62 protein-coding genes (2 of these 62 only partly in view) are annotated in these 56,952 nt (G+C 47.8%); 35 read left to right on the top strand and 27 right to left on the bottom strand.

Annotated features, from left to right (window positions below; genetic code table 11):
* A protein-coding gene (locus MHM93_RS08330; protein ID WP_022946791.1) for an HDOD domain-containing protein crosses the window boundary here: on the top strand, window positions 1-76 show its end. The gene continues 1,136 nt to the left of window position 1, outside the view; only the last 76 of its 1,212 coding nucleotides appear in the window; its start codon lies beyond the left edge, outside the window; its stop codon occupies window positions 74-76.
* A gap of 16 nt (window positions 77-92) precedes the next feature.
* Here the strand turns inward: MHM93_RS08330 and MHM93_RS08325 are convergent, their stop codons facing one another.
* Window positions 93-635, bottom strand: a complete 543-nt coding sequence (locus MHM93_RS08325; RefSeq protein WP_239448656.1) for a prepilin-type N-terminal cleavage/methylation domain-containing protein — start codon at window positions 633-635, stop codon at window positions 93-95.
* Between the two features lie 86 nt (window positions 636-721).
* Here MHM93_RS08325 and MHM93_RS19445 point away from each other — a divergent pair, with 86 nt between their 5' ends.
* The 5 genes from MHM93_RS19445 to MHM93_RS08300 all read left to right on the top strand — a co-directional run bounded on the left by MHM93_RS19445 (window position 722) and on the right by MHM93_RS08300 (window position 4,540).
* The gene (locus tag MHM93_RS19445) at window positions 722-1,885 is read left to right on the top strand and encodes a DUF418 domain-containing protein (protein WP_239448655.1); all 1,164 of its coding nucleotides are present in this window, start codon (window positions 722-724) and stop codon (window positions 1,883-1,885) included.
* 44 nt (window positions 1,886-1,929) lie between these two features.
* On the top strand, window positions 1,930-2,472 hold the full coding sequence (locus MHM93_RS08315; RefSeq protein WP_239448654.1) for a hypothetical protein: 543 nt from the start codon (window positions 1,930-1,932) through the stop codon (window positions 2,470-2,472).
* On the top strand, window positions 2,469-3,008 hold the full coding sequence (locus tag MHM93_RS08310) for a substrate-binding domain-containing protein (protein ID WP_239448653.1): 540 nt from the start codon (window positions 2,469-2,471) through the stop codon (window positions 3,006-3,008). Before MHM93_RS08315 ends, MHM93_RS08310 begins: the two co-directional genes overlap by 4 nt.
* Window positions 3,009-3,071: 63 nt before the next feature.
* Window positions 3,072-3,956: a 23S rRNA pseudouridine(2604) synthase RluF gene (gene rluF, locus MHM93_RS08305; protein WP_239448652.1), complete on the top strand. Its 885-nt coding sequence runs from the start codon at window positions 3,072-3,074 to the stop codon at window positions 3,954-3,956.
* A complete protein-coding gene (locus tag MHM93_RS08300; protein WP_239448651.1) occupies window positions 3,953-4,540 on the top strand; it encodes a GDSL-type esterase/lipase family protein in 588 nt (195 codons plus the stop codon). The genes rluF and MHM93_RS08300 overlap by 4 nt, the downstream gene beginning before the upstream one ends.
* Window positions 4,541-4,583: 43 nt before the next feature.
* Here the strand turns inward: MHM93_RS08300 and MHM93_RS08295 are convergent, their stop codons facing one another.
* Together MHM93_RS08295 and MHM93_RS08290 are read right to left on the bottom strand one after the other, a co-directional pair.
* A complete protein-coding gene (locus MHM93_RS08295; RefSeq protein WP_239448650.1) occupies window positions 4,584-7,655 on the bottom strand; it encodes an efflux RND transporter permease subunit in 3,072 nt (1,023 codons plus the stop codon).
* The gene (locus tag MHM93_RS08290; RefSeq protein WP_239448649.1) at window positions 7,656-8,735 is read right to left on the bottom strand and encodes an efflux RND transporter periplasmic adaptor subunit; all 1,080 of its coding nucleotides are present in this window, start codon (window positions 8,733-8,735) and stop codon (window positions 7,656-7,658) included.
* Window positions 8,736-8,859: 124 nt separating this feature from the next.
* Here MHM93_RS08290 and MHM93_RS08285 point away from each other — a divergent pair, with 124 nt between their 5' ends.
* A complete protein-coding gene (locus tag MHM93_RS08285) occupies window positions 8,860-9,744 on the top strand; it encodes a LysR family transcriptional regulator (RefSeq protein ID WP_239448648.1) in 885 nt (294 codons plus the stop codon).
* Entirely contained in the window at window positions 9,737-10,039 is a 303-nt protein-coding gene (locus MHM93_RS08280; protein WP_239448647.1) for an MGMT family protein, read from the top strand. Before MHM93_RS08285 ends, MHM93_RS08280 begins: the two co-directional genes overlap by 8 nt.
* A gap of 23 nt (window positions 10,040-10,062) precedes the next feature.
* On the opposite strand, the gene MHM93_RS08275 is transcribed toward MHM93_RS08280, so the two are convergent.
* Entirely contained in the window at window positions 10,063-10,689 is a 627-nt protein-coding gene (locus tag MHM93_RS08275) for a hemolysin III family protein (RefSeq protein WP_239448705.1), read from the bottom strand.
* Window positions 10,690-10,987: 298 nt separating this feature from the next.
* Here MHM93_RS08275 and MHM93_RS08270 point away from each other — a divergent pair, with 298 nt between their 5' ends.
* The 15 genes from MHM93_RS08270 (at window position 10,988) to MHM93_RS08200 (ending at window position 22,040) form a co-directional block, all read left to right on the top strand.
* A complete protein-coding gene (locus tag MHM93_RS08270) occupies window positions 10,988-11,239 on the top strand; it encodes a hypothetical protein (RefSeq protein WP_239448646.1) in 252 nt (83 codons plus the stop codon).
* 190 nt (window positions 11,240-11,429) lie between these two features.
* The gene (locus MHM93_RS08265) at window positions 11,430-11,993 is read left to right on the top strand and encodes an LON peptidase substrate-binding domain-containing protein (protein ID WP_239448645.1); all 564 of its coding nucleotides are present in this window, start codon (window positions 11,430-11,432) and stop codon (window positions 11,991-11,993) included.
* 150 nt (window positions 11,994-12,143) lie between these two features.
* On the top strand, window positions 12,144-12,707 hold the full coding sequence (locus MHM93_RS08260; protein ID WP_045980206.1) for a sigma-70 family RNA polymerase sigma factor: 564 nt from the start codon (window positions 12,144-12,146) through the stop codon (window positions 12,705-12,707).
* Complete coding sequence (locus tag MHM93_RS08255; RefSeq protein ID WP_239448644.1) at window positions 12,700-13,371, top strand: ChrR family anti-sigma-E factor; 672 nt, start codon at window positions 12,700-12,702, stop codon at window positions 13,369-13,371. Before MHM93_RS08260 ends, MHM93_RS08255 begins: the two co-directional genes overlap by 8 nt.
* Window positions 13,371-14,321, top strand: coding sequence for a DUF523 and DUF1722 domain-containing protein (locus MHM93_RS08250; RefSeq protein ID WP_239448643.1), 951 nt, complete (start codon window positions 13,371-13,373; stop codon window positions 14,319-14,321). Before MHM93_RS08255 ends, MHM93_RS08250 begins: the two co-directional genes overlap by 1 nt.
* The gene (phrB, locus tag MHM93_RS08245) at window positions 14,322-15,707 is read left to right on the top strand and encodes a deoxyribodipyrimidine photo-lyase (RefSeq protein ID WP_239448642.1); all 1,386 of its coding nucleotides are present in this window, start codon (window positions 14,322-14,324) and stop codon (window positions 15,705-15,707) included. It abuts the gene before it with no gap.
* Complete coding sequence (locus tag MHM93_RS08240) at window positions 15,700-16,125, top strand: nuclear transport factor 2 family protein (protein ID WP_239448641.1); 426 nt, start codon at window positions 15,700-15,702, stop codon at window positions 16,123-16,125. Before phrB ends, MHM93_RS08240 begins: the two co-directional genes overlap by 8 nt.
* A gap of 3 nt (window positions 16,126-16,128) precedes the next feature.
* The gene (locus MHM93_RS08235) at window positions 16,129-16,845 is read left to right on the top strand and encodes an SDR family NAD(P)-dependent oxidoreductase (RefSeq protein WP_053909394.1); all 717 of its coding nucleotides are present in this window, start codon (window positions 16,129-16,131) and stop codon (window positions 16,843-16,845) included.
* Window positions 16,842-18,098, top strand: a complete 1,257-nt coding sequence (locus MHM93_RS08230) for an FAD-dependent oxidoreductase (protein ID WP_239448640.1) — start codon at window positions 16,842-16,844, stop codon at window positions 18,096-18,098. The genes MHM93_RS08235 and MHM93_RS08230 overlap by 4 nt, the downstream gene beginning before the upstream one ends.
* 40 nt (window positions 18,099-18,138) lie before the next feature.
* Window positions 18,139-18,858, top strand: a complete 720-nt coding sequence (locus MHM93_RS08225; RefSeq protein ID WP_239448704.1) for a DUF1365 domain-containing protein — start codon at window positions 18,139-18,141, stop codon at window positions 18,856-18,858.
* Entirely contained in the window at window positions 18,851-20,113 is a 1,263-nt protein-coding gene (locus MHM93_RS08220) for a cyclopropane-fatty-acyl-phospholipid synthase family protein (protein WP_239448639.1), read from the top strand. Before MHM93_RS08225 ends, MHM93_RS08220 begins: the two co-directional genes overlap by 8 nt.
* Window positions 20,094-20,591: a DUF2878 domain-containing protein gene (locus MHM93_RS08215; RefSeq protein WP_239448638.1), complete on the top strand. Its 498-nt coding sequence runs from the start codon at window positions 20,094-20,096 to the stop codon at window positions 20,589-20,591. Before MHM93_RS08220 ends, MHM93_RS08215 begins: the two co-directional genes overlap by 20 nt.
* A 19-nt stretch (window positions 20,592-20,610) precedes the next feature.
* Window positions 20,611-21,111, top strand: coding sequence for a chalcone isomerase family protein (locus tag MHM93_RS08210; protein WP_239448637.1), 501 nt, complete (start codon window positions 20,611-20,613; stop codon window positions 21,109-21,111).
* Window positions 21,108-21,635 carry a DUF3833 domain-containing protein gene (locus tag MHM93_RS08205; protein ID WP_239448636.1) on the top strand — a complete coding sequence of 176 codons (528 nt, stop codon included), beginning with the start codon at window positions 21,108-21,110 and terminating at the stop codon, window positions 21,633-21,635. The genes MHM93_RS08210 and MHM93_RS08205 overlap by 4 nt, the downstream gene beginning before the upstream one ends.
* 129 nt (window positions 21,636-21,764) lie before the next feature.
* The gene (locus MHM93_RS08200; RefSeq protein ID WP_053909399.1) at window positions 21,765-22,040 is read left to right on the top strand and encodes an HU family DNA-binding protein; all 276 of its coding nucleotides are present in this window, start codon (window positions 21,765-21,767) and stop codon (window positions 22,038-22,040) included.
* A 102-nt stretch (window positions 22,041-22,142) separates the two neighbouring features.
* Here MHM93_RS08200 and ilvN read toward each other — a convergent pair whose 3' ends face one another.
* The 8 genes from ilvN to MHM93_RS19440 all read right to left on the bottom strand — a co-directional run bounded on the left by ilvN (window position 22,143) and on the right by MHM93_RS19440 (window position 31,864).
* Window positions 22,143-22,640 carry an acetolactate synthase small subunit gene (ilvN, locus tag MHM93_RS08195; protein ID WP_022946818.1) on the bottom strand — a complete coding sequence of 166 codons (498 nt, stop codon included), beginning with the start codon at window positions 22,638-22,640 and terminating at the stop codon, window positions 22,143-22,145.
* On the bottom strand, window positions 22,640-24,364 hold the full coding sequence (locus tag MHM93_RS08190; protein WP_239448635.1) for an acetolactate synthase 3 large subunit: 1,725 nt from the start codon (window positions 24,362-24,364) through the stop codon (window positions 22,640-22,642). Before MHM93_RS08190 ends, ilvN begins: the two co-directional genes overlap by 1 nt.
* A 369-nt stretch (window positions 24,365-24,733) precedes the next feature.
* Window positions 24,734-25,741 (bottom strand): isocitrate dehydrogenase, encoded by a 1,008-nt coding sequence (locus MHM93_RS08185; protein ID WP_239448634.1) that lies wholly within the window; start codon window positions 25,739-25,741, stop codon window positions 24,734-24,736.
* A gap of 200 nt (window positions 25,742-25,941) precedes the next feature.
* Window positions 25,942-27,636 (bottom strand): HDOD domain-containing protein, encoded by a 1,695-nt coding sequence (locus MHM93_RS08180; RefSeq protein WP_239448633.1) that lies wholly within the window; start codon window positions 27,634-27,636, stop codon window positions 25,942-25,944.
* Window positions 27,611-28,003: a DUF3192 domain-containing protein gene (locus MHM93_RS08175; protein ID WP_022946822.1), complete on the bottom strand. Its 393-nt coding sequence runs from the start codon at window positions 28,001-28,003 to the stop codon at window positions 27,611-27,613. The genes MHM93_RS08180 and MHM93_RS08175 overlap by 26 nt, the downstream gene beginning before the upstream one ends.
* Before the next feature lie 25 nt (window positions 28,004-28,028).
* Window positions 28,029-28,865, bottom strand: coding sequence for a flap endonuclease Xni (xni, locus tag MHM93_RS08170; RefSeq protein ID WP_239448632.1), 837 nt, complete (start codon window positions 28,863-28,865; stop codon window positions 28,029-28,031).
* Window positions 28,862-30,205: a nucleotide 5'-monophosphate nucleosidase PpnN gene (gene ppnN / locus MHM93_RS08165; protein ID WP_022946824.1), complete on the bottom strand. Its 1,344-nt coding sequence runs from the start codon at window positions 30,203-30,205 to the stop codon at window positions 28,862-28,864. Before ppnN ends, xni begins: the two co-directional genes overlap by 4 nt.
* Window positions 30,206-30,322: 117 nt before the next feature.
* On the bottom strand, window positions 30,323-31,864 hold the full coding sequence (locus MHM93_RS19440; RefSeq protein WP_239448631.1) for a GGDEF domain-containing protein: 1,542 nt from the start codon (window positions 31,862-31,864) through the stop codon (window positions 30,323-30,325).
* 174 nt (window positions 31,865-32,038) lie between these two features.
* On the opposite strand from MHM93_RS19440, the gene MHM93_RS08155 reads away from it, so the two are divergent.
* Complete coding sequence (locus MHM93_RS08155; protein WP_239448630.1) at window positions 32,039-33,808, top strand: PDZ domain-containing protein; 1,770 nt, start codon at window positions 32,039-32,041, stop codon at window positions 33,806-33,808.
* A 42-nt stretch (window positions 33,809-33,850) separates the two neighbouring features.
* Here MHM93_RS08155 and MHM93_RS08150 read toward each other — a convergent pair whose 3' ends face one another.
* From MHM93_RS08150 to hisG, 10 genes are all read right to left on the bottom strand, one after another.
* Window positions 33,851-34,627, bottom strand: coding sequence for a glycosyltransferase family 25 protein (locus tag MHM93_RS08150; protein WP_239448629.1), 777 nt, complete (start codon window positions 34,625-34,627; stop codon window positions 33,851-33,853).
* Window positions 34,628-34,762: 135 nt separating this feature from the next.
* A complete protein-coding gene (locus tag MHM93_RS08145) occupies window positions 34,763-35,269 on the bottom strand; it encodes a hypothetical protein (protein WP_022946828.1) in 507 nt (168 codons plus the stop codon).
* Window positions 35,270-35,352: 83 nt separating this feature from the next.
* Entirely contained in the window at window positions 35,353-35,961 is a 609-nt protein-coding gene (gene hisIE / locus MHM93_RS08140; protein WP_022946829.1) for a bifunctional phosphoribosyl-AMP cyclohydrolase/phosphoribosyl-ATP diphosphatase HisIE, read from the bottom strand.
* Window positions 35,952-36,731 (bottom strand): imidazole glycerol phosphate synthase subunit HisF, encoded by a 780-nt coding sequence (gene hisF, locus MHM93_RS08135; RefSeq protein ID WP_239448628.1) that lies wholly within the window; start codon window positions 36,729-36,731, stop codon window positions 35,952-35,954. Before hisF ends, hisIE begins: the two co-directional genes overlap by 10 nt.
* Complete coding sequence (locus MHM93_RS08130; protein ID WP_239448627.1) at window positions 36,713-37,447, bottom strand: 1-(5-phosphoribosyl)-5-[(5-phosphoribosylamino)methylideneamino] imidazole-4-carboxamide isomerase; 735 nt, start codon at window positions 37,445-37,447, stop codon at window positions 36,713-36,715. Before MHM93_RS08130 ends, hisF begins: the two co-directional genes overlap by 19 nt.
* A 9-nt stretch (window positions 37,448-37,456) precedes the next feature.
* A complete protein-coding gene (gene hisH / locus MHM93_RS08125; protein WP_239448626.1) occupies window positions 37,457-38,047 on the bottom strand; it encodes an imidazole glycerol phosphate synthase subunit HisH in 591 nt (196 codons plus the stop codon).
* Window positions 38,044-39,105 (bottom strand): bifunctional histidinol-phosphatase/imidazoleglycerol-phosphate dehydratase HisB, encoded by a 1,062-nt coding sequence (gene hisB / locus MHM93_RS08120; protein WP_239448625.1) that lies wholly within the window; start codon window positions 39,103-39,105, stop codon window positions 38,044-38,046. The genes hisH and hisB overlap by 4 nt, the downstream gene beginning before the upstream one ends.
* Window positions 39,102-40,181, bottom strand: coding sequence for a histidinol-phosphate transaminase (gene hisC, locus MHM93_RS08115; protein WP_239448624.1), 1,080 nt, complete (start codon window positions 40,179-40,181; stop codon window positions 39,102-39,104). The genes hisB and hisC overlap by 4 nt, the downstream gene beginning before the upstream one ends.
* A complete protein-coding gene (hisD, locus tag MHM93_RS08110) occupies window positions 40,178-41,473 on the bottom strand; it encodes a histidinol dehydrogenase (RefSeq protein WP_239448623.1) in 1,296 nt (431 codons plus the stop codon). Before hisD ends, hisC begins: the two co-directional genes overlap by 4 nt.
* Window positions 41,474-41,478: 5 nt before the next feature.
* Complete coding sequence (gene hisG / locus MHM93_RS08105; protein WP_045979979.1) at window positions 41,479-42,378, bottom strand: ATP phosphoribosyltransferase; 900 nt, start codon at window positions 42,376-42,378, stop codon at window positions 41,479-41,481.
* A gap of 348 nt (window positions 42,379-42,726) precedes the next feature.
* Between hisG and MHM93_RS08100 the strand changes: the two genes are divergently transcribed.
* Window positions 42,727-42,942 carry a hypothetical protein gene (locus tag MHM93_RS08100; protein ID WP_053909412.1) on the top strand — a complete coding sequence of 72 codons (216 nt, stop codon included), beginning with the start codon at window positions 42,727-42,729 and terminating at the stop codon, window positions 42,940-42,942.
* Between the two features lie 3 nt (window positions 42,943-42,945).
* Here the strand turns inward: MHM93_RS08100 and MHM93_RS08095 are convergent, their stop codons facing one another.
* The gene (locus MHM93_RS08095; protein ID WP_022946838.1) at window positions 42,946-43,347 is read right to left on the bottom strand and encodes a hypothetical protein; all 402 of its coding nucleotides are present in this window, start codon (window positions 43,345-43,347) and stop codon (window positions 42,946-42,948) included.
* 131 nt (window positions 43,348-43,478) lie between these two features.
* Between MHM93_RS08095 and MHM93_RS08090 the strand changes: the two genes are divergently transcribed.
* The 4 genes from MHM93_RS08090 (at window position 43,479) to MHM93_RS08075 (ending at window position 48,555) form a co-directional block, all read left to right on the top strand.
* Complete coding sequence (locus MHM93_RS08090; RefSeq protein ID WP_100229312.1) at window positions 43,479-45,395, top strand: ATP-dependent DNA helicase; 1,917 nt, start codon at window positions 43,479-43,481, stop codon at window positions 45,393-45,395.
* Window positions 45,396-45,397: 2 nt separating this feature from the next.
* Complete coding sequence (gene tsaB, locus MHM93_RS08085) at window positions 45,398-46,084, top strand: tRNA (adenosine(37)-N6)-threonylcarbamoyltransferase complex dimerization subunit type 1 TsaB (protein WP_053909414.1); 687 nt, start codon at window positions 45,398-45,400, stop codon at window positions 46,082-46,084.
* 65 nt (window positions 46,085-46,149) lie between these two features.
* The gene (locus MHM93_RS08080) at window positions 46,150-46,446 is read left to right on the top strand and encodes a hypothetical protein (RefSeq protein WP_130146413.1); all 297 of its coding nucleotides are present in this window, start codon (window positions 46,150-46,152) and stop codon (window positions 46,444-46,446) included.
* Window positions 46,447-46,536: 90 nt separating this feature from the next.
* Window positions 46,537-48,555, top strand: a complete 2,019-nt coding sequence (locus tag MHM93_RS08075) for an EAL domain-containing protein (protein WP_239448622.1) — start codon at window positions 46,537-46,539, stop codon at window positions 48,553-48,555.
* Between the two features lie 129 nt (window positions 48,556-48,684).
* Here MHM93_RS08075 and MHM93_RS08070 read toward each other — a convergent pair whose 3' ends face one another.
* The gene (locus MHM93_RS08070; protein WP_239448621.1) at window positions 48,685-49,977 is read right to left on the bottom strand and encodes an alkaline phosphatase; all 1,293 of its coding nucleotides are present in this window, start codon (window positions 49,975-49,977) and stop codon (window positions 48,685-48,687) included.
* Between the two features lie 81 nt (window positions 49,978-50,058).
* Between MHM93_RS08070 and MHM93_RS08065 the strand changes: the two genes are divergently transcribed.
* The 4 genes from MHM93_RS08065 (at window position 50,059) to MHM93_RS08050 (ending at window position 54,360) form a co-directional block, all read left to right on the top strand.
* A complete protein-coding gene (locus tag MHM93_RS08065) occupies window positions 50,059-50,922 on the top strand; it encodes an alpha/beta hydrolase (protein ID WP_239448620.1) in 864 nt (287 codons plus the stop codon).
* A gap of 248 nt (window positions 50,923-51,170) precedes the next feature.
* Window positions 51,171-52,829 (top strand): long-chain-fatty-acid--CoA ligase FadD, encoded by a 1,659-nt coding sequence (gene fadD, locus MHM93_RS08060; protein ID WP_022946845.1) that lies wholly within the window; start codon window positions 51,171-51,173, stop codon window positions 52,827-52,829.
* Window positions 52,830-52,879: 50 nt separating this feature from the next.
* On the top strand, window positions 52,880-54,022 hold the full coding sequence (rnd, locus tag MHM93_RS08055) for a ribonuclease D (protein ID WP_239448619.1): 1,143 nt from the start codon (window positions 52,880-52,882) through the stop codon (window positions 54,020-54,022).
* Between the two features lie 17 nt (window positions 54,023-54,039).
* Window positions 54,040-54,360: a hypothetical protein gene (locus MHM93_RS08050; RefSeq protein WP_239448618.1), complete on the top strand. Its 321-nt coding sequence runs from the start codon at window positions 54,040-54,042 to the stop codon at window positions 54,358-54,360.
* 33 nt (window positions 54,361-54,393) lie between these two features.
* On the opposite strand, the gene minE is transcribed toward MHM93_RS08050, so the two are convergent.
* Genes minE through minC form a run of 3 tightly spaced genes read right to left on the bottom strand, consistent with a single transcriptional unit; the run spans window position 54,394 to window position 56,172 of the window.
* A complete protein-coding gene (gene minE, locus MHM93_RS08045) occupies window positions 54,394-54,654 on the bottom strand; it encodes a cell division topological specificity factor MinE (protein ID WP_022946848.1) in 261 nt (86 codons plus the stop codon).
* Window position 54,655: 1 nt separating this feature from the next.
* Complete coding sequence (gene minD, locus MHM93_RS08040; protein WP_022946849.1) at window positions 54,656-55,465, bottom strand: septum site-determining protein MinD; 810 nt, start codon at window positions 55,463-55,465, stop codon at window positions 54,656-54,658.
* A gap of 5 nt (window positions 55,466-55,470) precedes the next feature.
* The gene (minC, locus tag MHM93_RS08035) at window positions 55,471-56,172 is read right to left on the bottom strand and encodes a septum site-determining protein MinC (protein ID WP_239448617.1); all 702 of its coding nucleotides are present in this window, start codon (window positions 56,170-56,172) and stop codon (window positions 55,471-55,473) included.
* A gap of 178 nt (window positions 56,173-56,350) precedes the next feature.
* On the opposite strand from minC, the gene MHM93_RS08030 reads away from it, so the two are divergent.
* Window positions 56,351-56,632, top strand: a complete 282-nt coding sequence (locus MHM93_RS08030) for a YcgL domain-containing protein (protein WP_022946851.1) — start codon at window positions 56,351-56,353, stop codon at window positions 56,630-56,632.
* A gap of 91 nt (window positions 56,633-56,723) precedes the next feature.
* Window positions 56,724-56,952, top strand: partial view of a lytic murein transglycosylase gene (locus tag MHM93_RS08025; RefSeq protein ID WP_239448703.1) — the start only. The gene runs 761 nt beyond the window's last position; 229 of the gene's 990 nt are visible here — the first part of the coding sequence; the start codon lies at window positions 56,724-56,726; its stop codon lies beyond the right edge, outside the window.

Raw genomic sequence — 56,952 nt, 5'->3', positions numbered from 1 at the left:
CAACATCAGTGATGAGGGGTTGCCCAATTTACACCAATCGGCCATTACCTGGTCGCAAATGTTCGATGATTTGTAAAACGCGTCGATAGCGCTTAGCACCCTGTTGTTTGGCGTGCATATGTAGGTGGCTGATCGGCAGATTGCGCTTGTGTGTAAAGCACATAGCACTGGTCATCTTGCACCGCGCCGTCGTCATCAAAGTCATAGCCAATATAGGTAAAATCGATGCCTTGTTCTTCAAATACTAAGGCTTGGCTAAATTCCACCCGCTTGACGACATCGGTATTGTCTAAGAAAAACCATTTCAACCTCACATCCGGGCTGTCGTCGCTGAGGTCAATGACACCGTCTCGGTTTAAGTCAACATCAATCAGGTCATTGCGCCCGGTCACCGCAGTGGCTCGGTAACTAGGCATCTGCGCCTTCATCTGCATCAGTGTATTCGCCTGCTCGATACTGGTTTGCGCATTGGTCAACACGGCTATGCGCGCATCATTTTGTAAATTCAAAAAACGCGGCAACACGGTGATACTCAACACCGCCAGAATAACTATCACGATGATGAGTTCAATCAAGGTAAAACCCTTTTGCAAGCGGTGCTTATTAGAGGGGGAACAACAGATTAAAGAATGCATGAAACTGATACCGCGTATAAATACAACCGTGCTATGGTAATGTTTTTTATCGACAATGTCAGCGCTATTTGTTTCGTGGAGGGGGAGTGTCTAAGGCCAGTTTGTTCGCCGAACAAGGGTATTATCGACAATTAATCACCGATGCGCGCCGCACTGAAATTGATGCGTTGCGTGGGCTTGCCATCCTTGGCTTGTTGTTCTTGAATGCCCCTTTTTTCATTTATTTCGATTATGGTTACATCGCACCGCCCGGTACCCATTTAGCCGACTCGCTGCTCTATGGCATACAGGTTCTGCTGCTTGATGGGCGCTTCCGGGGACTTTTTGTGGCGCTCTTTGTGGTGGGGTTAATTGTCCAGTGGCAGCGCCGTGCCACGGACTCGCGCGACGAACCTATGCACTATTTACGCGCCAGACTCTATTGCTTAGCGGTCATTGGTCTGGTGCATGGGATGCTCTTGTGGGCGGGGGATATCTTACTCGGGTATGCCCTTGCCGGGCTGTTGTTAGTGACGATGTTAGATTCACCCGCGAAACAGCAGCTGCGCCAAGGCATACTGTTTACTATTGTTGGAAGTGCAGTGCTATTGACCTTAAGTGGGTTGTATATTGAACCTGCACTCACCTATGGCGACGAGCAATACCAAGGGTATCTCATTCAAGATAACTTTCACTTTTTAGCTACGCGCTCAAGCAACGCTATCAATATGCTGCTGATGACCTTGGTATCCCTATTTTCTGTGCTGTGGCTGGAGTTAGGGGCGATGCTGTTGATTGCAGCGACATGGCGCAGTGGTTTTTTATCATCGCCTTGGTCACATCAGGTGAAGCTGTCTGTCGGAGCTGGATTGCTGCTTTGCTTACTGCTAAGCGGCATTCATCTTGGCTATGGTAATAGCTTTACGGCAACGCTAAGCCTTATTGCGAACTCCATTAGTGGCACAATCACGGCGTTGATTGCTTTGCATTGGCTCAGTCGTAGACGCTTACGCATTGGTGTAGGAGTTAGGCTGCTTGCGAATGTTGGGCGCTTATCGCTCAGCTGTTATCTGGCACAGAGCGCATTGATGCTGGTCATTACCCATTACTTTGGATTGTATATCGCACAAAACTTTGCGCTAGCGCATTACGCGCTATTGGCCTTTGCCATTATCATTGTGCAATTGCTCGGTGCGAACGTGTATCTGCGTATCTTTACTCAAGGCCCCGCAGAATGGGCTTGGCGCAAAGCGGTAGAGCGATGGCGCTAATACCATCAACATAAACTATACTAAGCGCTAGCCAAGGAGTTCCTTTGAAAAACCATGTTATCTTATTTGCCATCCTTTATGTGTCATCTTGCTTTAGCGCACAGGGCGCAATGCGGGTGCTGTTTGTTAACCCATCTACAGCGGGCGACCCTTTTTGGCATAAAGTAGAGACTTTTGCGGTGCAAGCTGCCGGGGACTTAGACATCAATTTAGACATTGTTTATGGCGACGGTCATCGAGAGTTTCAGCATCGAGCCATTGCTCGGTATTTAGCCACTCATCCTGCGCCGGATTATGCGGTGCTTATCAATTACCCCGGCGGCAGTGGTCAGTCTATGCAGTTATTGGAGCAGCATGAGGTTTATTTTGTCACGTTGGAAGAGACACTGTCCCAACAAGAGCGGGAGCTTGTGCAAAAGCCTGGTGAGCGCTTCCATTATTGGTTGGCGGAGCTGTCCCATGACAACCAGCACGCAGGGCAGCAACTCGCTTCTTTTTTGCACAATAAAGCTATTGAGCAAGGCATAGAGTCACCGCTGGTGGCGGCGATAGGGGGCACTACGGAGGAGAAACAAACCTGCGTGTGAATGGATTGCGCGACTTTTTAGCAGACCACCCAGGACAACTAGTGCAAGTCGTGCATGGTCGTTGGCAGCAAGAAATTGCCCGTCAACAAACAGCCAAACTATTACGGCGCTATCCTGAGTTAAGTATCATCTGGTGCGCCTCGGACGCCATGGCGCTGGCGGCTGCACAACAAGCCCAGCAACATGGCAAAGTAGTCAATAAAGATATGTTTATCGGCGGTTTTGATTGGCTGGCCGACTCCTTGAGCGCTATAGCCGATGGTAGCCAGACGGCGTCAGTGGGTGGACACTTTTTGATGGGGGCTTGGGCTTTGGTCAAGGCCTATGATCACCGCTTTTCAGTGTCAAAAAGCAGCACTCAAGAAGTGCGCTTTAAACTGGCAATCGCGCATCAGGGAAACGTAAAGCGCATCCTCCCTTTGGTGGATCCCGATAATTGGCAGCAAATTGATTTTAAAAGCTACACAAAAACCCATAACAGCACACTTGATGAGTACCCCTTCGATGTGCAAAGTATCCTCAATCAACACTTTTAATTCTGATTTTTGTTGGTAACTGCTTTACAATGCGCAGGTGAAAAAGAAGCAATAAGTAGAACTATGAGTCAACCTACGCGCCTTAATAAATACATAAGTGAAACCGGATTTTGCTCGCGCCGTGAGGCGGATGCGCTGATCAGTGCGGGGCGAGTCAGCGTAAATGGTCATGCGCCACAAATGGGCGACAAAGTGACTGATGCCGACACCATTCACATTGATGGTAAAGCGCTTAAAACTAAGCCTAAACGTGTCTATATCGCCTACAACAAGCCAACGGGTATTACTTGCACCACTGAAAAGAAAATAAAAAGTAATATTGTGCGAGCGATTAATTATCCCGAGCGTATTTTCCCTATTGGCCGTTTAGATAGGCCCTCCGAAGGGCTTATCTTCCTCACCAACGAGGGCGATATCGTCAACAAGATATTGCGCTCAGGGAATAACCACGAGAAAGAGTACGAAGTGCGGGTTGATAAGCCCTTAAACCGGCGCTTTGTTGAGCGTATGAGCGCAGGTATTCCCATTCTTGGCACTGTTACCAAGAAATGTAAGGTTGAGCAAACCGGGTCGGATAGCTTTCGCATCATACTGACTCAAGGCCTGAATAGGCAAATTCGTCGCATGTGCGAGTATCTTGGCTATGAAGTAGTGACCCTCAAGCGCACGCGCATCATGAATGTGACATTAGCCGGGCTGAAAAGTGGTCAATGGCGCCATTTAAGTGATGCAGAAATGGCCACTATTAATGATCTAATAGCGGACTCTGGTAAAACCGAAGAGCATTCTAAAACTGAGCACAGTGTGCCCTCTGAGCGACATTCCAATACACCGAAGACTGCACCACCAAAGCGCAAAGCCGTACCTCGAGCTCGCACAGCGCCTGTACACAAGCCAAAAAGTAAGGCAAACAAGCGGGTGAGAGGAACATTGAGGCTAAAGAAATGATGCGCTTTATTGGCCTTGTGCTGCTTATTTTTATAACCGGTTGCTCGCAATCAGACAAAGTGACGTTGCGTGCTGGCGATTCTATTTTAGCGTTCGGTGATAGTTTAACCGTGTCGGTGGGTGCAAAAAGCAGCACCTATCCCGAGCAACTCGCTCAGCTAACAGGGCTGGAAGTGATAGCCAGTGGTGTCTCTGGCGAGCAAACAGCACAGGGCCTTGAGCGCTTTAAACGTGCACTCGACACGCACCAGGTTCAGGCGGTGGTGTTACTTGAAGGCGGAAACGATTTTTTGCGTAACCAAGATAGCGGGCAAACAAAAGCGAACCTAGGCGCGATGATAACGCATGCGCAAAGTAAAGGGGTTGCAGTGATCCTTGTGGCGGTGCCGACCAAGTCTTTGTTTTTGTCTGACGCGCCGCTATATCAACAATTAAGCGAGCAGTATCAGGTGGTGCTGGTGGCAGATATACTGTCTGAATTACTAGGCGATAACCGCTTTAAATCTGACGCTATTCATCTTAATGACCAAGGCTATCGACGCCTAGCGTTAGCCATAGCCGATGTGATAGAGGTTGAACGCTAACAAAAAAAGCCAGCTTAAGCTGGCTTTTTAATGACTGCTGATCTCATCCGTTGCGACGGTGGCTGTGTATGGCAAAGAACTTACAATAAAGCACCGGGACCACAACCAGCGTGAGTATGGTGGCAAAGCCGAGACCAAACATGATGGTCACCGCCATGGACTTAAAGAACACATCGAATAGCAGCGGGATCATCCCTAAAATTGTGGTGATAGCCGCCATGGAAACCGGCCTAACCCTGGAAACGCCAGAGTCAAACACCGCCTCGTAAGGGTCTTTACCTGCAGCTAACTCGATATTGATTTGATCCAGCAACACGATGCCGTTTTTAATTAACATGCCTGAGAGGCTCAATAGCCCCAGCAGTGACATAAAGCCAAAGGATGCGCCCATGGCCAGCAAGCCAGCGCTGACACCGACGATGGCCAAAGGCACCGTGGCCCAGATCACCAGAGGTTTACGCACTGAGTTAAACAGCAACACGGTGACCGCGAACATCGCTAGATAACCCAGCGGTAGCGAGCCAAAAATGGCTGAGCGTGCTTTGTTGGCAGACTCATACTCGCCACCCCATTGCAGTTCATAGCCTCGGGGCAGGGAGATGGCTTCGATATCGCCACGTACACGGGCGAACAACTTCGCAGGGGTTTCATCGCCAAGTAAATCATGATCCGCCATCACGGTAATGGTGCGCTTGCGGTCGCGACGCATGATGAGGGGGTCTTCCCAGCGTACGGTGAAGTCATCCACCACTTGCGTCACTGGCACAAACACGCCTAATACGGGACTGTAGATTTGCAAGTCGCGCAGTGATTCAACGTTTAAACGCTCGTCTTCTGGAGAGCGGGCAATGATTGGCAACAACTGGGTGCCATCGCGATAGAGTCCCACTTTCTTACCTGACACACTGGTGAGCAGCAACTCGTCTAAATCCGTTTTACTTATTCCCAAACGGCGGGCTTTTTGCTCATTGAGCTGTGGACGGATGAGCTTTGTGCGGTGGCGCCAATCATCGCGAATGTGAAAGGCTCCGGCGTCACTTGCGAGAATTTGCTTCGCTTGCTCAGCCAGTTGTCTTAGCACCACAGGGTCGGGGCCAGAAAAGCGTGCTTCGATTTTTGCATCGGTCGATGGCCCGATTTCCATGCGTTTGAGCTTTAGCTTGGCATCAACAATATGATTGCGCTCGTAGTCACGCACCTTAGCTATCATGGCCAATACAGCTTCTCGGTCCTTTACCCGAACAATGAGCTGACCATAAGCAGGGTATTGTTTTTCTGGCGCATAAGTCAGCATAAAGCGCGGGGCCCCTTGACCTATGGTGGCGGTGACCTCCTCAACCAACTCCTGCTCGAGTAAAAACTGCTCGAGTTTGGCGATACCTTTGCTGGTGGTGCGAATATCAGCGCCCTGATAATGCCAATAATCTATGTAAAACATAGGCGTGTTAGAGGCGGGGAAGAACGACTGTTTGACCGATTTAAAGCCCACTACCGCGCCGACTAAAAGGATTAGCATTAATACGATAGTGGTTTTGCCGTAATGCATGGCATGGCGCAAGATAAACTTATAGCCACTAAATAAAAACCCTTGGTAGGGATCTTCATCGCCTGCTTGGGCTTGGTTTTTGTTCTTTGGAGTGCGGAACATCACATCAGCAAAAAACGGCGTAAGGGTGATGGCGGTGATCCAGCTCAGTAATAGCGAGATCATCAACACCCAAAATAAGCTGCCGGCAAATTCACCACTGGCGTCCGAGCTCAGGCCAATGGGGGCAAAGGCGGTAATGGCGATAACCGTAGCCCCAAGTAAGGGCCATTTGGTTTGATTAACGATATTGACTGCTGCCTTTAGTTTGCTTTGCCCGCGCTTCATATTAATAAGAATGCCTTCGGTGATCACAATGGCATTATCCACCAACATCCCTAGTGCGATGATCAACGCCCCAAGGGAGACGCGTTGTAGGTTGATATCAAAGAGCACCATAAAGATAAAGGTGCCGAGCACGGTGAGCAGCAAAATACCACCAATTAAAATACCGCTTTTAACCCCCATAAACAGCAGCAACACCACTATAACTATGGCCACCGCTTCGACCAGGCTGATAATAAAACTGGACACCGACTTGTCGACTTCCTGGGGTTGGTTGTAAATGGCGGCGACTTCCATGCCATGGGGACGCTGATACTCCAGCTCTGCTAAATGGGCATCGATACGTTGACCCACGTCAACGACATTGACGTTGCTGGCAAAAGAAAGACCAATTAATAATGCCTGTTGTTGGTTGTAGCGCACCATATGCGAGGGCACCTCAGCATACTCGCGATAGACCTTGGCGACATCGCCGAGATAGATGAGCTCGCTGGCACCGGGCTTAGAAATAAGCACATGTTCAAGTTCAACAACATTGTCAAACTCGCCGGTGGGATGCAGGCGAATAGACTCGCCATCGACCATGACGCGACCGGCGTTAGAAACGGTGTTTTGCGCTTGCAACAAGGAAAAGATGCGCTCAGGACTGAGCCCCAGTTGTGCGAGCTTATGGGTCGACACCTCGACAATCACTTGGCTTTGCTGCTCGCCGGCTGCGGTGACTTTGCCAACGCCATCGACCAGCACCAGTTCACGCTTGAGAAAATCAACATAGTCTTTAAGCTCATCATAGGAGTAGCCATCACCGGTCACTGCAAGGGTGACACCATACACATCACCGAAGTCATCAATGACTTGGCTGGGATACACCCCCGGCGGCATAGATGCCGAAACATCATTAATCTTGCGGCGTAGTTCATCCCAAATTTGCCTTAGATCCTCTTTGCGATAGGTGCTTTTCATCTCCACCGTAATCTGGCTTTTGCCGTTAGAGGAAATAGAGGTGACATAGTCGACGTAGGGCAATTCTTGAATCGCATTTTCGATTGGGTATGTCACTTCTTCTTCGACCTGCTGCGGTGAGGCCCCAGGGTAGAGGGTAATCACCATGGCTTTTTTCAGAGTAAACTCTGGGTCTTCTAACTGTCCGAGAGAAAAGTAAGAGACCGTTCCACCGATGAGCAGAAACAGCGCAAACATCCAACTAATAACTTTGCGTTCAATGGCAAATGCAGCAAGATTCATTTATAGGCCTCGCTCTTTTTGCCATGGGCGCACCTGCATCCCTTCTTTGAGATAGTGTACGCCTGCGGCCACTACTTGCTCGCCGCTATTTAGGCCTGAGCGTATCTCTAGTCCGTCTCGGTGCATTTGCCCGACTTCCACCTGGCGTTTATGCACAGCGCCGTCTTTATAGACCCATACATAGCTGTTATTCGCTAGGCCTTGTTGCGAGTCAGAAAAGACCGCTTCCACCGGAATTTTATGCCATGACTCGGCATTTCCGGTGATTTTACTGATATCAATATACACATGGCCGCTCATCCCCGCTAACAAGTTAAAATCTTCGGGCACGGGTAATGAAAATACCACTTTGTAGGTGAGCGTAGCAGGATCGGCTTGGGTGTCGTATTCTTTGATGTTGAGCGTATAGGCCTTATCTGGGTAGCCGTCAAAGATCACCGTGGGTTGATACAAGGTATCCTTGTTGACGCGGGCCACCAACTTCTCGGGTACTTGGATAACTACGTCCATTAAATCTCGGGTTTCTAAGCGCAAAATATTTTGCTTTGCCTGAATGTTTTCAAAATTCTTAACGAATACTTTGGCAACGGTACCGGCGAAGGGCGCCCTTAACTCTGAGTTGTCTAAGTTAGTTTTAGCAATATTGAATGCCGATTCGGCAACTCGGGCGTTGGCGACTGCTTCATCGAGTTCTGCTTGGCTGGCAATGTTGCGCTCATACAGTGTTTTTACGCGCTTTAGCTGCGACTGAGCTAGGTCATAACGGGCCTTGCGCTCTTCATACTGTAGCTGGAAATCTTCAGGGTCGAGCTTAGCGAGTAGCTCGCCTTTTTCTACTTCCTGACCCGCTAACACGGGAAATTCTATGAGTTCTCCATTGACACGAAAGGCTAAGTAGGAGCCTTGGTGGGCGACTACTTCAGCAGGAAAGCTACGCATAACCTTTTCATCAGCGTGACCCACGCTAAAGAGTTTAACCGGTCTGATGGGCGGCTTTTTATCGGTTTTGGGCTGCTCTTGTGAGCACCCCGTTAGTGAAATCATCGCGAGCAAGACTAATACGAATAGACTGCGAGACATGAATGAGACTCCCTGTGAATAGTGTGTATGTATGCCAGTATAAGAGCACGCTGGTGCGTTAGCTTACTTTGCCGTAGACTAAAATAAAAATTATAAATTACTTATAACTTCATAAGGTAATGTTATGAAGCTGGAATGGCTAAAAGTACTTGATGTGTTATCTCAGTGTCGCTCGCTCAGTGAGGCGGCAAAGCGTTTACATAAGACCCAGCCGGCGCTGACGATGATGGTCAAGAAAATAGAGCAGAGCGTCGGTTTTGCTGTGGTCAATCGTGAAGGTTATCGGTTTTCACTCACTGAACAAGGTCAGGCGTTTTGTCGGCGTGCTCAATATGTGCTGCGCGATATGGACGAATTGAGTGAGTTCTCCAGCGAGCTCGCCAACGGTAATGAGCCAAAGTTTCGCATCAGCTACGAGCAAGTGTGTGTTGGCGAAGAGCTCAGTATTTTGCTGCGCGATTGCTATCATGCCTTTGCTCACACCGAGTTTGAGATTGACAGTGGTCGGCGATTCACCGCGCTAGAGCAAGTTAATAGCGGTAACAGTGATTTAGGGATTGGCCCCTGGTTTGATATTTTTCACGCCACTGGCGACTTAGAAAGTTTGCCGCTCGGAGACATTGAAGTGGGTGTTGTGGTTTCACCGGAGCTTATTCAACAAACTCAGATCAGTTACCGAGAGCTCCAAAGTTACCCCTGTGTGGCGATGTTTGAAAGTGATCTGCATTTTGAAAGTGGGCGGATGCCGTTTTTAAATCAAGCGGCGATGATGAAGCTCGACGATATATTCGCGCTGCGCTCCATGTTGCTTGCGGGGGCGGGCTGGGCCTTAATGTGTCTCGATTTGTGTCAACAAGAAATAGCGACCGGGCAACTGCAAGTGATTCATCTGAGCGATAGGGAGCACGCGTTCCGTGCGCAGATTCGTGCGTTTCGTCGACATTCCCGTCATCACGGTCCCGTAGCTCGACATGTGTGGGCAAAATTGCAGGAAATAGCCCATGGATAAAGCCGCGATGATTTATCAAGTGGTCGCCGCCATTCCTAAAGGCAAGGTATGCAGTTATGGCGAAGTAGCCAAACGAGCTGGCTTACCTGGCTATGCCCGTTATGTGGGTCATACCCTTAAAAACCTACCCTCTGACTCTCGCTTGCCTTGGCATCGGGTGGTAAACAGCCAAGGCAAAATATCGTTTGCGCAAGGCAGTGAAGGGTTCACACGACAACAACAAGCACTGCTTGGCGAAGGCGTGCTTGTAATCGACGGGAAGATCAATATGCGCCGATTTTCTTGGCATATCTAACAGCGAGTTTGCGTTATTGGCAACTAAATAATGTATAGGTAAATGGCCAAAAAGTGGCAGGTACAGGCAACCAGCACGAATAAATGCCAGATTGCATGGCTGAGGTGGCGATGTTTGGCGCTGTAGAACAAGGTACCCACACTGAATAATACCCCACCCAATACCAACAACCACATCGCGCCCCCGGGCAGTGCAAGATAAAGTGGATAGATAAACGCAAGCGCTATCCATCCCATCACTAAGTAGGTGGCCAAAGAAATTCTCGGTCGCGGGATTTTTGCAGTTAATTTGAATATCACGCCAAATAAAGCAAACCCCCAAATAGCAAACATGCCTATCCAGGCCCAGTATCCGCCTAGCGCAAGTAATAAAAAGGGCGTGTACGTACCGGCAATTAATAGGTAGATGGCACTGTGGTCAAGCTTTTTTAGGACGCGTTTGGCCTTGTCACTTACACTGGCGTGGTAAAGGGTTGAACTGACGAACATTAAAATGAGGCTGGCACCGTATACGCTGGTCGCTACCACAGCGGTTATGGATTCGCTGACGAGCACCATAGCGACCAAGGCCACAATAGCGAGTAAGGCACCAAGACCATGGCTTAACCAGTTTAACTTTTCTTCAAACGGGGAATAACCACTCACTTGCATCTGTTTTAACTCATTATTACTTGCTACGACGAACCAACTATAACCGTTCAGCGTACACATGTACACCCAAATAGAGGTGTTAATTCGGAACAAAAATTCGGTTGGTTTAATTCGCTAATTGCAGTGTGAAAAAAGCTAAAAAATAGTTTTTATTTTATGTGGCTAATTTTCCATTTTGCCTGTTGGGAAATAAAAGTTCATTTATTACATGCACTTAAAAAATTTATTGGTTCTGGCACAACCTTTGTAATAGATGATGCGACTAATTAAACAATACCTTAACAACAGGAACATCATCATGAAAACGTTAACCAAGGCAACAATTCTGACTTCCGCTTTATTTGTAAGTTCAATGGCAAATGCGAACTCACTCACTCAAGAAATTGAACAGGCTGTTCGCTCTGCTGCAAACGAAGCGTATTCATCACTCATCCAGTCACAGAAACAGGCACTACGTGATGCAACTCAGATGTTATTTTCCGAGCAGCGCCAAGCAGCGGATAAAGCGTCTGATAAAACGAATGCGAAGGAGCAGGGTGATGACGCTTAATTTTGCCTTACTAGGGCTTATGCTGCTACCCGTAGCAAGTTTGTTTGGTACCTACCTAGGCATTAGTGTCTGCCGTAATTTCGGTTGGTGGGGAGAGTAGTTGTCCTCACCCTAACTATTTCACTGGCGAGTTGATCGGCATTAACAGACATGACGTAGTATACGCACTACTCACCGTCCTAGGATTATTATGAAGTATGCCGTGTTCCCTCTGCCGCTGGTGTTGTTGCCGCAGGGCGTGACCAAGCTCAAAATTTTCGAGCAGCGATACATTCACATGGTAAAAGAGTGTCTGCGCGAACAACGCGGCTTTGTGATTACCCCTTTAGCCAAGGAAAATGACGACCAGATAAGCGAATTTGGTTGCCTAGTTAAAATTATTGATTTTGATCAAGACCCGACTGGCCAGTTGTTGATCACTGTGCAAGGTGAAAGCCTGATGCGCATAGACAACATAACCTACCTCGATAACGGCTTACGCTATTGTACTCATCCCATTGAAATAGAGACTGCGACCGTGCCTGAGGTTGAACTAAGCGATTTGGCGCAGGCTTTAAAATGGGTGTTAGACAATAATCCAGAGCTCAAATGCCTATATGATTGCCCTAACTACGACGATGCTAAGTGGGTCGCTTATCGTTGGTTAGAGATATTACCTGTTGATTATAATCAAAAAAAGTTAATAATCCGTGATCACAACTTTGAACAACTGCTCGACTTCCTCCATACTGTAATTAATTTCAACGAGCGATGATCTATCGCGCCACTCCTTGCGTAAATCTCACAAATAAAAGTATTACTGAGGCAGCCAATGGGATTGCAAAGCGTGTTAGACAAGCCGTGTAACAAGTCTCCGCAGCAAAGTATTGCACCAAGCGGTGGCAATCAAAGCAAAGGAAGAAACATGGGCAGTGAAACTGAGCATTTGTCGGATGCGTTAGTGCGCGTCGCAGAGCATCGGGACAGAAGCGCATTCGCAACGCTGTTTTCTTATTTCGCACCAAAGATAAAACGCTTTGGCATTAAGCAATACAACAATGAAGCGTCGGCGATGGAGTTGGTGCAAGACACCATGACTTCAGTTTGGCGTAAAGCTCACCTTTACCACCCCAGCAAAGGCGCGGCGACGACTTGGGTTTATACCGTAATGCGTAATGCATCCTTCGATGCGCTGCGCAAGATGCGCAGCAACAAAGAAGATACCTTAAGTGAAGATATCTGGCCGTTGGTGCAGCATCATGAAGAAGAGCAAGAAGTGTTTGGCGATCATTTGCAGAGCCAACTCTTGCAGCAGCATATAGACAAGCTTCCCATCGCCCAGCAGGAAGTGGTTAAGGGAGTGTACTTTCAAGAAATGTCGCAAGAGCAACTTGCGAAGCAGTTAGGCGTACCAGTCGGAACCGTGAAGTCGCGGTTAAGATTGGCGCTCTCAAAGCTAAGAAATCATCTGGGAGCAGAGCATGATTAAATTTCACCCGAACACACAGTTGTTAGAACAACATGTGCTTGGCGCATTGCCAGCTTCGCTGAGCGTGGCAATTTCAGCTCACCTTGAGCTTTGCGATAGCTGTTGCGACACCGTCGCAGCGTTAGAGCAGCGCATTGGTGAACAAACGTTTACAGACGACGCCGGTGAGGAGCTTGCCGGGTCACAAGAACTGCTTGATGCGCAGATGAGCGCCATGCTCAGTGATATTACTGCAGATACAGACGTCGATGATTTTGCCATTCAAAGCGCAAAGCAAATATCCGTCGGTGGTAGAAACATCACGTTACCACGAGCATTGAGCCATGTGGGCATGTCGAGGTTTGTTCAGGCCGGGAAGCTCGCGCGTTCGCGCCTGGAGCTTGATGAGGGCAGTATCCGCACCAGCTTATTGTACATCGCTCCAGGGGGGACCATTCCCGAGCATACGCACACAGGTTTTGAGTTGACGCTATTGCTTGATGGCACCTTTACCGACGAAGAAGGAGAGTATCAACCGGGCGATTTTATATGGCTTGATCATAAGCACGACCATACTCCTTACACCGAACAGGGGTGTTTGTGCTTGGCAGTAGTCAATAGTGCACTACACTTCAATAAAGGCTTAAGTAAATTGCTGAACCCCATTGGCGAGCTTATATATTAATGGATAAATCGTTGAAAATAGGTATTAGCGCGTGTCTTACCGGCGAAAAAGTTCGCTTTGATTCTGGGCATAAGCGCTCTAACTTTTGCATGGATGAGCTGGCAAAGCACGTCCAGTACGTGCCCTTTTGTCCAGAAGTGGCGATTGGTTTACCCATTCCTAGGCCGACCATTCGCCAGGTGCGCAAAGACGATGTGATAACGGTGTGTCGCCCTGATGGCAGTGGCGAGGTTGGCAACGATCTTAAAAACTATGGGCAGCAGGTGGCTCAGAATCAAGGCCAACATCTCGATGGGTTTATATTCTGTGCCAAAAGTCCTAGCTGTGGCATGGAACGAGTCAAGGTCTTTAATGAAGCTGGGACGGGCAATACATCAGAGGGTGTCGGCTTTTTCAGCGCCGAAATAATGAAGGCTAATCCGCTGCTACCTTGTGAGGAAAATGGCCGACTCAATGACATGCACCTACGCGAAAACTTTGTTATGCGGGTTTATGTTTACCATAGCTGGCGCAAGCTGCGCGAGTCAGGATTAAGCGCTCATCGGCTGACTACTTTTCATTCTTTGCATAAATACCTATTGATGAGTCACAACTATCAAGCCTACCGTGATTTAGGGCGGTTGCTTGGTAGTATAGAAGGGGATGACATCGAAGCTATTGCCGATGAGTATATCCTTGGCTTAATGAATGCGTTGAAAAAGCCTGCTTCGCGTAAGGCACACACCAATACTTTGATGCATTTGCAAGGGTATTTTAAACAGCACCTAGGTAGAGAGGAAAAGCAAGAATTACGTGCGGCAATCGAAGACTACCGCCAGGGGCTTGTGCCTTTATATGTGCCACTGACGCTATTGCGTCACCACCTTACGGTGCACCCAAATCCCTATTTAGCGCAACAAGTCTACTTTAATCCCCACCCAAACGATTTAAAGCTGAGGTATGGTATTTAAATGAGTTCATTGTTCTGGTTTCGGCGCGACTTGCGCCATTATGCAAACGAAGCTTTAATTGAAGCATTAAACAACGGCGCAAAAGACGCCGTTTTCTTTGTCTGCGAGAAACAGTGGCAACGGCACGACATGGCACCCATTCAACGGGATCTCATGCTGCGACGTGTCGATTATTTGGGTCAGCGCCTGAGTGAGCAAGGTATTCGCTTGCATGTATTGGATGTTGATGAATTTAGTGACATACCCGCATCGTTACAAGGGTTATGTAACAGCTTGAGCGTCAAGCATGTTTATGCCAACCGTGAATATGAAGTGAATGAACGCCAGCGTGACAGCCAATGTGCGCAATTAGCTATTGAATTTCATTGGTTTGATGGCGATGTAATTGCCCCGCCAGGCTCGGTGTGTACAAAAAGCGGCGACATGTTTCGCGTGTTTACCCCATTTAAGCGTCAATGGCTAAAGCAGTATGAGCAAAGCCACTTTTCATTGCCGTCATGGCCGTCGTTACATAACGCGATAAAGTGGCAGACCCCTCGTTGTTTGCAAAGTGACGGTGAGTCGCAAAAATGGCCGGTTGACGATGACTCACTTAGCGCCATTGTTGAGCGCTTTATTGACGATAAGCTCACCACCTATGAACAGCAGCGAGACTTTCCAGCGATTAAAGGCACCTCCGGGTTGAGCCCATACTTGGCACTCGGAATAATCAGCGTTAAACAACTGCTCGTTAATGTACAGCAGCGCCACCCTGATATTTTGCAAAGCGCAAAAAGTAACCTCTTTAGTTGGGTCAACGAATTGATCTGGCGAGAATTTTATCGCCATCTTATTGTTGCTTATCCGCGTTTATGCAAACACGCTAACTTTAACGCCAAGTACGACGCCGTGAAATGGCGGCAAAGCGATAAAGATTTTAACGCTTGGTGCGAAGGAAGAACGGGTTACCCCCTGGTGGATGCAGCGATGCGACAATTAGTGCAAACAGGGTGGATGCACAATCGCCTACGTATGGTGGTGGCAAGCTTTCTGACCAAGCATTTACTCATCGATTGGCGCGCTGGTGAGCAGTTTTTTATGCGTCACCTGATTGATGGTGACTTGGCGTCAAACAATGGCGGATGGCAATGGGCGGCAAGCACCGGCTGTGACGCGCAGCCTTACTTTCGTATTTTTAACCCGATAACGCAAAGTGAACGTTTTGATCCAGATGGCGAATTCATCCGTAAGTACCTACCAGAGTTAGAAAAAGTGCCTGCTAAGCAGATCCACTTTCCGCACCAATATCTAGCAGCAACTCAAAGCAACAGGTATTGGCCAGCGATAGTTGATCATAAAGCAGCACGCGAACGTGCCTTAGCACGATTTAAGGTGGACGATGAATAACGCGCTTGAGCAATTTGTGTCAGTTTATCAGCGTTTGGATAAGCATAACCTAGACTTGCTGCAGGAAGTTTATGGCGAAGCCATTCATTTCCAAGACCCCCTTCATGAAGTTAAAGGGTTGCAACAACTAAGGCGATATTTCGCCAACATGTATGCCAATGTTAATCACTGCACATTTGATATTAGCCAACAATTTGCTTTTGATAATCATGCATTCTTGTATTGGACCATGCGCTTTTCACACCCTAAGTTAAATGGTGGCAATGAGGTCGCGGTTGCAGGGCACAGCTTTTTGCAATTTGATCAAGGCAAAGTCATCCACCATCGCGATTACTTTGATGTAGGCGCTATGTTATACCGACATATTCCTTTGCTTGGCAAAGTAATCAAGCTCGTTGACCACAAAGCAGGGAGTTAGGCTATGAAAGTATTAATCACAGGGGCAACATCGGGTATCGGTGAAGCCCTAGCTAAGCGCTATGCGCAGCAACACGATGTTATTGCGTGTGGGCGAGACGAACAAAAGCTTAAAGAGCTAGAAGACAGTCAAGGCCAAGGGCGTATTAAAGGGTTATCCTTTGATGTCACCGAATTAGAGGCTATTAAATCAGCCACAACTGACATAGACGAGCTTGACTTGGTGGTGCTCAACGCCGGTAACTGCGAATACGTCGATGATGCGCGTCATTTTGACAGTGCATTATTCGAGCGTGTTATTACTATCAACCTTCTAAGCCTTGGTTATTGTCTTGAGGCGCTATTGCCGAAACTTAAATCCGGTGCCCACCTCGCCATTGTTTCCTCCAGTGTCACATATTTACCACTGACGCGGAGCGAGGCATATGGCGCATCGAAATCAGGCGCCACTTATTTGGCAAAATCCCTGGCTGTGGATCTTAAAGACATTGACGTAAGCGTTATCCACCCTGGTTTTGTGAAAACGCCATTGACCGATAATAATGATTTCCCTATGCCCATGGCCGTCAGTGCAGAGCAAGCCGCTGAGTACATGTATAAGGGCCTGCAAAAACGGCGTAAAGAGATTCATTTTCCAAAAAGATTCACATTTATTTTAAAACTGCTGCGCGTGCTGCCTTGGCCGCTGTGGCGCAAAATTGCAAAAGGAATGGTGCGGTGAAGAAAATCGCAGTAATAGGTAGTGGTATCGCGGGCCTCAGTAGTGCCTATTTGTTGAGTAAAAAGTATCATGTTGATGTTTTCGAAAAGAACGATTATATCGGTGGGCACACCGCCACAGTAGATGTTGAAGTCGGCGGACAGCAACACAGCGTCGATACTGGTTTTATTGTTTTTAATGATCGCACCTATCCACGTTTTGAAAAGTTGCTCGCTGAAATTGGCATAGGTCGCAAGCCTACACAAATGAGCTTTAGCGTGCACAACGTGGACACAGGTTTTGAATACAATGGCCATACATTGACCACTTTGTTTGCCCAGCGTCGCAATTTATTGCGACCTAAGTTTTGGCATTTGTTGTGGCAAATAGTCCGTTTCAACCGGTTGTGTAAGGATCTTTATCACAGCGGCGAATATGAACAAGGCGACACCTTAGGTCGCTTCCTTGATAGGCATGGGTTTAACGACTTCTTCCGCAATCATTATATTTTGCCTATGGGGGCGGCGATTTGGTCTACGTCGATCAAAAAGATGCAAGACTTTGGCATCGAGTTTTTCATCCGCTTCTTTTACAACCATGGCCTGTTAGATATTACCAATCGCCCGCAGTGGTATGTGATCCCTGGCGGTTCTCGTGAATACATCGGTCCGCTAACGAAACCCTTTAAAGACAATATCTACCTAAACGCGAATATAGAAAAGGTGTTTAGGCACCCAGATGGCGTGACGATTCATATGCAAGGTGGTGAGATTTACCACTATGACGCGGTGGTGTTTGCGTGCCACTCCGATCAGGCCCTAGCGTTATTAGGCGATGCCACCGAAAGCGAGCAGCAAGTGCTAGGCGCGATGCCTTATACTGCCAACTCTGTTGTCCTACATACTGATACTAGCTTGTTACCTGAGCGTCGTGCAGCGTGGGCGAGTTGGAATTATCGCCTTGATAACAACACCGAGCAAGCCGCAGTTGTCACTTATCAAATGAATATCCTCCAAGGTTTGCACAGCAACCCACCGTTGTGTGTGACTCTCAATTGTGATGACGCTATTGATGATAGTAAGGTGCTGCGCCGTTTCACGTATCATCACCCTGTATTCAACAGCGACAGCATCGCTGCGCAACAACGCCGAGATGAGGTTAACCTCGCAGCTACTTACTATTGCGGCGCATACTGGTACAACGGTTTTCATGAAGATGGCGTGCGCAGTGCTGTGGATGTGGCCAAAGCGCTAGGGGTCGACTTTGAGGACTGAGACCGTGCAGGAACCGTTACTGACCCAAGGGTGCGCGATCATGCTTGGCGATGTGCGTCATCGGCGCTTCGAGCCCGTGTTCCATGGTTTTAACTATCCACTGTACATGATGTGGGTTGACACTCAGCACCCAGAGCAGCTTGATGGTATCCACCCTTTGGTTGGGACGCATGGCTGGAAGGTGCTGCGGTTTAACCAAGGCGATTACTTGCGTGATGAGCAAGGCTCGCTGTTTGAACGCGCTGTGCATAAAGCACAGCAACTGGGCGTAGAGCAAGAGATAGCCCAAGTTTACATGTTGGTGCAGCTGCGCTGTTGCGGTATTTACTTTTCTCCGGCCAATTTTTACTTCTATCGTTATCGTGGTGACAGCGATTTCAGTGTCATGGTTGCCGAAGTGAGTAATACTCCTTGGAATGAGCGTCACTATTATTTAGTTGATTTACAAACTAAAGTGAACTTTAAAAAGCAGTTTCACGTATCGCCTTTTATGAATTTGGATATGCATTACCATTGGCGAGTGAAAGCCAAGAACCGGGCGATGTTTATTCATATTGAGAACAAACGCCAGCGGCAGAAATTATTTGATGCCACCATGCGATTGCAACATCGAGGGTTAGAGCGCCGTGCGTTCACTAAGGTGTTGCGGCGTTTTCCTATAATGACACTGAGTGTCATGCGCGGGATATACTGGCAAGCATTAAGGTTATTGTTAAAGCGTGTGCCGTTTTACGCTCACCCAGGAAAGAAAGATGGATAGAGTTACCCAAGTAGAAGCAAAAAAATCAATCAGTTGGAAGTCTCAGATCGCTAAACGCTTTGTCTTGGCAGCATTGAGAACCTTAAAGCACGGCTTTGTAGAAATGCATTTTCGTGATCAGAGCTATCAGTTTGGCAATAACACCTCTTCGCTTAGAGCTCGCGTGGATATAAGCGATGCGCGTATGTTCGATGCGTTTGCCTTTGGCGGCAGTATTGGTGCGGCGGAGTCCTTTATAGACGGCCATTGGCAATGCGATAACTTGACTGCCTTGGTGGAGATTTTTGTTCTCAATCAAGATCAGCTCGATGAATTTGAAGGTCGCTTCGCCTTTTTCAGCGCAATCGCCTACCGACTCAAGCACTTGCGTAACCGTAACAGCACGCAAGGCTCGAAAAGAAACATTGTTGCTCACTATGACTTGGGCAATGAACTATACGAGTCGTTTTTAAGTGATGAAATGCTTTACTCCTGTGCCGTTTATCCTCAAGCAGATGCAACCCTTGAGCAAGCGCAGGCACATAAATTAAAGCTGATATGCGAACGTGTGCAGTTGGCCGATGGCGATCAGGTTGTCGAGATTGGCACAGGGTGGGGCGCCTTTGCTATCTATGCCGCTACCCACTATGATGTGCATGTAACGACTACAACCATCTCAGATCAACAACATGCCTATGTGCAGCAAAAAATCGCGCAGCACGGCTTAGAAGATAAAATTACCCTCTTAAAGAAAGACTATCGACTGCTTGAAGGACACTACGACAAGCTTGTCTCTATAGAAATGATTGAGGCGGTAGGTCATGAGTACCTCGGTGAGTTCTTCAGCAAATGCAACAGCCTTCTAAAGCCCAGTGGTGCCATGCTTATTCAGGCTATCACCATTAATGACCAGCGCTACAGTAAATACGTAAAAGAAACTGACTTTATTCAACAGTACATCTTCCCTGGCGGGTGTTTGGTGTGTGTTGATGAAATGAGTAAGCATTTGCGTAAAAACACAGACCTGGTCATGCATGAATTACATGATATTGGCCTTCATTATGCTCGGACGTTAGCTGATTGGCGCGCTCGCTTTGAAAAGGCGTGGCCGCAATTGCAAGGAGCTAAATTCAACAGCGCCTTCTATCGCCTTTGGTTGTATTATCTGGCTTATTGCGAAGGGGCATTTCGCCAGCGGGCAATTAGCACTGTGCACCTAAGCGCGCGTAAGCAAGGCTTCAACGGCGGTGATGATCATGTGGCGCTTAGCTACTAATTTTATTTTGTTTCAAAGCTGCTGGTGGGCAGCTTTTTTTTGGCAAAACGATGCGTTGCCAATGATGGCGGCGCTGATTGTGATGATGCTTGCGCTCTCTGAAAAGCGCAAGCAAGACATACTGTTACTTGCCAGTCTACCCATTGCTTTATTACTCGAAACGAGTGCTGCGCAATTTGCGCTACTGCAATTTGAAGGCGCTTGGATACCCTGGTGGCTCGTCTTATTATGGGTTTCCCTCCTGTTAACTATCAATCATTCATTGCGGTTCATTACGCGATTGCCGCTGTGGCAATGCTTTTTCTTGTGCTGGGTGTGTGCACCATTTAGCTACCTAGGTGCTGCTCGCTTTGAAGTGCTGTCAACGCCCTTGCCTTGGTGGCAATTTTACCTTGTGTATGGGCTGCTTTGGGCCAGTGCTTTTACCGTGATTATTGTGATCAATCGCCTTGCAGGACGCGTAGAAGATAATACCTAGTTATTACGGATGATTTTTCATGAAATACCTTCCTATCATTATGGCATTAACCCTGGGTGGTATGGCGCCATCACCGGCGTGGGCACAGGTCTCCTTCAAGGTGGTTGGTGAAGGGGTTATGAGCTATATGTTCTGGGACCTATACCGCGCGAAATTAGCAACGACAGATGGCGACTACCAAGGCGGAGAGCATCCAGTGCGCTTGACCCTCACCTATCTCAGAGATATAGAAGCAAGCGACATTGTTAAAGCTACATTTGATCAGTGGCGACACCTTGATAAGGCGCAGTACGTCAGTGAATATGGCGATACGTTACAAGGCTTATGGCCGGATATCACAAAAGGGGATTCATTGGCTTTTGAGACCAATGAGCAGGGCGTGGGTACTTTTTATTATAACGGTGAAAAGTTACAAACCATCGAGCAACAGGCTTTTAGCGAAGCCTTTTTGGCAATATGGTTGTCGCCGGACACCAGCGAGCCAAAACTGCGTCAGAAATTAATAGGAGCAAGTGAATGAAGTCATTACGCGTTTATTTAGGTGTGTTTGTATTGGCGATGTTGACTGCCTGTTCGGCCTCCATCGAGGATTATGAAGGAACTGAACCGAAATTTGATTTTAAACAGTTTTTTTCTGGCGAGTTAGTTGCCTATGGCATAGTGCAAGATTACTCAGGTGAGGTCACACGGCGTTTTCGCGTTGATATGCAGGCCTCATGGCAGGGAAACAAAGGCGTTATTGACGAGCAATTCTATTATCAGGACGGCGAGCAGGACACGCGTGTATGGCGTATCGAGTTGGGTGAAAATGGCACCCTTACCGGGACCGCCAATGATGTGGTTGGCACCGCGCAAGGGGTGACCAGAGGCAGTGCCTTCAATTGGAAGTACACTCTCGAAATTCCTTATGACGGTGATACTATGACGGTAGACCTAGACGATTGGATGTACCTTGTCACAGAATCGAGGTTGATCAACCGCACCGCAATTGATAAGTTGGGATTGGAGGTTGGCGAAATCACGCTGGTGATAGAAAAACGCTAAAACTCTGTGCCTAAGGGCTCTCCAGAGGAGAACTTTTTCAGAAAATGTGTGATTTGCGGTTGCCAAGTCAGTAAAAATGCATAATGATAGATTTGCTAAGGCAAAAAAATAACGAATAGGAATCAAACAATGAACAAAGCTCAATTAGTCGAAAAGATCGCCAGTGATGCAGAAATTTCAAAAGCAGCGGCGAGCCGTGCACTGGACGCGTTCACAGGTGCGGTGACTAACTCTTTGAAAGATGGTAACTCTGTCGCGCTAGTAGGCTTCGGTACTTTTTCAGTTAAAGAGCGTGCAGCTCGTACCGGCCGCAACCCTCAAACAGGCGCAGAAATCCAAATCGCTGCTGCGAATATCCCAAGCTTCAAAGCGGGTAAAGGTCTAAAAGACTCAGTAAACTCATAATCAGTTTACTAACAATTGTGAAAAAAAGGGCGGTTTCGCCCTTTTTTACGTTTAAAGCTCTGCAATTCATAATTAGTCAATGAAATGCCAGCCGCCTTGTTGCTATCCTTTCAAGGCTTTATCGCCACGTCCTAAACCAATAGCTCCAGAACGCACCATTTCTATGACCTCTGTTTCATGGCGCAAGGTATCCAAAAACGATTCTAGCTTCTCAGTACTTGCGGCGAGTTGTAATGAATAGCTGATCCGCCCCATATCCAAAATGGCGCCGCCAAATACATCAACAACTCGGGTTACTGCTGCGCGTGTGCTCTCATCTTGGGCTACAACCTTAACTAAGAGTAATTCACGTTCAATATGACTTTGTTCGGTTAGATCAATGACCTTGAGCACATCCACTAATTTATTAACTTGTTTGAGGATTTGCTCAAGGATACGATCGCCGCCCTGCGTGGTAATAGTAATGCGCGATAACGATGCATCATCGGTGGTGCCCACCGCGAGACTATCGATGTTATAAGCTCGCTGGGAAAATAAGCCGACGATGCGTGAAAGTGAGCCAGGCTCGTTTTCTAATAAGATTGATAATATTCTACGCATTATGCTTTCACTCCTTTTTTCAGCCACATATCATCAATTGCGCCTAGTTTGATTTGCATCGGGTAAACATGCTCTAACTCATCAACACGCACATCTAAAAAGACCAATCTATCGCTGATATTGAGCATCTCTTCAATGGCGCTATCAAGCTCATCGGGATGATCAACGCGTATACCGACATGACCATAGCTTTGCGCCAGTTTGACAAAATCAGGTAGAGACTCCATGTAAGACGACGAGTGACGACCGCTGTACATCATATCTTGCCATTGACGCACCATGCCTAAGGAACGATTGTTCAGTGATACAACTTTGACCGCCAAGTTATACTGCAAACAAGTTGATAGCTCTTGTATGTTCATCTGAATGGAGCCGTCTCCAGTGATACATATTGACTCGCTATCACGATAAGCAAGCTTAACGCCCATCGCTGCAGGAAGACCAAACCCCATGGTTCCAAGGCCTCCGGAATTGATCCATTGGCGAGGTTTTTTAAAGGGGTAGTACTGGGCAGCAAACATTTGGTGCTGACCCACATCGGAGCTGATGTAGGCATCGCCGTTAGTGGCTTTATAAAGCTTTTGAATAACAGTCTGTGGCTTGATTTTTTCACTGCCTGCACTGAAGCTAAGGCATTTTTGTTCACGCCAACGATTGATTTGCTGCCACCAATCCTCTTGGGCACTTCTATCAATGGCAATGTTCGATGTGTTGATAGCGGTTAATAATTGTGTCAGTACGGTGTCTAAGCAGCCAACCACCGGAATATGGGCGCTGATAGTTTTAGAAATCGAGGTTGGGTCAACATCAACATGGACTATGGTTGCGTCTGGGCAGAACTTATTCACGTTATTGGTAACCCGATCATCAAAACGAGCACCTAAAGCTAAAATAAGATCGGCATTGGCCATCGCTTTGTTTGCTTCTAAAGTGCCATGCATGCCTAGCATACCAATAAAGTTTGGATGTTCACCGCTCAACCCACCGAGTCCCATTAACGTATTAGTACAAGGGGCGTTAAGCGTCTCTACCAGTTCGGTAAGCTTATCGCTGGTGTCGGAAAGAACGATACCCCCCCCTGAATAAATGACCAATTTTTTAGCGTTAAGAACTGCATTGACCGCTTTTTTAATTTGTTTTGGGTGGCCTTTCTTGTTGGGATTATAGGTTCTGATCTGGATGTCACCTGGAAATTCAAATGGGAACTTCTGGGTTGGGTTAAGTACGTCCTTAGGGAGTTCAACAACAACCGGACCCGGGCGACCGCTACTAGCAATGTAAAATGCTTTGGCAAGCATAGTCGGAATATCTTTTGCGCTACGGCAGTTGAAACTGTGTTTAACGATAGGCCGTGAGCAACCGACAATATCCGTTTCTTGAAAGGCATCGTCACCGATAAGGTTGCTGGGTACTTGTCCAGAGATCACCACCATGGGGATTGAGTCCATGTAGGCAGTAGCAATACCGGTTACGCAATTAGCCGCTCCGGGACCGGAAGTGGCCAAGACCACACCCACTTTTCCGGTCGCACGGGCGTATCCGTCAGCCATGTGCGTAGCTGCCTGCTCGTGACGCACAAGAATATGCTCAAGGTCCTGCTGTTCAAAGAGCGCATCGTATAAATCTAATACCGACCCCCCTGGATAACCAAATATATATTGAACGCCTAGTTCTTTTAGCGCGGCGACGACTAACTCTCCACCGTTAAACTGTTGCTCATTCATCCTCATTCCTTAAAAAAAAACCCCCGCTTAAGGGCGGGGGTTTGTTAGCGTTATATGCTCGCTCACGTAGGCCCCGCAGTCTTGGTTAAGACCACCACGAGAATCACAACGAGAACGACGACATTAAACATGGGTAAACACTTTTATACTCAACAATGGTTTCTATTGTTAAGCTTTTGAAAGCACACTGTCAACCCCGAACAAGACTAAATTTGAATAAAAAATACGTAATGAGAGTTTAAATTAACCTGCTCAGAATAAAGTTGTCCTAATGGTAAAGTTTTTAGCAAAAAAAAGACCGGTATCGAACCGGTCTTAGTCAGGTTATTCAATCATCATGACCACCTGTATGCAGTGTTTTTTTCCTGCTTACAGACGCTCAATAACGGCAGCGGTAAAGTCTGTGGTGCCGTGCTCGCCACCCAAGTCGCGAGTGGTGCGGTCGCCACTTTTAATGACATCAGCAACTGCTGCGCGAATTCGCTCTGCTTTGTCACCCATGTCTAAGTATTCAAGCATTTGAATGGCTGCGAGAATAACTGAGGTTGGGTTTGCCAGGTTTTTGCCTGCAATATCTGGAGCACTGCCGTGAACAGCTTCAAAAATAGCCGCGTCTTCGCCAATGTTAGCGCCTGGGGCCATACCTAGACCACCTACTAAACCAGCACATAAGTCCGAAAGGATGTCACCGAACAGGTTAGTGGTTACGATAACGTCAAATTCCTCAGGATTCATGACCAGTTTCATACACGTTGCATCAACGATCATTTCCGATGATTCAATATCAGGGTAACGTTCACCCACTTCACGAGCCACTTTTAAGAACAGCCCTGAGGTTGATTTCAAGATGTTTGCTTTGTGTACTGCAGTGACTTTTTTACGGCCTTCACGACGTGCTAACTCGTAAGCAAAGGTGACGATTTTCTCAGCGCCATCGCGCGTGATTTTAGACATCGCTTCGGCTTCGTTACCGTCCTCTGAAACCACCTGGCCTAGACCAGAGTACATACCCTGAGTATTTTCACGAATGGTGATAATGTCGATGTCGTCATAGCGCGCCTTGGTGCCAGCAAAAGATTTTACTGGGCGCACATTAGCGTAAAGGCCAAACTGTTTACGAAGTGTGACGTTAATTGAAGTAAAACCTTCGCCTACAGGTGTAGTTAATGGACCCTTTAACGTGATTTTATTACGGGAAATGGCTTCGAGCGTTTCTGGTGGTAAAAGTTCACCAGTTTTTTCAAGCGCGGCTAGACCAGCATCAATGTATTCGTAATCAAACTCACAACCGACGGCATCAAGAATTTCAATTGCCGCGTCGATAATGCTTGGACCGATGCCATCGCCTTTGATGACGCTAATGGTTTGCTTAGCCATGTAACCTATTCCTTAAAACTGATAGATGTGTCCACCAACGACGCCAACGCTGCTGCTAAGAACAGTAAAATGAACGTTTAGGGTGGATAAATTTACGTGAGAATTCAGGGGCGTTTTATAGCAGCAAAGGCGTTATTTTTCCAGTATATGGCTTTTAAATATACCTTATACCGACTATAAATATGGTGAATTAAGCTCAGTTAGATGCCATTGTGTGGTGCGCAAGATAAGGCACGATCGACCAGCCGCTCGATTTTGGTGCTGGGCCCTTGCCAATCGACCATAGTTTGCTTAACTAACTGCTGTTGCCAAGCACTTGCCGTCGCCGGCCCGGAGAAGGTGTAAAACAAGATGATTTTTAACGTACAGCATAGCCGCGCATTGCTGTTCAACTGGTCGAATGGTTGTTGTTCGCTGTTTAATAACGCATTGACCCACTCATTGCTGCCAATATGACGGGTCAAATAATGGCGCAACGCTTCGTTATCATAGTGTTGTACTCCAAGGAGCGTCGCCAACGGGCGTGCTATGTCTTGTTGCATGGGTGTTTTCAACGGGTTTAACGCAATGGTACGAGATAACCGCTGTGGGCACTCAAAAATAAAGAAATTGAAGTAACATAGCAATAAGGCTGATAGTCGCTCATGCTGGAGGTCTTTTGTTTGCCTTGCGATATCTTCAACGATGCGAATGGCACTGTGTACTCGAGCTTGTAGAAACTGTGCCATAGGGTGACACAGTTGCAGCATCTTTTCTTCCAACATCACTCGGGCAATAAAATCCCTAACGCTGTAAAGCCCTACCATGGAAAGCGCGTGCCGCAAAGAGCTGGCCTTTTGTGCACCGCGATTATACTGGCTCGCTTGCATCATGATTTGCGCAACGAGCGTGTCGTCTTGTGCGATGACTTTCTCAATATCGCTATAACCATGGGCACCACGAATTTGTGCGACGATGGCATCATGATCGCGCTGCGCCTGAGGGTCGGGGCTGGCGCGTTGCACAGGGACACTGGCGCGGGCACTCACTGACGACCAATTGCGGTAACGCACCGGTTGGCGGTATTGCCAGTGAGGGTTGGCGAGCAGTCGAAAACGAGACTTAGTCGCCTGCGCATCGGTGAAAATATACTGACCATCAGGGTGGCAGCCCATGTATAAATAGTCATTCTCTTCAAAGCGCTGTCGCGAACCAAGAAGTTGTGGAGAATAGAAGTCAACCAACGTATCGCAGTCTTGCTGTATGGCAACATTATGAGTGGCTTTATACAACTGCGCGCAGGCATTAAAGAGGTGTAACGGCCGTGCTGCTGTCATTTGCTCTGCTAAAATGCTGGCGCAGGCCACAATACGCGTATAACCATCATATAACGGTGCGCGTTGATGGCTGATAATTTCGCGGCGATAGCGTTTTAGCTTGGCAATGATCTGCGTTAGCGCAGGTTGCTCTTCGCCACTGAGCGACAGCATCTTCAGGCTCAGTAATGCGCTTTGGCTAAACCGTTGGCGCTCTGCACTGCTTAGAGCCTCGCCATTATGGCGCTTATTGAGCAGTGATAGTACTGATATGTCAGCGCTGAGCGCCGCCATCATCATTACTTGCGTATCACTGCGGTGGTAATTGTGAGCGCGGCACAATCCGGCCACGATGGCGACGCGTTTTAGACGTAGGCTCTGCGCATAAGCAAGGTTTTGTATGTGGGTTGATAGCAGCCATTGAAATAAACCGTTTTGCTTATGGGCTAACACACTTAAGCGCTCACTGAGACCGAGCAGGGCAGGGTATAAGCTAGACCACTGCGAGCGCGACAGTGCGGCTTTATCAAAGCGTACTATATAGTCAATAACGCGGTCGAACTGCTCGACGTATTTAGGATTGTAAGTCGACTTTGTCATAGGCAAGCTCGGCTTGCTGCCCCCATACTAAAAGCTTTTTATTTTTAAACAGCAGCCCGGTGCATTCATCTTTGGTGGTGATGCCATCGGCCTTTTTGTGCTGAGTGCGATAAAAGACTATTTGGTAAATATCATCGCCTCGGCGTTTTACAAAGGTTAGATCCGGTGTACCCAAGGTATCAAGAACCTCCTCAATGGGCATTGAATCGGCAGAGTCGAGGCTCGCGATAAACCGTTTGTTATAGGCTTCTCTGTCCTGCCATACCATGGAGCCAGGGTCATCCTTGTAAAAGGTCATCACGAGTGTCGCTATCAGGGCATACACACCGATACCTAACACCACATAACGTAATACTTTTTTTAACATTGTGATACTGCGTCCACCAGCCAATTTAACTCAGTATACCGGGCTTGGCGCTGCTTTGCGAAGTCGAGTGCGGTGGAAGAACAATTTGCTGCGCCCCGTTGTGCACTCGAAACTGCTTTAGGCTTACGCCAAGATCAATATCACAGCGCAGCGATACCAAATGTAAAGCGCGCACATACTGTGGCAAATTATTGGTTAATTGTCGCTGAATTTTATTTTCAGGTGCTTGCGCTAGGGCGTGTTGAACGCTGTCGTACTGGGTGAGTAATGCCTTTGCTGATTTTATACCTATGCCATTTACACCTGGGATATCATTGGTTTTGTCGCCGACCAAGGCGAAATACTGGGTCAGTTGCGCCACGCTAACGCCGTATTTGTCCTGTACCTGCTGAGCATCGCGAAAAGATTTGCCAAAGTAGTCATATACTTTGATTTGCTCACTTAACAGTGGCAAATAGCCTTTGTCGGTAGACACAATAATACATTGCATGGTCTGCGGCGCTTTACTGGCCAAGGTCGCTAATACGTCATCCGCTTCCTCGTTATCTACACTCAAGGTGCTTATTTGGGCGGCGTGAAACGCGTGCGCAAAACGGCCCAAATTGGTTTTTAGGCGCTCTGGCATCGGTTTGCGCGATATCTTGTAATCAGGGTAGTAAGCATGACGCCAGCTGCTTTGTCCATCGAAGGCCGCAACCGCATAATGGGGCTGATATTGGTGCATTAGCTTATTAATGGCGTTGCTGGTTCGCTGCAGCGCTGCTTCAATGGCAGCATCGCTATCACTACCATGTTGAGACTCGCACACCGCATAAATGCGCCGAATCAAGTTCAGCGCATCAATAAGTAGAAAGTGCATCATGTCTTAATGGTATAACAAGGGATGTAGGTGCTGCCTGGCAACTTCATGCGCCCTTGGGCCACAAAGGCACTTAACAAGGTATCCATCTTACGCATTAACTCAGGATCGCCAGATAGCTCAAACACACCATGCTGTTTGATAGCGCGGATCCCTTCATCTTTAACATTGCCAGCAACAATCCCCGAGAAAGCACGGCGTAAGTTGGCGGCAAGTTGTTGCTTAGGCTGCTCTAAATGCAAGTTCAAAGACGCCATATTCTCATGGGTTGGGGCAAACGGTGCCTGGAATTCAGGCTCAATACGCAGCGTCCAATTGAAGTAGTAGGCATCACCCTGTTGGCGACGATAGTCGCGCACATCTTGCATTTGCGCTTTTAATTTACTGGCGACTAATGCCGGGTCGTCAATGATCACCTCAAACTTATCTAATGCTTGCTCGCCTAAGGTGTCGCGTACAAAGCTGACTATTTCATCGAAATAGTCCTTACTTTGTGCCGGCCCGGTAAGTATCACCGGCAGCTGTTGCTTTTGATTCTCAGGGTGCAACAAGATGCCAAGTAAATATAACAACTCTTCTGCAGTGCCTGCGCCACCTGGGAAAATAATAATGCCATGGGCAACGCGAACGAAGGCTTCCAGGCGTTTTTCAATGTCCGGTAGAATGACCAGCTCGTTAACAATTGGGTTGGGTGGCTCTGCAGCGATAATACTGGGTTCGGTGAGGCCGAGATAACGCGGGTTGTCAACGCGTTGCTTGGCATGGCCTATCGTTGCGCCTTTCATTGGCCCTTTCATGGCACCTGGACCGCACCCTGTACAAATATTCAGGCCACGCAGACCGAGTTGATAGCCCACTTCTTTGGTGTATTTATACTCGATTTCATTAATAGAATGGCCACCCCAACACACTATCATGTTCGGATCGGTGTTCACTGGCATGGCATCGGCATTGCGAAGCATGTCGAAGACCATGTGGGTTATCGCTTTTGGATCGGGTTCTACCATCGCTTGGTGTTTTTGACAAATGAATAAGATATCGCGAATGACTGAAAAAATATGCTCATGGATACCACGAATGATATCGCCATCGACAAAAGCGGTTTCAGGGGGGTTAGTCAGCTCTATTTTGATTCCTCGCTCGCGGGCGACTAAACGAATGTCGAAGTCTTGAAAGCGATCGTAAATCTCGGCGCTGGAATCGGTATGACTGCCCACGTTAAGGACCGCGAGCGCACAATTGCGAAAGAGCCGATAACGGTCAGTGGTCGATTGCGCGAGCAAATCTACTTCTAATTGTGAAAGAAGGTTTAATACGCCAGTAGGATTAAGCTGTACTTGCATTGCTGCTCCTTAATTTAATGCATGTGGCGAGTGCTAAAAATAGCTAGCACTTAAAAATAGATGGTCAGCTTGAGTTGTTTTTGACACAGTCACAGCAATAACGCAATGCCTTGGCGGTTAACTGGACAAAATTAACCGGTCTCTCCCTGCATTCTTCGCCTCATACAGCGCTTTATCAGCGCGGTCGAAAGCACTGAGTGCAGTGTCGTCGGCGTTAATTTGGGTGACCCCAATAGACACCGTGATTTGCACCTGCTCATTTTTGAACTTAAAAGGAATACTACGAATAGTGTGGCGCAGCTTCTCTAGCGGACGAACAACGTTATTGATGGATACGTTTGGCATAAGCATTACGAACTCTTCACCGCCAAAGCGAGCAATAAAGTCGGTACTGCGAATCGATTTTTTCATCGCCGTGGCCAAAACCTGTAGGGTTTTATCACCGGCACTGTGGCCATAATTATCATTAATGGACTTGAAGTGGTCGACATCAATGACCACCAAGCACAACGGGGTCTGATGGCGTTTAAAGTGTTTCAGCTCAAGATCCATGCGCTCATCAAAGGCAATACGATTTGGCAATTTAGTCAGCCCGTCTTGCAATGACACCAGACGTTGACGCTCAAGCTTGGTTTCATATTGTGCAACTTGCTGCTCCAACGCCTCAACCTGAGATTGCATACTGTGCAACGCTTGGCTTAGGGTATCCCGTTGCTGCGCCTCTAATTTCTCTTTACTCAGTAATTGCTCGGTCAGCGCAGAGAGCTTAGATTCAACAGTTTCTTTGAGCGTTTGAATATCGGTCGCTTGCGCGGTTTGCTCACTCAAGTGATTGATGTTTTCATCAATTTGGCGATATACAGCACTGATTTTGCTATCTAATTGCTTAGAGCGGTCGCTGGTTTTAGCGATGGCTTGCTGCAATTCCGACAGGTTGTGATTTAACGCGGCAAGAAAGTGCTGAGCAGACTGGCGCTCTTTACTCAGGCTCAAGACGATGACGCGCATGATTTCAACACTGGCATTCAGTAAGCTATCGATTGTGCTGGCAGCATTAATTTGTGATTTTAATTGCCGTAGATGCTCAGCCAATTCCCCTTCTAAGGAGATCTCACTGCTCAGTGCGTTAAGCTCATCAATTAAGGGTTGCAGTTGAGTGTTATCGCTTGGGTCACCATCCTCTTGCTGACTACGACTGGCCATCACTTGGTCGTATATGGTGACTAACCGCTCTAGTATCGGCAAAAAGTCGACGGCAGTTTGTGCGTCGACCAGCTCAGTATTAAGTAGGTGGCGCAAGGTGCGTCTAAGCTCGGCGGGAATACCTTTGCGCTTTTGCAAATTAATGCCGGCCGCCTGCACACCCTGATGCAAGGCACGAAAACGCGCTTCCAGATTGGCTTCATGGCGAGACAGTAAGTCAGTGAGCTCGTCTATCACAGGGAGCAGGTCTTGATAGTTGGCGCCTTTGTGTAACAACTTTCTAAATGCGGCAAGACGGTTATCTAGCTCGATATCCATGCCTTTACACACCAAGGATAACTTGGCAATAAATTGCGCGAGGGTACGAACTTGCTCTTGGCGGGTGTTCTCGATTGTTTGCCGTTGGGAGACGGCGGAATTAAGCTTTTTTCTTAACGCGTCGAGCTGCTCAGACACACCCGTTTTCCTTCTGTTTTACTCTAGATTTTAGTGTACAACAATTTTCTTCGCTTTTCTGAACTACTCACCGATTTTTTGTTGTGAATCAGTAATTGGGCGCAAATGCTTGTTGTTTGTGCGTCCGACTTGGTAGGGTGGCGGCCATAGTATCATTTCTCTTTAGGTTTCAACGTGAAAAAAGCTTTACTGGGGGCCACTATGGTTGCCCTTAGCCACTGCGCGCTGGCAGATACGCAATACACATTAACTATCGATGACGGTACACATCATTTGGGTGATGTACAGGTGCAATTTGATAAAACCGGACAAAGCTATATCGATGCCAAGCTACCAGCATGGCGCACAGGGCGCTACGACATATTAAATCTCGCCAATGGTGTGCGTTATTTTGAGGCCCTAGACAGTGAAGGTGATACGCTGAAATGGCAAAAAGTAGATAAAAGCACGTGGCGCATCTTTTTGGATAAACCCACAGCGGTGACCTTGAATTACCAAGTGTATGCCAATCAACTAGGCCTGCGTTCGCGCCACATTGACGACAGTCACGCTTTTATTGATGCCTCTGGCTTTTTTATGTTTAGTGAGGCAACCCGCAACGAGCCTGTTTCTGTGCAGCTTGATGTTCCTAAGCAATGGCGCTCCGTATCGGGAATGGATAATGGCGACAATGACCATCACTTTATCGCCAATAATTACGATGTATTGGTGGACTCCCCCATTGAGAGCGGTATTAACAGCCATTATGAATTTACCGTTGACGGGCGCGATTATGAGCTCGTGATTTGGGGCCAAGGTAACTATGACGCCGAGAAAATGGTCACGGATTTAACCACCTTGGTAAAGACCGGTGATGTCATTTGGGATGATTACCCGTACCAGCGCTATGTGTTTATGGTGCATGCAACGTCCGGCGCTCGCGGTGCTACTGAACACTTGAACTCGACCATCATTCAACGCCATCGCGACAAATTCGCCAAGCGTGAAGACTATTTGGGCTTTATTGCCACCGCAGCCCATGAATTCATTCACACCTGGAACGTTAAAGCTTATCGCCCTGAAGGGTTAGTGCCTTATGATTACCTAGCGCCTAATTACTCGCGTTTATTGTGGCTTGCTGAAGGGTCGACCAGCTATCTTGAGGATCACCTTCTGCTGCGCAGTGACTTAATGAGCAAAGAAGAATTTTTTAAGGATTTGGGTAAGCGCATAGACCGCCATTTAAAGACGCCCGGACGCGAGGTGCAAAGTGCAGCACATACCAGTTTTGATAAATGGATTAATGCTGGCGGCGATCATGGTCGTAACTTTAGTACCAATATCTACTCTGAAGGCTCGCTGATCTCCATGGTGTTAGATTTAAAGCTGCTAAGCGACTCTGATGGCGCGGTAAGTTACCGTGATGTACATCGTGAACTGTATAAGCGCCATCGTCTGCCTGAAGGGTTTAACGAGGCGGATGTGTTGGCCATTCTCAACGATATCAGCGGCCAAGATTACACGCAGTGGTGGCAAAACCATGTTGATAGCCCATTGCAGGTCGATTTCGATACGTTATTGGCGACGGTGGGGCTGCAGCGTACCTACTCAGAAGATGCCAAACAAAGCCCATCGCTAGATGTGCAAGGTAAGCTTGACAATGGCTTGATTGAGTTAACCCATGTGCGCAGAAATGGCGCTGCTTGGCAAGCGAACCTCACAGCAGGGGACAGCATCGTGGCTATCAACGGCAAGCGAGTTAGCAGCGATTTAGCTACCTTGGTTGAGCAATTCGCGGTGGGAGAGCAAGTTGAGATCACTTACTTTCGCAGAGATAACCTAAGAACCACCACGCTTACACTCGGTGGCGAATACAATGAGGCAGCGACTATCAAGGCCGTTGATAACCCGACAGCGGCGCAACAAGCGCTTTTCGAAGCCTGGATGGGAGTTGATTTAATCTAGTCGCATTAATGTGGCGTGCGCTTTACCTGCACGCCACTCTTATTAATGAGAGCGAGAGTCTAAGTGCTGAGCATGGCTCTTGAGATTTTTAATCAAGTTTTTTCTCGCCATGATTTGTGCTGGCAAGGTGGTCAGCGCCAGCCACTGTTTTTGCAGTGGGTAGGGCTTGGGTTTATTTCGTCCTTTTGCGGCGATATCGCTGTCAAAAAAGTTATCTTGAGCGACGGGATAAGGCTTAATACTGACAACGTCAACACCGGTTTCCCAGCAATATTGAATATCGGTATCTACCGGGCGGCTGATCTTGGTACTATGAGCTAATAGCTGTTTCGCACCTTGGCGGCTAATGACATAAGCACAGCAGCCACTCATGGGCTTATCATGCACCACTAAGTGCTGTTCACCACTGATTTGGGTGCTGTACTTCACTGGCCGCTCCCGGCCTTGATAACTGCATAACTTAACGATATCGATAGCCATGTTGGTGTTTATGATTGCCGAAATACTGTCGGCTAAATCACCACACAAGGTAAAGTCGTCCTCTAAAATTACCGCATACTCAGCACCGCTTTGTATCAAGGTTTGCCAACAGCGGCGATGGCTTAAATAACAACCAATTTCACCGGCACTAAGAGGGCGATAAAAATGACGGCGATTAGCCGCCTCGCTGTAAACAGCGGACACTTGCTCTGCAGTTAGGGCTTTGCCGTTAACCGCTTCTATGCGTTCAAAGTCAAGTTGTTGGGCGTGGAGCTGTTGCTTGGCGCGAGCCAGGCGTTCTTGGCTGCCAGCCAAGTTAATGACATAGATAGGAACCATCATCCTCTCCTGTGATGGGTATGGGGCCAGTGTGGCGAATATTTAAGGCAGTAATATGTAGAAAAAATGACAACCAGATGACATCAGCGGCCGCTGTCCTTTTTAAGAGGCCGCTGCAGCAATGGTCTTTATGCCTTATTTAACGCTAGTTCCTACCTCATAAGAGGTCATCCATGGGGTTCGTTTTGATAAAGATTTACCAGTATGTATAGAAACAACGGGGGCAGACTCATCAAGCACAAAGGTCGTGCGTAGTGAGTTGGCAGACTCTTTTTGCTTTTCAAACCAATTTTCGCCCAAGCACTGACGAGTGAACTCCACCGCCTTGTTATGAATGCTAAGGGCTTGGGTTTTATCCTTATAACTTTCTTGGCAATGATAGTTCATGGTTTTATCATTAAGGGCGCTTATTTGGCAGCTTTCACCAATTAAGTTATAGCGTGATTGCCAGCTATCCATGTACTTTGATTGAATGCGTCCAAGCTTCAACCCCTCAAATTGGTTGTCATATGCACCAACAAGCGCTTCTATTTTGTCGCAGGGACTGAGTTGGTCGACATATGCTTGATTCTCTTTTTGTTGCGGGCTGGTGCAACCACTAATAACAACCAGCGCCGCTAAGGTAGGATAAATTGCCTTCATGCCAATGAGTTCCTTAATTGGGGTACCCACAGGATACCCAACCAAAGGCCATGCTGGCAATATTTACTGTCAATTAATAGGTCTTAGTGACGTGATTGTAAACAACTGACCACCTCAGACAACGACAAGCCTTGTCGTTGCAACAGCACGATTAGGTGATAAAGCAAGTCAGCGGCTTCGTTGGTCAGTTCCTGGTTATCATTTTTCATGGCAGCCAGGGCCACTTCGACGCCTTCTTCGCCCACTTTTTGACAGCTGCGGCTGAGCTCTTTGGCAAATAACGAGGCGGTGTAACTGCTTTGCGGGTCGCTGTCCTTACGGGCAACGATAATTTGCTCCAGCTCGGCTAAAAACCCTAAGTTGGGTTTTGCATCGCCAAAACAACTTTGTGTGCCTAAATGACAAGTGGGCCCATCTGGGCGAGCAAAGACTAAAATGGAGTCTTGGTCGCAATCAGTGTACACGCGCTCAACGTGGAGATAATGCCCTGAACTTTCTCCTTTGGTCCACAGGCGCTGTTTCGAGCGTGAATAGAAGGTGACCTTTTTACTTTCTAAGGTGTGCGTTAACGCCGCTTGATCCATAAACCCTTGCATAAGAATTTGTCCGGTATCAACATCTTGAATCAGCGCAGGAATTAACGGCGCCTTGGCAAAATTTACTTCGTTTACATTGCTAATATCTAATCGCATAATCGAGTCGCTATGTTGTTATCGGCGAGGTGACGTTTTAAATCGCCAATATTAATAAGGTTTTTGTGAAACACGCTGGCCGCCAAAGCGCCGTCAACATTGGCTTGGTTAAAGACATCGCTAAAGTCGCTGATGGTCCCTGCGCCTCCTGAGGCGATCAGCGGCACATCGCAACGTTGGCGTACCTTGCTTAGCTGGTCTATATCATAGCCGTTGCGCACACCGTCCTGATTCATACAGTTTAGTACGATTTCTCCGGCTCCGAGCTGCTGCACGCGCTCGACCCATTCCAAGGTGGTGTAGCGGGTACGCGACGAAGCATTGGGATCGCCGGTCAGTTGATACACCAAGTATTGATCGCTGTCCTTATCGTAAAAACTGTCGATGCCCACCACCACACATTGTTTGCCGAATTCATCGTGTAATTCGCGAATAAGCTCGGGACGTGCGATGGCCGGGCTATTGATGCTGATTTTATCGGCGCCGCGCTCCAAGACGCGGGCCGCATCAGCCACTGATTTTATACCGCCGGCAACACAAAAGGGGATATCGATGTGCCGGGCGATGCTCTCTACCCAGTTCACATCTAGCAGGCGTTTTTCGACACTGGCACTGATCTCATAAAATACCAGTTCATCGGCGCCTGCTGCACTATAAGCTTCTGCCAAAGCGAGTATATCACCGACCACCTCATGCCCTTTGAACTGCACGCCCTTAACTACTTGGCCGTCTTTGACGTCTAAACAGGGGATTATGCGTTTTGATAGCATGCCAATGCCTCCTCAACGTGGAACGCGCCATCGAGCAAGGACTTACCTAGAATAACGCCTTGCGTACCTATGGCCTTGAGTTTGGCAATGTCTTCTAAGGAGCTTACGCCCCCTGAGGCTTGGATGCGTAAACGGCTGTTATGCTCTTGCAATTGCTGATATAGCGCAAACGAAGGCCCGCTCATGGTGCCGTCTTTGGAGATATCGGTGCATAAGAAATCCTGCACCCCGAGATCACTGTAGTAGTCAACTAAGCTAAACAACGAGACATCTGCACTTTGCAGCCAACCGTGTGTTGCAGGGGCCCAGCCAGTGTCCGTTTTATTTACATCTAGGGCGATAACGAAGTGCTGCGCGCCATATTCACGGATCCACTGGGCAACTTGCTGTTGCTCGTTCACCGCCTTGGAGCCGATAACCACTTGCGCTGCACCGGCTTCTAGCCACTGCTTGACATCGGCGCTGCTACGCACACCGCCGCCGATTTGATAGGGAACCTTTAGCTGTGCGGTCGCTGCTTGGATTTGCTGCCATTGCTTTTTACTTGGGTCGCGCGCGCCTTCTAAATCGACTAAGTGTAACTTTTGTGCCCCTTGATCCTGATATTCGCTTAATCGCGCTTGCAAATCAAAGGGGTAGAACTGGGCTGTATCGTACTTGCCTTGAAATAAGCGCACGATTTGTTGTTGTAATATATCTAATGCTGGAATAATCATACTCAATCCTTAGACTTGCCAATCAATGAAGTTCTGCAATAACCGGGCGCCGACTTTTGCGCTGCGCTCAGGGTGAAACTGCATGCCGGCAAAGTTATTGTTGGCGACAATCGCGGAAAACGGTTGTCCGTATTCACTTGAGGCCAAGGTCGCCTGATTACAGGCATGGGCAAAGCTATGTACAAAATACACTTGGTCGTCACTGCGTACCCCTTTAGTTAACGGGTGTTCACGCTCGATATGTAGGCGATTCCAGCCCATATGCGGTGCACTGAGCGTACCCACCTGCAGCTCACTAACGTGCCCAGGAATAACCCCTAAACACGGCGTATCTCCCTCATTGGTATAGTCACACTGCATTTGCATGCCTAAACAAATGCCAAGCAGTGGCCGCTGAAACTCGCTGATCGCTTGCTGCCAGCCGCCTTGCTTTAAGCGCTGCATAGCTACCTTGGCATGGCCGACGCCCGGTAACACCGCGCGCTCAAAAGTGACCAACTGCTCCGGGGAAGTGATCACTTCGACATCTTGCCCTAAGCGCTCAAAGGCGAAGCGCACCGAATTAATGTTGGCGCAGCCGGTATTAATGATGGCAATCATAACACCCCCTTTGAGCTTGCCATTTGCTGAGAGCTATCAAGGGCGATGGCCATGCGCAGGGCCCGAGAGAAGGCCTTGAACAGCCCCTCCACCTGGTGGTGGCAATTGCCCGGTGAAACAGACAAAATCAGCGAAATCGCGGCATTGTCACTGAGACTTTTGAAAAAGTGCTCGACCATTTGCACATCCAAATCACCGACTTTATCGCGGCTAAAGTCGGCATTCAGCACGAACGATGCACGACCAGAAAGGTCAATTTGCGCCTCGGCTTTGCACTCATCCATCGGCAGAGCAAAGCCGTAGCGAGCAATTTGTGCTTTCGTTCCGAAGGCTTGGCGCAGCGCTTGACCAAGGGCAATGCCAACATCTTCCACGAGGTGATGCTCATCAATGTGTAAGTCGCCACTGGCATTAATATCCAACGCGATATTGGCGTGGGTACGAATTTGCTCCAACATATGGTCGAAGAAACCAAGCCCAGTGCTGATAGTGCCTTGGGCGTTACTATCTAGATTGACTGCCACCGAAATTTGCGTTTCTTTGGTATCGCGCGATACCGCGCCGCTGCGATTAGCGGTGGTTAACTCGGTGACAATCTGCGGCCAATTATTGTTATAAAGAATACCGCGTATACATAGGTTTTCTGCCAACCCAAGATCGGTCTGGCGGTCGCCAATCACATAAGAGCGATTCAGATCCACTTTACCTGAGCGCATCAGCTGCGTCAGTAAACCGGTTTTCGGTTTACGACAGTTGCAATTATCGCTATCGAAGTGAGGACAAATTAATACCTCGTCAAAGTGGATACCTTGCGAGCTAAAAATCTCCATCATAGCGTTATGGGGCAGACTGAAGTCTGCTTGTGGAAAGCTCTCAGTTCCTAGGCCATCTTGGTTCGATACCATGACTAACCGATAGCCGGCATTTTGCAGCGCTAATAACGCCACAATAACATCCGGCAGCAGCTTAAGCTTTTCCAGTGAGTCGACTTGTTTATCGCTGCTTGGCTCCTCAATCAGGGTGCCATCACGGTCAATGAATAAATACGGGTTGCTCATTGTGGTTCCTTGGTTGTTGGCGCTGGGCTGGTTAAGCTGTCCAGCCAGGCTTTTACTTCATTTAACTCTTGTTCATTGCCAATGGAAATACGTAGCCAATTATCCTCGCCAAATAAGGTAAAAGGGCGCATTACCAAGCCGCGCTCATAGGCCAAGCCTATCGCGGCTTTATCCCTGAGCTGGAGGGTGACAAAATTTCCTTCCCCAGTGAGTACTTGGCTAATCGCCGCGCTGCTTTGCAGCCAATCGACCAGCTGGGCCTTCAACGTATTGAGAATACTCACTTGTCGGCGCATGGAAATGATGTTGGCACTACTTACGGCTTGCTCAGCAATGTCAGCGATAACAGTGGCGACGGGGTAGGGGGCAATCACCTTGCGCAGCGGTGCTAAGGTATCTTGCTGCGCCAAGGTAAAGCCGGTGCGCAGCCCCGCTAAAGCAAAGGCCTTGGAAAGGGTGCGCAGCACCACGACATTGGCGTTCGTGTTAATGAGCCGCGCAGCACTGTGCTGATAACAAAAATCGATATAGGCTTCATCGACCACAACAAGGGCGCGCTTGGCTAAACGCTGAGCCAATTCGGCGATTTTGTCAACGCTGATAACAGCGCCAGTGGGGTTGTTGGGGTTACAAATAAACACCAACTTAGCCTCACCGATTAACTCGCTGAGCTCGCTGGCACTGGCTTGTTGTAGTTGTGCTTGGCTAAGCTCATTAATGGCGATGTTATGGGTGTCGGCGCTGACTTTATACATGCCATAGGTGGGCGTAAACAGCGCAATACTGTCAACTCCGCTTTGGCAGTAGGTGCGCATCAGTAGTTCAATGCCCTCGTCAGCCCCTCGGGTCATTAACACTTGCTCTGGTTGCAGCTCGCTGTAGCGTGCATAGGCCTCAATCACCGCTGGCGGTTGTGGGTCAGGATAACGATTCAAATTGGATGCGTTGACGTTGTAGCTTTTGCTATACGGGCTTTCGTTGGCGTTGAGCCACGTAGTGCCGCTGAGCTTTTCACTTTTTGCCGAGCTGTACGCCTTTAATGCGGCGATATTATCCGGTAATAACTCTGTAGTCATGAGGACGCTCCTAAACGTACGCGAACTGCATTGGCATGTGCATCCAAGCCTTCAGCTTCGGCGATTGGAATAATGGCGTTGGCCAAATCAACGAGACCATTTTTAGTCACTGTTTGCACCGTGTAGGTGCGGTAAAAATCGAGCAAGCTAAGGCTCGAATATACTTTTGAATACCCATAGGTCGGTAATACATGGTTGGTGCCCGAGGCATAGTCACCGGCAGATTCAGGGGTATAATCGCCGACAAAGATGGAGCCAACATTCTTTATGTTGTTTAGGTACGGGGTGCTGTCGCCAAGTTGCAAAATTAAGTGCTCGGGGCCGTAAAGATTCGAGATGCGCACCGCTTGGTCAATATCGGTCACTTTAATTAGCGCCGAGTGTGCAAGCGCCTGACGGGCAATATCGGCGCGACTAAGGGTGGCCAGCTGTCGCTCTAAGGCACGCTCAGTGGCGGCAATGACCTCATCGCTGTCACTGAGCAAAATTACTTGCGAGTCCGGGCCATGCTCGGCCTGCGACAGCAAATCGGCGGCAACGTATTCACCATTGGCGCGACTATCGGCAATAATCAGCACTTCGGAGGGCCCGGCAGGCATGTCGATGGCAAGACCAGGCACCTGTTGTGCAGCGAGCTGTTTGGCCATGGTGACATACGCATTGCCCGGGCCAAAAATTTTATTCACTTGCGGGATAGATTCACTGCCAAAGGCCATCGCCGCAATCGCTGCGGCTCCGCCGATTTGCATGATTTGCGTGATGCCACATAGCTTAGCGGCATAGCGAATAGCCGGGTGTACTTGCTCATCGCCTTTGACTGGGGTGGCCAATACCACGGTGCTGGCACCACTGAGTTGTGCCAACACCCCTTGCATTAGCACCGAAGAGGGCAGCGGCGCACTGCCGCCGGGTACATAAATGCCCACCGCGTCAATGGCCTCATAGCGCAGCTCACAAGAAACACCCGGTTGCGTACTCAGGCTGATTGACTTCGGTTGTTGCGCTTGGTGAAAGCGTTTGATGTTGGTGTACGCTTGCTCAATAGCCGCTTTTAGTTCTTCGCTCAACTGTTGCTGGGCATCGATGATATCCTGTTGTGGACATAAAATTTCCGCCTCAGGCGAGCGTTTATCAAGCTTTGCGGCAATGGCTTTGAGTGCGCTATCACCATGTTGTTGCACCTTGGCCATAATGTCTTCACAGATGGGGCGCACATTATCGGCAGCAGCAACCCCTGGGCGCTGTAATAGCGCCTGCTGTTGTTCGCCGCTCAAAGAGTTCCACACAATCATGCTAATTACTCCATCATCTTTTCAATGGGCATGACTAAGATAGAGTTAGCGCCGAGAGCCTTGAGCGACTCCATGGTTTCCCAAAATAGTGTCTCGCTGCTAACCATGTGCAGGGCCACGTAATCATCGCTGCCAGCGAGTGCAAGCAAGGTGGGTTGTCCGGTCCCCGGAAGTAAAGCGCAGATATCATCAAGTTTGGCCTTCGGCGCGTGCATCATGATGTATTTGCTTTCCTTCGCTTGTTTGACACCGCGTAGGCGCGGCATCAGCTTGTCGATTAGCGCCAGCTTGTCGTCATCAGCGAGCTCTTGATTTTGAATCAGGCAGGCATTGGACTCTAAAATAGTGTCGCCTTGCATCAGGCCGTTGGCCTCTAGGGTGGCACCGGTCGATACCAAGTCACAGATGGCATCAGCCAGTCCAGCACGCGGCGCAACCTCGACCGAGCCGGTGAGCATAACTACACTGGCGTCAATGTTCTCACGCTCTAGGTACTGGCTTAAGATTTCAGGGTAGGTGGTGGCGATACGTTTGCCGTTGAACCACTGCTTGTCTTGTGCGCCGAGCTCCTGGGGCCAGGCTAAAGCAAGACGACAGTAACCGAAGTCTAATTTTGCCAGTTTCTTAACGGCAAAGCTGGCGCTGCTGTTGCGGCGTTCGGCTTGCACCTCTTCGAGCACGTTCTCGCCTACGATCCCCAAATCGCATACGCCATCCATAACTAAACCAGGGATATCGTCATCACGTACCCGCAGCACGTCGATAGGCATGTTGGTGGCGTGAGCAATTAAGCGCTGCTCACGCAGATTTAGTTTAACGCCAAGTTGCTTAAGCAGGTTTTGGCAATCTTTGGAAAGACGCCCTGACTTTTGGATTGCGATACGTAAACGTTTGTTATTGCTCATAATTCATTTCCTTAATAGATAAAACTAAAAACCCCGAGGGGAAACCTCGGGGCGAAAATGAATCTTGCTATATCGTCGCCAGAGGTTCCTTTTAGGAATAACCCCCCAGCGAAAGACCTGACAGGCTATTCGGTGCTGTGGTGATGATGATGAATAGTTGTCAGAATCGTTGTCATGGTCGTATGCTCTTTAGTGTGTTTGCGTTGTTTGTTGACTACGCATATAGATAATCATAGTTTTTATAAGTAGTGCAACTACTTTTTTACAAAAATTAAAGTATAAGGTATAACGGCCGATAATAGTCTGTAGGTACAACTACTTTGTTAGTGTTGATAAAAGGAAAGCGGTATGGATGTTATGATCCCTTTTTTAGGGCGGATAACGCGCCTAGAAGTGCACCACAATGGCGCTTTTCACGTTGCCGGTGTTAAAGATAACAAAGTTGCGAAGGTGCGCAACGAGCGCAAACAAGACAAGGAAGCGCGTGGGCAGGAAACATTTGTTGAAGACACGCAAAAGAAAAAAGGCAAGGACTCATCGCCTCACCTCGATACCTGGGCCTAGTGCTTAGAAGTAAAGGTGCTCTTTGATTTCACCAGCTACTTTAATCTCACACTTGTCCCCAGACTTATTATTGGAGCCTTGGATCACCCCGGCAATAGCGCCAAAAGCACCGCCTTGCTCCTGAAGTACCGAACCGAAGTAGCAGTAGCTGGAAAACTCCTCGCCTTTGTACTTGGTACTCATATTTAACGTAGGCGTATATGGAGGGAAACTGCCCTTCATCGCTGGGTCGCCATTAATACTAAGCTCTAATTTATTTTTATCGACATTGTATACGCCACCGAATACATAATCGGTGCCGTTTACTGAAACCGTTTTATCTTGGGCAACACGTGGTGGGGTCGATTTACAGCCACTGAGAAGTGCAGCGGCGACAACAGCAGAGACAACGACTAATTGTTTCATTGTTAAGTCCTTTTAGAGGGTTGTTTTAGCGCCAGAATATTAACCGAGCGTTGCCAAAATGACAACATAATATTGGCCTGTTGGTAGCAACTGATTTTTTCGTTATTATGTGCGCCTGTCCACCGAGCGCAATATCCATGACCATCGAGCAGTTATTCTCGCAAACCGGGCCTTTGGCTCTCGCACTGAAAGGCTACCAACCTCGCCAAGCGCAAATAGATATGGCGCAGGTGTGTGACTCGGCATTAAAGCATTCTCAACAAGCGATTGTTGAAGCAGAAACTGGCACCGGTAAAACCTTTGCTTACTTGCTTCCTGCGTTGGTGAACAAGGGCAAATATATTATCTCCACCGGTTCAAAGGCGTTACAAGAACAGCTCTATCACCGCGATTTACCCACTGTATACAAAGCGTTGGGCAGTGCTAAAAAGAAAGCTCTATTAAAAGGGCGCGCTAATTATGTGTGCCATTATCGCCTTAATCAACATGTTGCTCATGTTCCAAGTGACGACGCCGATATCATGCATCAGTTAGCCATGGTGGCAAAATTTGCAGCACAAACACGCAGTGGCGATATTGCCGATTGCGTCGGCATCGAAGATGATGCCAAGGTTCTGCCATACGTCACTTCCACTGCTGATAACTGCCTTGGGCGCGAGTGCCCTGATTTCGACAGTTGTTTTATTCGTAAAGCCCGTCAACGTGCCGCAGATGCCGATATCGTCGTCATTAACCATCACTTATTCTTTGCTGATATGGCGGTGAAAGACAGTGGTTTTGCCGAGTTGTTACCTGGGGCCGATGGCTATATTTTTGACGAGGCCCATCAATTGGCCGATATTGCCAGTGACTACTTTGGCGAAACAATATCGACGAAGAAGATTCTCGCTTTTATCACCGACGCGCGAATGCTTTATCGCAGTGAATTACGTGATATGTTGCAACTGGGAAAGACGCTGGACAAATTAGAATCGGCAACCAAGGACATGCGTTTGGCCTTTGGCAGTGACGGCGGGCGCGGAGACTGGCGAAAAGCGCTGACTGATAAAGCCCTGTGTGATGCGATTCACCGTGTTAATAAAGACTTAGCATTTTTGAACCAAGTACTTAAGTTATGCTTAGAGCGCAGTGAATTGGTGGAGCCGATGTTAGAGCGCTTGATGACATTGAAAGGCCAACTCGATCGCGCTTTTGATGTGTCAGTGCGTGGCTATAGTTACTGGTATGAAGCCACTCGCTACCATTTAACCATTCACATTACCCCGTTGAACATAGCGGCCAAATTCAAAGAGATGCTCAGCGAGCGAGAGGCAGGTTTCGTCTTTACTTCTGCGACATTATCGGTCAATGACAGCTTACAACACTTTAGTGATGCGCTAGGTTTATCTCCTTCGCGTACATTGATGCTGGCCAGTCCTTTTGACTATCAACATCAGGCACTGCTTTGTCTACCTCGCTATCTACCTGAGGCTAATTCCGATGCCATGCCAAGGGCGCTGGTGGGCATTTGTCAGCAAGTTATCCGCGCCGCAAAAGGGCGCTGTTTTTTGCTCTTTACTTCCTATCGTGTCATGCACATGGTCGCTGAGGTATTATGCCAACAGATGGACTATCCAGTGTTTGTGCAAGGGCAAATGTCCAAGCGCTTGTTGCTTGAGCGCTTTACTCGTCATGGCAATGCGGTATTAATGGGCACCGCGTCGTTTTGGGAAGGGGTAGATGTGCGTGGCAGCGCACTGAGCTGCGTGGTGATAGATAAACTGCCTTTTGTGGCCCCCGACGACCCATTGTTACAGGCGAGAATGCAGGACTGTGAGCAAAGTGGCGGCGAACCGTTTGCGCAGATTCAACTGCCAAGAGCAGTTATAGCGCTCAAACAAGGGGTTGGCCGGCTGATCCGTGATAGCCAAGATCGCGGTGTTTTAGTATTATGTGATAATAGAGTGATCACCCGCGACTACGGCCAAGTCTTTCTAAAAAGCTTGCCGAATATGCGTCGTAGCCGTGATATGAATGAAGTAAACGCCTTTTTAGCAGCAATAGATTAACCATGACCAACACCATTTTAGCCATCGATGCTTCCACAGAAGCGCTGTCTATCGCCTTAACCCACCAAGGACAGCAATATTGTTTCTTTGATGTCTGCCCACAGCAGCACAGCCAACGTATTTTAACTGAAATAGATACGCTACTTGCCAAGGCCAATTGCTCGCTAAAAGAGGTGGATGTTATCGGCTATTGCGAAGGACCTGGTAGCTTCACTGGCGTGCGCATCAGCGTCTCAGTGGCTCAAGGGTTGGCATTTTCAGCGCAAAAGCCCGTTGTCGGTATCTCTTCGCTGGCAATGATGGCGCAGCAAGCCATAGAGCAACGTGGTGTAAACCAAGTCGTCTCGGCCATTGATGCGCGTATGGGCGAGCTTTATGTGGGTGCTTTTGAGAATATCAATGGCCTTGCCACGCTGGTAGGCACGCAGCAAGTGGTGAAGCCAGAAGCACTCGCAGTTCCTTTTGATGCCGCCTTTGCGGTTGGCACAGGGTGGCAAAGTTACCCCGATTTAGCTCACTCAGTAGCCGGCATTAGCGTTGATGAGCATATTACGTTACCGAATAGTCAGTTTATGCTGGCGCTGGTGGCAGAGCAATTTGCACAAGGCCAACATCACAGTGCCAGTGAAGCGCAGCCAGTGTATGTTCGCGACACGGTAACGTGGAAGAAATTACCCGGACGCGAATAAAGATTGCGCAAACTCGCAGTTTATATCACACTCAATAAGTCGCTAGATTTTTATATATTAATGGTATGACGATACGTACGGTCAATTCACTCACGACTAACCCAGCGCTGGAACTGAAAAGAAATCAACAGCCTGTCGGAGATGGGCGCGCTCAAGAAAAACCCGCTGTAGAGCAGTCGGCGTCGTCTGTTAAAGACTCCAGCCAAGGTCGTCGCTTAGCAGATGCCTTATATCGTCAGACTATTTACGACCAACCTGCCAATACCCGCACCAGTAATGCGATTGCCACGTATAAAGAATACGCGTTTTTAGAGCGTCGCCAAGAAGTGCAGTCCATGCTTAGCGTGAGTGTCTACGCGTAACCTGAGCGACGTTTTTAAATTATGGACATCACCTCTCATTAACGTTAACTTAACTGCTCTTAGAAAATAATAATAAAAGTTGATTAACTCGTGCTTCACCGCGTATTTGATGTACTTGCTCGCGGCGCTGCCAAGTTAGCGGCGAACACCGTTATTCTCTCGCTGCGAGAAGGGTACATAGCCCTCATCCCATTCTTTATTATGGCGGCGCTAGTTTCTTTGGTGACTCACTGGCTTGGCTACGAGCATTTACAGGGCCCTTATGCCTATTTGTATTCTTTTAATAACCTAATATGGACGTTATTTCCGATAACGACATTGCTGTCATTTAGTTACTATTTGGCGAAGAACCTCAAGTTAAATACCTTCGCCGCACCGATTTTAGTGCTTACTTGTTTTTGTGTCGCTACGGGCTATATCTACGCGCTCGATAGCGGTGGGGTGGGTATAAATAATCGCGCCGGTGTGCTGTACACCATTCTTATGCCGATATTTTGTTGTTACCTGCTGCGCTCCGCATTGAGCTTACGTTGGCTTAGAATTATGTCTGTGGGCAATGTCAGCTTGTTTTTGGTCAAGCATCTTAATTTGATGCTGCCCTATGTGCTGACCGTTTTTGTGACCTTTGTTTTATTTCCTTACGTTGACTCTGGTTTGGCCGCTTGCTTGTCGTGGCTGAGCGCAAGTCACAGCGATTGGAGCCAATGGCAGCAGTTAATGTCGCAAATTATATTTAGCCATGTGTTTTGGCTCTTTGGTATCCATGGCGATAACACTTATCACATACTTGCCTCAGCAGAGCTCACAGGCTACGAAGTGGTGCCTGGCCTGGATAACTACAGCTTCTTATCGACCTTTGTGGCTTTAGGTGGCAGTGGTGGCATTTGGGGCCTGCTAATCGCTTGTTTATTACAAGGAAAACAAAGCCATGAGAGCCAGATTGCTAAACTAAGCGCGCCATTTTCATTTTTCAATATCAGTGAAATAATGATGTATGCAGTGCCTGTGGTGTTTAATCCATTTTTCATTATTCCTTTTTTACTTTGTCCATTGGTAAATGCAGCTATTGCCTATGCGCTACTACAAAGTGGCGCTTTACCCCTAAGCAATATTGATTCGATACCCTGGTTCACTCCGGTGCTATTGAGCGGCTACTTATTAACTGGTAGCTTTATTGGCGTGGCACTGCAAGCGGGATTGGTGGCTATCAATACACTTGTTTATTTACCCTTTGTACGCGCCAATAGTGCCCATAATATTAGCGGGCGTGAGCTCGATATTCTAGTGAAACGAGTCAGCGCAGGACGGCAACTAGAGCGCCACGTTGAAGCGCAATTCGCAAAGCGTAACACCGCGCAGTTTGCAGACCAGCGCCAGCTACATAAGGTGATCAGTGCCCTCAAAGAAGGCACTCTGTGTTTGTACTACCAGCCCAAAGTCGATAACACCACGCATAAAATCATTGGCTTCGAAGCGCTACTACGCTTAAAGCAAGCGGACGGTCAAATCAAAGCTCCATGGTTTATTGATGTGCTTGAGCGCTTTGAGATGATGGATGTGGTGGACAGCTTTGTGATTGACCAGTTAGAGCTTGATTTATTGCAGTTTCAGCGCCATCAGATGAGCCCTAAAATTAGTTTTAATATTTCTCCCGATAATTTGATTAACCGTCGTTACCGCCGCGTGCTCAAGGCGTTCTCTAAGTTTCCTGGGCAAGTTGAGGTTGAGATTCTTGAGTCGTCCTACAACAACAATTTTGAACGCACCAAAGAAATTGTCGATAAATTGCGTGCCGCTCAGATTCTATGTGCGGTAGATGATTTTGGTACCGGCTACTCATGTTTAAACATTTTAAGTAAGCTAAATGTCGATACCATTAAGTTTGACCGCAGCTTGCTTCCGGTTAACGCCGAAGACAAAGCCACCTATTTATATGAAAATATGTCACAGCTTTGTAACAAGTTAGGGTTCAGTGTTGTCGCTGAGGGGGTAGAGTCGCCATTTCACGTTGACTACATAGCAACGCTTCCTGTGAATCTAATGCAAGGCTATTATTTTGACATGCCACTCACGCTTGAACAGGCGATGCGCAGATACAGTAGCTCTTAAGCTGTGATTTAAAGCAATAAAAAAGCCGCTCCAAGAGCGGCTTTTGAGTCTTCAGTTTTCAGTAGGGTTGTTAAACTATGTTAACAAGCAATAAAACATTAACGCATGATTACAATAAGATCAACAATGTTATTTATTGTTAATAAAGTTGATTAGCTTCTGTGCGATGTCAGTGTTGTTTTGCGACCCTATAAATTGTTCTGCGCCGTTGCCATAGGCAAACACAGGAACATCAATAGCAGTGTGACCAGAGGTAGTCCATCCGGTAAAACTTGCTTCATTGATTAACTTTTTAACCGTCATGACCAGCGCATCTTCACCTACATTCTTCGCTTGGGTAAGTAAAACCTTACGTGCTTCGGTGAATTCCAGTGCCGTGGTTTGTTGCCATACCGTGGCCATATCGTCGCTTGCCAGCAATCGCTCAGCAATGACACCCGCTGTGGCCGTGACGCCTGTAACCACATCGGCGTGCCACAAATATTGGCCATTGGCACCTATGGTCAAGCCACCGGTGGAGTGATCGGCTGTGATCACCAACAGTGTGTCTGGGTGGGCATCAACATAGGCTTTGGCTTTATCAATGGCGTGGGCGAAATCGTCCATTTCTGCCATGGCACAAGCAATATCATTGGCATGACCGCACCAGTCTATTTGACTGCCTTCGATCATCACAAAGAACGGATTCTCATTGGCTGCGAGTAACGACAGTGCCTTATCGGTCATTTTCGTTAATCGTTTACTCTCTCCATCGAGAGCAAAGGGTAGACCCTTAGCGGCATACAGACCCAGGGCTGGAATTTGTTGTAATTGTTCTAATTGACTGAGGTTATCGCTGTATTGGTAGCCTTGAGCGATAAACTCATTCACTAGATTTCTATCTTCGCGAATAAAGTACTGGGTACCTCCGCCAAGCATTAAATCCACTGGCAGAGCACCGTTGATTTTATTATCGAAGAAGTCATTGGCAATGTCATCGTAGTTACGGCGAGACTCGTTATGTGCAGCAAAGCTTGCGGGGGTCGCATGGTTGATCTGCGATGTGGCGACAAGCGCGGTCGTCATTTTGCGTTCTTTGGCTATCTCAAGCATCGTTTTAAGATCATGCTTTTGAGTATCCACAGCGATGGCGCCATTGTAGCTTTTCGTTGCGGTGGACAGAGCCGTTGCGCCAGCCGCGCTGTCAGTGACGATGGTATCGTCATCAGGATAGGTGTGTGCCATGCCCACGAGGATGGAATCGAATACGGTGGGCTCTACCACCTTGGTGCTTTTATCATCAACGTAGTAGCGATAAGCGCTGGTGTAGGCAGGGCCCATACCATCGCCAATCATATAAATAATGTTCTTAGGTGCTGCTTGCTCTGCGTTGGCAAAAAAACTTGCGCAGATCATCGAAGCGAATGTTAGAGTGCGTTTCATAATGTAGTCCTGTTGTGGCTTGGCAACATTTTAAACCCACAAATCAATAAATAAACCGCAATGCGGCAAAAAGGAGTTCAAGTGCCTAGTTTTTCGGTCAAACTGCGCCATCTTCGGCTGCAAGGACAAAGCAACACAGAGTTGGCAATCACAAATAACACTGACACCGTGGTGATCGCCGTGCATGGATGGCAGGATAACAGCAACAGTTTTTTGCCTCTAATGTCTGCCCTAGGTAAGGACTTACCGATTTATGCAATTGATTGGCCCGGACACGGTTTATCGCAGTGGCGAGGCCAAGACGCACACTATTATTTTATTGATTATGTTGATGACCTTCATCAACTTGTGATGCGTTGCAAGGCCAAATATGTGCACATCATCGGACACTCCCTCGGCGCTATGGTGGCTTCATTGTACTGTGCGTGTTTTCCAGAGCGTATCACCTCACTTTCGCTCATTGAAGGCGTTGGCCTGGTCACCGCAGAGGAGTCCGACACTAAAAATGTATTGATTCAGGCGCTTAAACATCGAGCCCGCGCCAAAAAAGGGGGGATTTATGAAAGTGCTGAACAGCTCTATGAGCGCCGCGAGGCCGTGAGTGACTTCAATATTGATATCGCTCGGCAGCTAATGGCGCGCAATATTGTTAAAAAAGAGCGAAGTGTGATGTTAACAACAGATCCGCGATTAAAGCATTATTCCGCTTTTCGCTACACTAAAGCGCAAGCGCATGCTTTGTTAACACCTATAAAAGTACCCACCTTATTGATAAAGGGGGCGCAAGGTTATTCCATGGTGCACCAAAATGAACAGGAATTTAGTAAGTGCTACAACGACTTAGTTACAGATACAGTCGACGGCGGCCATCATTGCCATATGCAAAGCCCGAAGGAATGCGCGCGCCTTATTGGTGCGCACTTGCATCAAAATAGCGCAGAATAATTGTAACTTTGCGATAAATGTGGGAATATCAAAGCAATTTAGAGCAATTGCTCAATTGTGAAAGATAGCAACTTAGATTAAGGTTAGTACTGTTGTGGCGGTGAACTCTCAAGCCTGCTAAAAGCGTGGCAATGTTTATCACTCTACAGCGAACTATATGGGCATTGGTTAAGTGTCGTGCTTACTATTTGCCAAACTTATGACTGCTAAGACAAATCATTATAAGAACAAATTAATAGGAGCTTAGTGTGGAAAAAATCTGGCTAAAGCGATATCCAAAAGGTTGCCCAGAGACCATCGATCCCGCTCATTACGACTCTTTACTGTCATTATTCGAGAAAAGTTTTGCGGATTACGCCCAACTACCTGCATTCAAAAATATGGGGGTTACGCTAAGCTATGCTGAGCTAGACCAAGCAACTAAGAAAGTTGCGTCTTACATAAATAATGATCTGGGCTTAAAGCCAGGTGCAAAAGTGGCAGTAATGATGCCCAACTTATTGCAAACACCGGTATCCATACTCGGTATTTTACGGGCAGGGTGCGTGGTTGTTAACGTTAACCCTCTTTATACTGCGCGTGAACTAGAGCATCAGCTAAATGACTCCGAAGCGGATGCCATTTTTATTCTTGCCAACTTTGCCCACACCTTGGAAAAAGCACTGGGAAAAACCAATGTTAAACACATAGTGGTAACCCAAGTAGGTGACATGGTGGGCGGCCTTAAAAAGCATCTGGTCAACTTCGTTGTTAAGCATATCAAAAAGATGGTACCGAGCTTTGAGCTGCCTAATCCCATCGCTTTCACGGATGTGTTAAAAAACGGTGACGCCAGCCGTTATACTCGCCCAGAGATCACCTTGGACGACCTCGCGTTTTTACAATACACGGGTGGTACGACTGGGGTGTCTAAAGGCGCCATGCTTACCCACGGTAACATGGTGGGCAACTTAGAACAGGTATCCGGTTGTCTCGACAATATTTTAGATAAAGGCAAAGAAATTGTGGTTACTGCGCTGCCGCTTTACCACATCTTTGCACTGACGGCGAACTGCTTAACCTTTATGAAGTATGGAGGGTTGAACCTACTCATTACCAACCCACGCGACATGAAAGGCTTCGTAAAAGAGTTGAACGACAATAAATTCACCGTTATGACTGGGGTAAACACCTTATTTAATGGTCTTCTTAATACCGATGGTTTCGCCGACGTAGACTTTTCCAACTTAAAAATGTCGCTCGGTGGCGGTATGGCGGTTCAGCGTCCAGTTGCTGAACGCTGGCAGAAAGTAACCGGTACGCGTTTGGTGGAAGGTTACGGTCTTACTGAGTGTGCACCGTTGGTTACAGTTTGCCCATATGACTTGGAAGGCTACAACGGCTCTATCGGTTTGCCGGCACCAAGCACAGACATCAAATTGATGCTTGAAGATGGTCAAGAAGCACCCGCTGGCGAGCCCGGTGAACTCTGGGTTAAAGGCCCACAAGTAATGAAAGGGTACTACAACCGCCCTGATGCCACCGCAGAGTGTCTGCGCGACGGCTGGTTTGCCACCGGCGATATTGCCACTTACGATGACCAAGGTTTTTTCTATATTGTTGATCGGAAAAAGGATATGATTCTGGTATCCGGTTTTAACGTGTTCCCGAACGAAATAGAAGAAGTGGTCGCATCAATGGATGGCGTGCTTGAAGTCGCCGCTGTTGGCGTCCCTCATGATGTCAGTGGTGAGCAAGTTAAATTGTTCGTGGTGAAAAAGGATGCAGCCATTAGTGAGCAAGACATCATTAAGCATTGCCGCGAAAACCTGACCAATTACAAGGTGCCTAAATTAGTTGAGTTTAGAGAGGAATTACCGAAAACCAATGTCGGTAAAATACTCAGACGCGCACTTAAAGACGAATAAGAATAAGCAAACAAACCGGCAATCGCCGGTTTGTTTTTTAAGGAGTACAAGTGGATTACCAGTTAATCACTGAACAGGCTGAACTAGATAGCTTTGTCAATGCTATTAGTCAGGCTGAGACCTTGGCAATAGACACTGAATTTATGCGTCGGCGCACGCTTTATCCCGAAATCGCACTCCTGCAAATTTTTGATGGTCAACATCTTGGTCTTATTGACCCGTTACAGCCTCTTGATTTCACCCAACTTTGGCAGTTACTTAAATGCGAACAAGTGTTAAAAGTGCTGCATTCTCCCTCTGAGGACATCGAAGTTTTCCAAAACTTTGCTGGCTTTGTGCCAGCGCCGCTTTTCGATACCCAGTTTGCATTGCAATTGTTAGGGCAGGGGAACTGCGTAGGGTTTGCGGCGATGGTGAATTCACGCCTTAATATAGAGATTGATAAAAGCGAGTCGCGAACCAATTGGCTACAGCGGCCGTTAAGAGAAAGCCAGTTAGCCTACGCCGCCGCTGATGTTGCGCATCTATTGCCTTGCTATAACGAATTAGTGACACAGATCAGGGCGCAGGGGTGGTTTGATTTGGTGATTGCAGAGTCGCAGTTGTTGTCGGAAAAGCGCGCCCATCAAATACCCGATGAGCAGTTATACCGCGAGGTGAAAGGGGCTTGGCAGTTAGCTCCACGGGATCTAGCGATATTAAAAGAGTTGGCCATGTGGCGCCGAAAAAAGGCACAACGAAAGAATTTAGCGCTTAACTTCGTGTTGAAAGAAGCCAATATGGTGGAGATCGCCAAGCGCCGGCCTGGCTCACTCAATAGTATGCGTAATATCCCAGGCGTTGAGCCGATGGAAGTGAATCGTTCAGGTAAAGAAATCCTCGCTTGCATCGAGCGGGGCAAAGCGGTGCCTGAGCAGAGCCTTCCTAGTCGCGTAATGCGATTAATGGACTATCGTGGCTACAAACAAACGGCAAAAGATATTAAGCAAAAGATAGCCACCGTTGCCAAGCAAACCGGTATACCTGCCGACGTATTTGCCAGTAAAAAACAAATTAATCAACTTATCAGTTGGCATTGGAAGTACGACGAGCATGAACGCGAGCAGCTATTAGCACCTGATTTATTACAACCTTGGCGTTTTGATTATGTGCGCGACGCACTTGCTGATTGGGTGCTCACTTCCAACGAATGACGGTCACTGAGGTCGTTATGCCTACGTGGTTGCTAGTGGTATTGCTTATCGGGCAAATATTTATTGGGTTCTTTGCTGCGATGGCGATGATGTTCATGGCCTGCGCCGAGAATGCACCGACTCTTTCTAAGGGGTTGAACCGCGTTTTAGTCAGCTTATGGGTTATGTTTATAATCGCCTTGGCAGTGAGTGTGGGCATCATCATTGTCGGGCTTATCAACGCCACGCAATACAGCTTTGCGTTGCTCATCCCTTGGCCTTTGCTGTTGCTGATATCGCTTATTTGGAGCTGGGTCAGTCTGCGAGCAAAAAGACACAGGGATAAAAAAAGAGGCTAACTGAGCCTCTTTCTTGTGATTTGCGCTGATAAGTTATTTTTCGTCATCAGGTAGCGTGACATTGAGCTCCAACACCGCTAAGTCGTCTTCATTTTGCTCTAGCTGCACTTGCACTGCTTCGGCATCAATGGCCACGTATTTACGGATCACTTCAAGGATGTCTTGTTTTAGCTGCGGCAAGTAATCAGGCGTGCCGCGCTGTGAGCGCTCATGAGCGACGATAATTTGCAGCCGCTCTTTCGCCAGCGATGCGCTGGATTTTTTTTGCGAACGAAAATAATCTAGTAATGACACCTTATCCTCCAAAAATCCGTTTGAATAGACCACGCTTCTCAACGTCCAAGAAGCGGAATTCAATTTGCTCACCGAGTAGACGGTTGATGGCATCTAAATAGGCTTGACCGGCATCTGACTCAGCGTCCAATACCACAGGCTGACCTTGGTTTGAGGCATTAAGCACCGCTTGTGACTCCGGGATAACACCCAACAAATCAATAGCCAAAATTTCGTTAACGTCTTCAACTGAAAGCATTTCACCTTTTTGCACGCGCTCAGGGTTATAACGGGTAAGCAGCAAATGCTCTTTGACTGGCTCTAAACCTTCCTCTGCACGACGTGACTTGCTCTGTAAAATACCAAGGATACGGTCCGAATCGCGTACTGATGATACCTCAGGGTTGGTGGTTACAATGGCTTCATCTGCAAAATATAAGGCCATCATCGCACCGGCTTCAATACCTGCTGGCGAATCACACACAATATAGTCAAAGCTCTCTTTCATTTCATTGAGGACTTTTTCGACACCTTCTTTGGTTAACGCGTCTTTGTCGCGAGTTTGCGAAGCGGGGAGCAAAAACAGCTTATCAACACGCTTGTCTTTAATAAGCGCTTGGTTGAGGTTTGCTTCACCATTGATCACATTAACAAAATCATAGACCACGCGGCGCTCACAGCCCATGATTAAATCAAGGTTGCGCAGGCCAATGTCAAAGTCAATGATCGCCGTTTTAAAGCCTTTAAGGGCAAGGCCTGTGCCGATTGCGGCGCTTGAAGTTGTTTTACCAACGCCACCTTTACCTGAAGTAACGACAATAATTTTTGCCATGTGTTTTATCCTTTAACCAAAGCTGATAAATGAAGTGAGTCATCGCGTTGGCGAACTTGGGCTGGCTGGCCCCATAAGTCCCCTTGTAACGAATCACTGATCCAATAGCTGCCATTGACTGAAACAAGTTCGGCTTCAAGTTTTTGGCAGAAGATTGTGGCGTTTGCGTCACCTTGCGCACCGGCAATAGCACGGCCTCGCAAAGTGCCATAAATATGAACATGTCCGTCAGCAATGACCTCGGCGCCATGGCTGACAGAGCCCAAGATAATCAAATCACGTCCTTTAGCATACACCTGCTGACCTGAACGCACGGTGCCTTCTACAACCAAGGTTGGTTCATTTTCTACTTTGGCTGTAGCTTGAGGGGAAGGGGCTTTTTGTTGACTTTGTTGTACGTCTTTGGCGTAGTTAAGCACCGACAAGCCGGCTTCTTTTGCACTGTTATGTTGACTATCACTGCCACTGCATACCCCAACCGGGTTAAAAGCAAGGCGTTTTAATGTGTCTCTTAGCTGGGTGAAATCAAGCGTTGCATCTTGGATTGCTTCAAGATTGATAACGATGGGCGCGCCTGCGAAAAACTTCGGAGCTTGCGCTATTTTAGCATCAAGCTGTTCAGATAAGGCTGCAAGATCCGGTGTTAATAACCGCAACACGGATAACGTGAAGAGATTCCCTTTTAATTCGAATAATTGTTCCGACATAAGCGCTCGTATTCGTGTGGCCGAATTATTTGTTATCGCATATCTGTGGCGTCGCCATTTTAACTTGGCAGTCGCAAACAGTGATGAGCGTTGAGCTTTGGCCACTAAACTTACCACATAGATTAGCTCTCATGGTATAGTGTCAAGGTGTGTTTCGCAACAATTTAAAGGCCTTAAGATGCTGTGTGCCATATACAAGAGCAAGAAAAAAGCAGATACCTATTTATATGTACCCAAACGTGATCATTTTGACGATGTTCCTGAGCCGCTGATGGACAGTTTTGGGTCGCCAGAATTTGTGATGTTGATTAATTTAGCGACAAAAGAGCGCTTGGCGCTTGCCGATATTGACAAGGTTAAGGCTGAATTAAGCGACAACGGGTTCTATTTGCAACTACCACCGCCAACTGAGAATATGTTGGACGAATTAAGACAGCAAAATGGAGTAGAGCGTGATTAACACCATCAGCAAGTATATAGCCAGCGCCTTCAAGCCTGTTGCCTTATCCACTTTATGTGTGGCTGGCGCAGCAACAATTACTTTTCCGTCTCTGGCAAACTCGCAGGTAGCAAGTGTTGAACAACAACAGGTGCAGTTTGACGCCTATGTTAAAAAACTGCGCTCAGAAGCGCTGGAAAAAGGCTATGACGCAGCCTTAATTGATTCGGCGTTCGCCACTATAGAGTTTAAGCCTAAGGTGATCAGCGCCGATAAAAACCAGCCTGAGGTCAAAGAAACCTTAGAGACTTATCTACCAAAACGGGTGCCTCAGTGGAAAA

This window comes from Pseudoalteromonas sp. MM17-2 (genome assembly GCF_022347945.1).
Taxonomy (GTDB): Bacteria; Pseudomonadota; Gammaproteobacteria; order Enterobacterales; family Alteromonadaceae; genus Pseudoalteromonas; species Pseudoalteromonas ruthenica.
The sequence above is the reverse complement of the archived record's forward strand: the minus strand, read 5'-3'. Positions and strand labels throughout refer to the sequence as shown.

Bases quoted from the DNA above. Each gene is read 5' to 3' on its own strand.
- MHM93_RS08255 (WP_239448644.1), top strand. From the start codon at position 12,700: ATGATTAAATTTCACCCGAACACACAGTTGTTAGAACAACATGTGCTT.
- hisB (WP_239448625.1), bottom strand. From the start codon at position 39,105: ATGAGCAACCCGTATTTATTCATTGACCGTGATGGCACCCTGATTGAG.
- MHM93_RS08145 (WP_022946828.1), bottom strand. From the start codon at position 35,269: ATGAAGGCAATTTATCCTACCTTAGCGGCGCTGGTTGTTATTAGTGGT.
- MHM93_RS08100 (WP_053909412.1), top strand. From the start codon at position 42,727: ATGGATGTTATGATCCCTTTTTTAGGGCGGATAACGCGCCTAGAAGTG.
- MHM93_RS08080 (WP_130146413.1), top strand. From the start codon at position 46,150: ATGACGATACGTACGGTCAATTCACTCACGACTAACCCAGCGCTGGAA.
- MHM93_RS08270 (WP_239448646.1), top strand. From the start codon at position 10,988: ATGAAAACGTTAACCAAGGCAACAATTCTGACTTCCGCTTTATTTGTA.
- MHM93_RS08250 (WP_239448643.1), top strand. From the start codon at position 13,371: ATGGATAAATCGTTGAAAATAGGTATTAGCGCGTGTCTTACCGGCGAA.
- MHM93_RS08180 (WP_239448633.1), bottom strand. From the start codon at position 27,636: ATGACAAAGTCGACTTACAATCCTAAATACGTCGAGCAGTTCGACCGC.
- MHM93_RS08240 (WP_239448641.1), top strand. From the start codon at position 15,700: ATGAATAACGCGCTTGAGCAATTTGTGTCAGTTTATCAGCGTTTGGAT.
- rluF (WP_239448652.1), top strand. From the start codon at position 3,072: ATGAGTCAACCTACGCGCCTTAATAAATACATAAGTGAAACCGGATTT.
- MHM93_RS08185 (WP_239448634.1), bottom strand. From the start codon at position 25,741: ATGGCTAAGCAAACCATTAGCGTCATCAAAGGCGATGGCATCGGTCCA.
- MHM93_RS08325 (WP_239448656.1), bottom strand. From the start codon at position 635: ATGCATTCTTTAATCTGTTGTTCCCCCTCTAATAAGCACCGCTTGCAA.
- xni (WP_239448632.1), bottom strand. From the start codon at position 28,865: ATGATGCACTTTCTACTTATTGATGCGCTGAACTTGATTCGGCGCATT.
- MHM93_RS08070 (WP_239448621.1), bottom strand. From the start codon at position 49,977: ATGAAACGCACTCTAACATTCGCTTCGATGATCTGCGCAAGTTTTTTT.
- ilvN (WP_022946818.1), bottom strand. From the start codon at position 22,640: ATGCGTAGAATATTATCAATCTTATTAGAAAACGAGCCTGGCTCACTT.
- MHM93_RS08235 (WP_053909394.1), top strand. From the start codon at position 16,129: ATGAAAGTATTAATCACAGGGGCAACATCGGGTATCGGTGAAGCCCTA.
- hisC (WP_239448624.1), bottom strand. From the start codon at position 40,181: ATGACTACAGAGTTATTACCGGATAATATCGCCGCATTAAAGGCGTAC.
- hisF (WP_239448628.1), bottom strand. From the start codon at position 36,731: ATGCTATCAAAACGCATAATCCCCTGTTTAGACGTCAAAGACGGCCAA.
- MHM93_RS08225 (WP_239448704.1), top strand. From the start codon at position 18,139: ATGCTTGGCGATGTGCGTCATCGGCGCTTCGAGCCCGTGTTCCATGGT.
- MHM93_RS08175 (WP_022946822.1), bottom strand. From the start codon at position 28,003: ATGTTAAAAAAAGTATTACGTTATGTGGTGTTAGGTATCGGTGTGTAT.
- minC (WP_239448617.1), bottom strand. From the start codon at position 56,172: ATGTCGGAACAATTATTCGAATTAAAAGGGAATCTCTTCACGTTATCC.
- hisH (WP_239448626.1), bottom strand. From the start codon at position 38,047: ATGATTGCCATCATTAATACCGGCTGCGCCAACATTAATTCGGTGCGC.
- MHM93_RS08280 (WP_239448647.1), top strand. From the start codon at position 9,737: ATGGATAAAGCCGCGATGATTTATCAAGTGGTCGCCGCCATTCCTAAA.
- MHM93_RS08285 (WP_239448648.1), top strand. From the start codon at position 8,860: ATGAAGCTGGAATGGCTAAAAGTACTTGATGTGTTATCTCAGTGTCGC.
- MHM93_RS08030 (WP_022946851.1), top strand. From the start codon at position 56,351: ATGCTGTGTGCCATATACAAGAGCAAGAAAAAAGCAGATACCTATTTA.
- phrB (WP_239448642.1), top strand. From the start codon at position 14,322: ATGAGTTCATTGTTCTGGTTTCGGCGCGACTTGCGCCATTATGCAAAC.
- MHM93_RS08190 (WP_239448635.1), bottom strand. From the start codon at position 24,364: ATGAATGAGCAACAGTTTAACGGTGGAGAGTTAGTCGTCGCCGCGCTA.
- MHM93_RS08130 (WP_239448627.1), bottom strand. From the start codon at position 37,447: ATGATTATTCCAGCATTAGATATATTACAACAACAAATCGTGCGCTTA.
- MHM93_RS08205 (WP_239448636.1), top strand. From the start codon at position 21,108: ATGAAGTCATTACGCGTTTATTTAGGTGTGTTTGTATTGGCGATGTTG.
- MHM93_RS08150 (WP_239448629.1), bottom strand. From the start codon at position 34,627: ATGGTTCCTATCTATGTCATTAACTTGGCTGGCAGCCAAGAACGCCTG.
- MHM93_RS08200 (WP_053909399.1), top strand. From the start codon at position 21,765: ATGAACAAAGCTCAATTAGTCGAAAAGATCGCCAGTGATGCAGAAATT.
- MHM93_RS08095 (WP_022946838.1), bottom strand. From the start codon at position 43,347: ATGAAACAATTAGTCGTTGTCTCTGCTGTTGTCGCCGCTGCACTTCTC.
- MHM93_RS08210 (WP_239448637.1), top strand. From the start codon at position 20,611: ATGAAATACCTTCCTATCATTATGGCATTAACCCTGGGTGGTATGGCG.
- hisD (WP_239448623.1), bottom strand. From the start codon at position 41,473: ATGATTGTGTGGAACTCTTTGAGCGGCGAACAACAGCAGGCGCTATTA.
- ppnN (WP_022946824.1), bottom strand. From the start codon at position 30,205: ATGCAAGTACAGCTTAATCCTACTGGCGTATTAAACCTTCTTTCACAA.
- MHM93_RS08275 (WP_239448705.1), bottom strand. From the start codon at position 10,689: ATGCAAGTGAGTGGTTATTCCCCGTTTGAAGAAAAGTTAAACTGGTTA.
- MHM93_RS08265 (WP_239448645.1), top strand. From the start codon at position 11,430: ATGAAGTATGCCGTGTTCCCTCTGCCGCTGGTGTTGTTGCCGCAGGGC.
- MHM93_RS08260 (WP_045980206.1), top strand. From the start codon at position 12,144: ATGGGCAGTGAAACTGAGCATTTGTCGGATGCGTTAGTGCGCGTCGCA.
- minD (WP_022946849.1), bottom strand. From the start codon at position 55,465: ATGGCAAAAATTATTGTCGTTACTTCAGGTAAAGGTGGCGTTGGTAAA.
- MHM93_RS08220 (WP_239448639.1), top strand. From the start codon at position 18,851: ATGGATAGAGTTACCCAAGTAGAAGCAAAAAAATCAATCAGTTGGAAG.
- MHM93_RS08215 (WP_239448638.1), top strand. From the start codon at position 20,094: ATGTGGCGCTTAGCTACTAATTTTATTTTGTTTCAAAGCTGCTGGTGG.
- MHM93_RS08300 (WP_239448651.1), top strand. From the start codon at position 3,953: ATGATGCGCTTTATTGGCCTTGTGCTGCTTATTTTTATAACCGGTTGC.
- MHM93_RS08295 (WP_239448650.1), bottom strand. From the start codon at position 7,655: ATGAATCTTGCTGCATTTGCCATTGAACGCAAAGTTATTAGTTGGATG.
- tsaB (WP_053909414.1), top strand. From the start codon at position 45,398: ATGACCAACACCATTTTAGCCATCGATGCTTCCACAGAAGCGCTGTCT.
- hisIE (WP_022946829.1), bottom strand. From the start codon at position 35,961: ATGCGATTAGATATTAGCAATGTAAACGAAGTAAATTTTGCCAAGGCG.
- hisG (WP_045979979.1), bottom strand. From the start codon at position 42,378: ATGAGCAATAACAAACGTTTACGTATCGCAATCCAAAAGTCAGGGCGT.
- MHM93_RS08290 (WP_239448649.1), bottom strand. From the start codon at position 8,735: ATGTCTCGCAGTCTATTCGTATTAGTCTTGCTCGCGATGATTTCACTA.
- MHM93_RS08050 (WP_239448618.1), top strand. From the start codon at position 54,040: ATGCCTACGTGGTTGCTAGTGGTATTGCTTATCGGGCAAATATTTATT.